The 55,288-nt window shown below is 63.4% G+C and carries 54 protein-coding genes, 1 tRNA gene and 2 pseudogenes (1 of these 57 cut by a window edge); 32 read left to right on the top strand and 25 right to left on the bottom strand.

What is annotated here, in order from left to right:
• Nucleotides 1–171 carry the 5' portion of a cysteine rich repeat-containing protein gene (locus tag E2I15_RS31080; protein WP_137483952.1) on the bottom strand. It extends 45 nt beyond the left edge of the window, so 171 of the gene's 216 nt are visible here — the first part of the coding sequence; it begins with the start codon at nt 169–171; the stop codon falls past the left edge of the window.
• A 313-nt stretch (nt 172–484) separates the two neighbouring features.
• On the opposite strand from E2I15_RS31080, the gene E2I15_RS31075 reads away from it, so the two are divergent.
• Together E2I15_RS31075 and E2I15_RS31070 are read left to right on the top strand one after the other, a co-directional pair.
• Entirely contained in the window at nt 485–1,555 is a 1,071-nt protein-coding gene (locus tag E2I15_RS31075) for a polysaccharide deacetylase family protein (protein WP_137483953.1), read from the top strand.
• 657 nt (nt 1,556–2,212) lie between these two features.
• On the top strand, nt 2,213–3,280 hold the full coding sequence (locus E2I15_RS31070) for a hypothetical protein (RefSeq protein WP_246668470.1): 1,068 nt from the start codon (nt 2,213–2,215) through the stop codon (nt 3,278–3,280).
• A 48-nt stretch (nt 3,281–3,328) separates the two neighbouring features.
• On the opposite strand, the gene E2I15_RS31065 is transcribed toward E2I15_RS31070, so the two are convergent.
• The 4 genes from E2I15_RS31065 to E2I15_RS31050 all read right to left on the bottom strand — a co-directional run bounded on the left by E2I15_RS31065 (nt 3,329) and on the right by E2I15_RS31050 (nt 7,451).
• Nucleotides 3,329–3,404: transfer RNA gene (locus E2I15_RS31065), tRNA-Thr, on the bottom strand.
• A 109-nt stretch (nt 3,405–3,513) separates the two neighbouring features.
• Nucleotides 3,514–5,295, bottom strand: a complete 1,782-nt coding sequence (locus E2I15_RS31060) for a heme biosynthesis protein HemY (protein WP_155262664.1) — start codon at nt 5,293–5,295, stop codon at nt 3,514–3,516.
• Between the two features lie 20 nt (nt 5,296–5,315).
• A complete protein-coding gene (locus E2I15_RS31055) occupies nt 5,316–6,599 on the bottom strand; it encodes a COG4223 family protein (RefSeq protein WP_137484155.1) in 1,284 nt (427 codons plus the stop codon).
• A gap of 120 nt (nt 6,600–6,719) precedes the next feature.
• Complete coding sequence (locus tag E2I15_RS31050) at nt 6,720–7,451, bottom strand: uroporphyrinogen-III synthase (protein WP_137484153.1); 732 nt, start codon at nt 7,449–7,451, stop codon at nt 6,720–6,722.
• A gap of 174 nt (nt 7,452–7,625) precedes the next feature.
• Between E2I15_RS31050 and tsaD the strand changes: the two genes are divergently transcribed.
• From tsaD to E2I15_RS31030, 4 genes are all read left to right on the top strand, one after another.
• Nucleotides 7,626–8,699 (top strand): tRNA (adenosine(37)-N6)-threonylcarbamoyltransferase complex transferase subunit TsaD, encoded by a 1,074-nt coding sequence (gene tsaD / locus E2I15_RS31045; protein WP_137484157.1) that lies wholly within the window; start codon nt 7,626–7,628, stop codon nt 8,697–8,699.
• Nucleotides 8,700–8,884: 185 nt separating this feature from the next.
• Nucleotides 8,885–9,862, top strand: a complete 978-nt coding sequence (locus E2I15_RS31040) for an NAD(P)H-dependent glycerol-3-phosphate dehydrogenase (protein WP_137484151.1) — start codon at nt 8,885–8,887, stop codon at nt 9,860–9,862.
• A 129-nt stretch (nt 9,863–9,991) separates the two neighbouring features.
• A complete protein-coding gene (locus E2I15_RS31035) occupies nt 9,992–11,104 on the top strand; it encodes an alpha/beta hydrolase (protein ID WP_137484149.1) in 1,113 nt (370 codons plus the stop codon).
• Nucleotides 11,105–11,249: 145 nt separating this feature from the next.
• A complete protein-coding gene (locus E2I15_RS31030) occupies nt 11,250–11,663 on the top strand; it encodes an EVE domain-containing protein (RefSeq protein ID WP_137484147.1) in 414 nt (137 codons plus the stop codon).
• A gap of 91 nt (nt 11,664–11,754) precedes the next feature.
• On the opposite strand, the gene E2I15_RS31025 is transcribed toward E2I15_RS31030, so the two are convergent.
• Complete coding sequence (locus E2I15_RS31025) at nt 11,755–12,930, bottom strand: DNA topoisomerase IB (protein ID WP_137484145.1); 1,176 nt, start codon at nt 12,928–12,930, stop codon at nt 11,755–11,757.
• A 771-nt stretch (nt 12,931–13,701) separates the two neighbouring features.
• Here E2I15_RS31025 and acs point away from each other — a divergent pair.
• From acs to E2I15_RS31005, 4 genes and pseudogenes are all read left to right on the top strand, one after another.
• Nucleotides 13,702–15,653: pseudogene (gene acs, locus E2I15_RS31020) on the top strand (acetate--CoA ligase).
• A 59-nt stretch (nt 15,654–15,712) separates the two neighbouring features.
• A complete protein-coding gene (locus E2I15_RS31015) occupies nt 15,713–16,291 on the top strand; it encodes an adenylate kinase (protein ID WP_137481734.1) in 579 nt (192 codons plus the stop codon).
• A 182-nt stretch (nt 16,292–16,473) separates the two neighbouring features.
• The gene (locus E2I15_RS31010) at nt 16,474–16,923 is read left to right on the top strand and encodes a c-type cytochrome (RefSeq protein WP_137481732.1); all 450 of its coding nucleotides are present in this window, start codon (nt 16,474–16,476) and stop codon (nt 16,921–16,923) included.
• A 51-nt stretch (nt 16,924–16,974) separates the two neighbouring features.
• On the top strand, nt 16,975–17,109 hold the full coding sequence (locus E2I15_RS31005; RefSeq protein ID WP_137481787.1) for a host attachment protein: 135 nt from the start codon (nt 16,975–16,977) through the stop codon (nt 17,107–17,109).
• A gap of 68 nt (nt 17,110–17,177) precedes the next feature.
• Here E2I15_RS31005 and E2I15_RS39375 read toward each other — a convergent pair.
• Nucleotides 17,178–17,573, bottom strand: a pseudogene (locus tag E2I15_RS39375) (LysE family translocator); the annotation flags it as partial.
• 263 nt (nt 17,574–17,836) lie between these two features.
• On the opposite strand from E2I15_RS39375, the gene E2I15_RS30995 reads away from it, so the two are divergent.
• The 4 genes from E2I15_RS30995 (at nt 17,837) to E2I15_RS30980 (ending at nt 20,031) form a co-directional block, all read left to right on the top strand.
• Nucleotides 17,837–18,298: a CBS domain-containing protein gene (locus E2I15_RS30995; RefSeq protein WP_137481730.1), complete on the top strand. Its 462-nt coding sequence runs from the start codon at nt 17,837–17,839 to the stop codon at nt 18,296–18,298.
• 346 nt (nt 18,299–18,644) lie between these two features.
• On the top strand, nt 18,645–19,016 hold the full coding sequence (locus E2I15_RS30990) for a carboxymuconolactone decarboxylase family protein (RefSeq protein WP_137481728.1): 372 nt from the start codon (nt 18,645–18,647) through the stop codon (nt 19,014–19,016).
• Between the two features lie 525 nt (nt 19,017–19,541).
• The gene (locus tag E2I15_RS30985) at nt 19,542–19,754 is read left to right on the top strand and encodes a YgaP family membrane protein (protein WP_155262662.1); all 213 of its coding nucleotides are present in this window, start codon (nt 19,542–19,544) and stop codon (nt 19,752–19,754) included.
• Between the two features lie 16 nt (nt 19,755–19,770).
• Complete coding sequence (locus E2I15_RS30980) at nt 19,771–20,031, top strand: hypothetical protein (RefSeq protein WP_137481726.1); 261 nt, start codon at nt 19,771–19,773, stop codon at nt 20,029–20,031.
• Between the two features lie 381 nt (nt 20,032–20,412).
• On the opposite strand, the gene mgtA is transcribed toward E2I15_RS30980, so the two are convergent.
• The 7 genes from mgtA to E2I15_RS30945 form a co-directional block, all read right to left on the bottom strand.
• The gene (mgtA, locus tag E2I15_RS30975; protein ID WP_137481724.1) at nt 20,413–23,022 is read right to left on the bottom strand and encodes a magnesium-translocating P-type ATPase; all 2,610 of its coding nucleotides are present in this window, start codon (nt 23,020–23,022) and stop codon (nt 20,413–20,415) included.
• Nucleotides 23,023–23,454: 432 nt separating this feature from the next.
• Nucleotides 23,455–24,807, bottom strand: a complete 1,353-nt coding sequence (gene hemN, locus E2I15_RS30970) for an oxygen-independent coproporphyrinogen III oxidase (RefSeq protein WP_137481722.1) — start codon at nt 24,805–24,807, stop codon at nt 23,455–23,457.
• A gap of 55 nt (nt 24,808–24,862) precedes the next feature.
• Nucleotides 24,863–25,540, bottom strand: a complete 678-nt coding sequence (locus E2I15_RS30965; RefSeq protein ID WP_137481720.1) for a helix-turn-helix domain-containing protein — start codon at nt 25,538–25,540, stop codon at nt 24,863–24,865.
• Between the two features lie 189 nt (nt 25,541–25,729).
• Nucleotides 25,730–25,888: a hypothetical protein gene (locus E2I15_RS30960; protein WP_155262661.1), complete on the bottom strand. Its 159-nt coding sequence runs from the start codon at nt 25,886–25,888 to the stop codon at nt 25,730–25,732.
• A 19-nt stretch (nt 25,889–25,907) separates the two neighbouring features.
• A complete protein-coding gene (locus tag E2I15_RS30955; protein ID WP_137481718.1) occupies nt 25,908–26,630 on the bottom strand; it encodes a CBS domain-containing protein in 723 nt (240 codons plus the stop codon).
• Between the two features lie 64 nt (nt 26,631–26,694).
• Entirely contained in the window at nt 26,695–27,003 is a 309-nt protein-coding gene (locus E2I15_RS30950) for a c-type cytochrome (RefSeq protein ID WP_246668254.1), read from the bottom strand.
• A 62-nt stretch (nt 27,004–27,065) separates the two neighbouring features.
• A complete protein-coding gene (locus E2I15_RS30945; RefSeq protein WP_137481716.1) occupies nt 27,066–27,902 on the bottom strand; it encodes a universal stress protein in 837 nt (278 codons plus the stop codon).
• Nucleotides 27,903–28,064: 162 nt separating this feature from the next.
• Between E2I15_RS30945 and phbB the strand changes: the two genes are divergently transcribed.
• From phbB to E2I15_RS38905, 5 genes are all read left to right on the top strand, one after another.
• Nucleotides 28,065–28,790 (top strand): acetoacetyl-CoA reductase, encoded by a 726-nt coding sequence (phbB, locus tag E2I15_RS30940; protein WP_137481714.1) that lies wholly within the window; start codon nt 28,065–28,067, stop codon nt 28,788–28,790.
• 15 nt (nt 28,791–28,805) lie between these two features.
• Nucleotides 28,806–29,285: a CBS domain-containing protein gene (locus E2I15_RS30935; protein WP_246729462.1), complete on the top strand. Its 480-nt coding sequence runs from the start codon at nt 28,806–28,808 to the stop codon at nt 29,283–29,285.
• Complete coding sequence (locus E2I15_RS30930) at nt 29,282–29,671, top strand: hypothetical protein (protein ID WP_137481710.1); 390 nt, start codon at nt 29,282–29,284, stop codon at nt 29,669–29,671. Before E2I15_RS30935 ends, E2I15_RS30930 begins: the two co-directional genes overlap by 4 nt.
• Nucleotides 29,668–31,482: a PHA/PHB synthase family protein gene (locus tag E2I15_RS30925; RefSeq protein WP_155262660.1), complete on the top strand. Its 1,815-nt coding sequence runs from the start codon at nt 29,668–29,670 to the stop codon at nt 31,480–31,482. Before E2I15_RS30930 ends, E2I15_RS30925 begins: the two co-directional genes overlap by 4 nt.
• An 88-nt stretch (nt 31,483–31,570) precedes the next feature.
• A complete protein-coding gene (locus E2I15_RS38905; protein WP_170991680.1) occupies nt 31,571–31,738 on the top strand; it encodes a hypothetical protein in 168 nt (55 codons plus the stop codon).
• A 293-nt stretch (nt 31,739–32,031) separates the two neighbouring features.
• Here E2I15_RS38905 and E2I15_RS30915 read toward each other — a convergent pair whose 3' ends face one another.
• From E2I15_RS30915 to E2I15_RS30905, 3 genes are read right to left on the bottom strand one after another with little or no spacing between them, the layout of a single operon-like run.
• Entirely contained in the window at nt 32,032–32,286 is a 255-nt protein-coding gene (locus tag E2I15_RS30915) for a hypothetical protein (RefSeq protein ID WP_137481708.1), read from the bottom strand.
• A gap of 54 nt (nt 32,287–32,340) precedes the next feature.
• Nucleotides 32,341–33,936, bottom strand: coding sequence for a bifunctional aminoglycoside phosphotransferase/ATP-binding protein (locus tag E2I15_RS30910; RefSeq protein WP_137481706.1), 1,596 nt, complete (start codon nt 33,934–33,936; stop codon nt 32,341–32,343).
• Nucleotides 33,933–34,916 carry a zinc-dependent alcohol dehydrogenase family protein gene (locus tag E2I15_RS30905; RefSeq protein ID WP_137481704.1) on the bottom strand — a complete coding sequence of 328 codons (984 nt, stop codon included), beginning with the start codon at nt 34,914–34,916 and terminating at the stop codon, nt 33,933–33,935. Before E2I15_RS30905 ends, E2I15_RS30910 begins: the two co-directional genes overlap by 4 nt.
• 133 nt (nt 34,917–35,049) lie before the next feature.
• Here E2I15_RS30905 and E2I15_RS30900 point away from each other — a divergent pair, with 133 nt between their 5' ends.
• The 3 genes from E2I15_RS30900 (at nt 35,050) to E2I15_RS30890 (ending at nt 38,810) form a co-directional block, all read left to right on the top strand.
• A complete protein-coding gene (locus tag E2I15_RS30900; RefSeq protein WP_137481702.1) occupies nt 35,050–35,523 on the top strand; it encodes an Hsp20/alpha crystallin family protein in 474 nt (157 codons plus the stop codon).
• A 75-nt stretch (nt 35,524–35,598) separates the two neighbouring features.
• The gene (locus E2I15_RS30895; protein WP_137481700.1) at nt 35,599–36,075 is read left to right on the top strand and encodes a CBS domain-containing protein; all 477 of its coding nucleotides are present in this window, start codon (nt 35,599–35,601) and stop codon (nt 36,073–36,075) included.
• A complete protein-coding gene (locus E2I15_RS30890) occupies nt 36,057–38,810 on the top strand; it encodes a bifunctional acetate--CoA ligase family protein/GNAT family N-acetyltransferase (RefSeq protein ID WP_155262658.1) in 2,754 nt (917 codons plus the stop codon). Before E2I15_RS30895 ends, E2I15_RS30890 begins: the two co-directional genes overlap by 19 nt.
• Here E2I15_RS30890 and E2I15_RS30885 read toward each other — a convergent pair.
• Nucleotides 38,797–39,294: a hypothetical protein gene (locus E2I15_RS30885; RefSeq protein WP_422109871.1), complete on the bottom strand. Its 498-nt coding sequence runs from the start codon at nt 39,292–39,294 to the stop codon at nt 38,797–38,799. The genes E2I15_RS30890 and E2I15_RS30885 overlap by 14 nt on opposite strands.
• Before the next feature lie 93 nt (nt 39,295–39,387).
• Between E2I15_RS30885 and E2I15_RS30880 the strand changes: the two genes are divergently transcribed.
• The 3 genes from E2I15_RS30880 to E2I15_RS30870 are packed head-to-tail and all read left to right on the top strand — an operon-like array spanning nt 39,388 to nt 42,366.
• Nucleotides 39,388–40,500, top strand: a complete 1,113-nt coding sequence (locus tag E2I15_RS30880; protein ID WP_422109870.1) for an MlaE family ABC transporter permease — start codon at nt 39,388–39,390, stop codon at nt 40,498–40,500.
• A gap of 2 nt (nt 40,501–40,502) precedes the next feature.
• Complete coding sequence (locus E2I15_RS30875; RefSeq protein WP_137481696.1) at nt 40,503–41,240, top strand: ABC transporter ATP-binding protein; 738 nt, start codon at nt 40,503–40,505, stop codon at nt 41,238–41,240.
• 16 nt (nt 41,241–41,256) lie between these two features.
• Nucleotides 41,257–42,366, top strand: coding sequence for an ABC-type transport auxiliary lipoprotein family protein (locus E2I15_RS30870; protein ID WP_137481694.1), 1,110 nt, complete (start codon nt 41,257–41,259; stop codon nt 42,364–42,366).
• Here E2I15_RS30870 and E2I15_RS30865 read toward each other — a convergent pair.
• The 3 genes from E2I15_RS30865 to E2I15_RS30855 form a co-directional block, all read right to left on the bottom strand.
• Nucleotides 42,363–43,547 carry an acetate/propionate family kinase gene (locus E2I15_RS30865; RefSeq protein ID WP_137481692.1) on the bottom strand — a complete coding sequence of 395 codons (1,185 nt, stop codon included), beginning with the start codon at nt 43,545–43,547 and terminating at the stop codon, nt 42,363–42,365. The two genes, E2I15_RS30870 and E2I15_RS30865, sit on opposite strands and share 4 nt — an antisense overlap.
• Nucleotides 43,548–43,579: 32 nt before the next feature.
• Nucleotides 43,580–45,988 carry a phosphoketolase family protein gene (locus E2I15_RS30860; protein WP_137481690.1) on the bottom strand — a complete coding sequence of 803 codons (2,409 nt, stop codon included), beginning with the start codon at nt 45,986–45,988 and terminating at the stop codon, nt 43,580–43,582.
• Nucleotides 45,989–46,474: 486 nt separating this feature from the next.
• Nucleotides 46,475–46,720 carry a hypothetical protein gene (locus tag E2I15_RS30855; protein ID WP_137481688.1) on the bottom strand — a complete coding sequence of 82 codons (246 nt, stop codon included), beginning with the start codon at nt 46,718–46,720 and terminating at the stop codon, nt 46,475–46,477.
• 458 nt (nt 46,721–47,178) lie between these two features.
• Here E2I15_RS30855 and E2I15_RS30850 point away from each other — a divergent pair, with 458 nt between their 5' ends.
• The gene (locus E2I15_RS30850; RefSeq protein WP_155262657.1) at nt 47,179–47,475 is read left to right on the top strand and encodes a hypothetical protein; all 297 of its coding nucleotides are present in this window, start codon (nt 47,179–47,181) and stop codon (nt 47,473–47,475) included.
• Nucleotides 47,476–47,477: 2 nt separating this feature from the next.
• On the opposite strand, the gene fixJ is transcribed toward E2I15_RS30850, so the two are convergent.
• The 4 genes from fixJ to E2I15_RS38900 all read right to left on the bottom strand — a co-directional run bounded on the left by fixJ (nt 47,478) and on the right by E2I15_RS38900 (nt 50,752).
• A complete protein-coding gene (gene fixJ / locus E2I15_RS30845) occupies nt 47,478–48,086 on the bottom strand; it encodes a response regulator FixJ (RefSeq protein ID WP_137481686.1) in 609 nt (202 codons plus the stop codon).
• Nucleotides 48,083–49,513, bottom strand: coding sequence for a PAS domain S-box protein (locus tag E2I15_RS30840; protein WP_137481684.1), 1,431 nt, complete (start codon nt 49,511–49,513; stop codon nt 48,083–48,085). The genes fixJ and E2I15_RS30840 overlap by 4 nt, the downstream gene beginning before the upstream one ends.
• 330 nt (nt 49,514–49,843) lie before the next feature.
• Nucleotides 49,844–50,200, bottom strand: a complete 357-nt coding sequence (locus E2I15_RS30835; protein WP_137481775.1) for a hypothetical protein — start codon at nt 50,198–50,200, stop codon at nt 49,844–49,846.
• A gap of 405 nt (nt 50,201–50,605) precedes the next feature.
• A complete protein-coding gene (locus E2I15_RS38900) occupies nt 50,606–50,752 on the bottom strand; it encodes a hypothetical protein (protein WP_170991679.1) in 147 nt (48 codons plus the stop codon).
• Nucleotides 50,753–50,897: 145 nt separating this feature from the next.
• Between E2I15_RS38900 and E2I15_RS30830 the strand changes: the two genes are divergently transcribed.
• The 6 genes from E2I15_RS30830 to ccoO all read left to right on the top strand — a co-directional run.
• The gene (locus E2I15_RS30830) at nt 50,898–51,647 is read left to right on the top strand and encodes a CBS domain-containing protein (RefSeq protein ID WP_137481680.1); all 750 of its coding nucleotides are present in this window, start codon (nt 50,898–50,900) and stop codon (nt 51,645–51,647) included.
• Nucleotides 51,644–51,850: a hypothetical protein gene (locus E2I15_RS30825; protein ID WP_137481678.1), complete on the top strand. Its 207-nt coding sequence runs from the start codon at nt 51,644–51,646 to the stop codon at nt 51,848–51,850. Before E2I15_RS30830 ends, E2I15_RS30825 begins: the two co-directional genes overlap by 4 nt.
• Nucleotides 51,851–52,070: 220 nt before the next feature.
• Nucleotides 52,071–52,298: a hypothetical protein gene (locus E2I15_RS30820; protein WP_137481676.1), complete on the top strand. Its 228-nt coding sequence runs from the start codon at nt 52,071–52,073 to the stop codon at nt 52,296–52,298.
• A 114-nt stretch (nt 52,299–52,412) separates the two neighbouring features.
• A complete protein-coding gene (locus tag E2I15_RS30815) occupies nt 52,413–52,910 on the top strand; it encodes a hypothetical protein (RefSeq protein WP_155262656.1) in 498 nt (165 codons plus the stop codon).
• 26 nt (nt 52,911–52,936) lie between these two features.
• Complete coding sequence (ccoN, locus tag E2I15_RS30810) at nt 52,937–54,559, top strand: cytochrome-c oxidase, cbb3-type subunit I (RefSeq protein WP_137481773.1); 1,623 nt, start codon at nt 52,937–52,939, stop codon at nt 54,557–54,559.
• A gap of 8 nt (nt 54,560–54,567) precedes the next feature.
• The coding region (ccoO, locus tag E2I15_RS30805) for a cytochrome-c oxidase, cbb3-type subunit II (RefSeq protein WP_155262655.1) at nt 54,568–55,288 on the top strand (721 nt) is incomplete at its 3' end.

Below are 55,288 nucleotides of genomic sequence, written 5' to 3'. Positions count from 1 at the left end.
GCGGCTGCGATGCTCCTTCAGGCACGCCAGCACGACCTGATCGCCTTCGCTCAGATGGGCGCGGCAGAACCGCGAGGCATCGCGCGAGCAGGCATCGCGCCCCTGCTGCTGCGCCGAGGCGGCCGACGTCGACAAAACCAGCGGAACGACGGCAAACAGAAATCGGATCATCTCTCAAAGCCTCTCAAGCGTTTTCGCGCGAGGTGGTGCCGGTTGGCGTGAAGAAAACGCGTCAAATAGGGAATCCGGAGCCCCGTTCCGATTTCATCGGAGCGGAAACGGCTCCGGGGAATGCGACGCCGGTTCTATAGCGTTTCGGTGCCGCGAAGAAGCCTGAAACCGACTGTGACGGTCATCACGCGTGGGTAAGGCCCGCTTTTTCTTGTTCTTCCGGCGCCTTGTTGGGATCGCGTTAAGACCTTGTTGGCATTAATCGCTCGTTACGGCTGTGGCGTATCCTTAAGTTCCGAGAGAGTGTGTAGCGATGCGTAGTGCGTTGGGCCTGATGCTGGCCAGTGTTGTAACGGCGATCGTGATCGCCGGCGTGTGGTTCTGGACCTCCTCGCCGCGTGCCGACGCGGCTCCTCCGCAAACCACGGCTGCGGCCAAGGCCGATTCCAAGGCCGATCCGCTTACTGCGGCGGCAAAACAGGCCGCCAGGGACGATGTCGAGACCACCGCCGCGCTGTCGAAGCGCGCCGATGCCACCCAGGCCGCGGCACCGGCCGCTACGCCTGCTCCGGCGCCGGCACCGGCCCCCGTCGCGGCCGCGCCCAAATGCGCCAACCCCGATGCGCTCGGCATCAGCCGCACCGTCGTGGTCGACACCAATGGCGGCCCGGGCTTCGGTTTCCTGCAGTACAAGCAGTATGATTTCCTGACCGACAAGGAGGTCGTGCTGACCTTCGACGACGGTCCGTGGCCGACCACACCCGCCGTGCTCAAGGCGCTGGCCGATGAATGCACCAAGGCGGTGTTCTTCCCGATCGGCCTGCACACCACCTATCACCCGGACATCCTGCGCCAGGTCGCCGCCGCCGGCCACACCATCGGCGCCCATACCTGGTCGCACGCGCATCTCGCCAGCAAGAAGCTGACCGAGCAGCAGGCCAAGGACGAGATCGAGAAGGGTTTTAGCGCGGTAAAGCTGGCGCTGGGTGCCAACCCGGCCCCGTTCTTCCGCTTCCCGGCGCTGGCGCATACGCCTGCGACCACGGCCTATCTCGGCACCCGCAACATCGCGATGTTCTCGGTCGACGTCGACTCCAACGACTTCAAGTCCAAGAGCGCGGACGAGGTGATCAACAACGTGATGACCAAGCTCGACAAGGAGCACAAGGGCATCATCCTGATGCACGACCTGCAGAAGCACACCGCGCAGGCGCTGCCGACGCTGCTGCGTAAGCTGAAGGCCGGCGGCTACAAGGTGGTCTGGATGAAGGCCAAGACCCAGCTCGAGACGCTGCCCGAATACGACGCGATGATGGCGAAGACCGAGAAGCCGATCGCAACGGGACGGCCGATCGGCAACGTCGTGCAGACGGTCACCGAGTAACGCAGCGAACGCACTTTCAACGCCAAGCGCCCCTGGATCCGATCCAGGGGCGCTTTCGCTTTCTGGGCGCAGCCACCTCCTGCCGGGCCGACACGGCCGGACGACCTCGGACGCCTGTGCGCCCTCGAGCGTGGCGCGATCGCGCCCGGCAGATGCGGCTCCCACCAAAATATCGAAAACAACCCCATGCAAAGGAGCCGGCGGATGCCGGCGCCCGTCAAAGACAACTTGACCCGTCGGGCAAATCAGGGGCATATTTCCAATATTCCGAAATCGCGCATCCCTGGCCCGCACTCAAGCGGGCGGCTGGCTCGATCGGTGTGTGGTCGCCAGCGCAGGAGCCTGCAACGGCGCTGCCCGCTCAACATATTTCGGCGCCTCCGGCGGCTTCGGTCGCGGCTCGACGGCGGGCACTGCCGACGCAGCAGCAGCCGACGGGTTGGCGTGGTCCAGTCGGATTGTTGGAACCTGGTCCTATCAGTGGGCCCGTATCGCGGTAGTTTTGCGCCTTAAGATATGGCCGCGGCGCAACGTCGCTTGCCCGTGCACGCCAGCGTCTACGGCACCAGCCTGTGTGCCGCGCCTTCGATGATGACGCGGGAATAGATTCGTCGGTCCGCCCCTCTCTTTCCCGATCGGCGAACCCTGGAGAGCTCAGTGAGCGCATTCGAACAAGGCCGCGTACGGTCGAGCGACGATGGCTTGGCAAATACGGCCGCCGTGAAGCTGCGTTCGATGATCCCGGCAGCCGGAGCGATGGCTTATCCGTTCCTGCTCGATGCATTTCATCTCGCGGTATCTCCCGCTGCTGGTCCGGTGTCGTTTGGGCGACGGGTCGTGGCGGCGCTCTGCCTGTTGGCCGCGACCGCAGCGCCCCTGCTGGGTCTTGCCTGCGCCTGCTGGATGACCAAGGCCGAGCCTTCGTCGTTCGAGCTGCGCGCCCGGCGGCTCACCTATCTCAGCATCGCTGCGCCGCCCTTGTTCGTGCTGACCGGCGTCGGTCTCGGACTGCTGCACATCCCCGTCAGCGACGAGCTTGTCTGGGTCGCGGGCTGGTTGGCCGCGTGTCTGTATGTGCTGCGCGGCGGTGAGCAAGAGCGCCCGGCAGGATCAGCCGCGATTGCTCCATCGATTGCCAAATGGCGCGTGACGCACGGCGTCGCCGCAGCGGTCATCCTTCTCTACGTCGCGTTTCACCTCACCAATCATCTGCTCGGCCTGTTCGGACCCGAGGTTCATGCCGCGGTGATGAAGATGGGGCGCTCGGTCTATCGTTCGTCCCTTGTCGAACCGATCCTCGTCGCCTTGATGCTGTTCCAGGTCGCCGTCGGGATGCGGCTCGCCTGGCGCTGGAGCGCGCAGCCTGCGGATGCCTACCGCGTGTTTCAGATCGGCTCCGGCGTCTACCTCGCGGCATTCATCGTCACCCATCTGAATTCGGCATTGGTCTCGGCGCGGGCCGTGCACCACATCGACACCAACTGGGCCTGGGCGTCGGGCGCACCGACCGGCCTGATCCACGACGCCTGGAGCATTCGCCTGGTGCCGCACTACGCGCTCGGCGTGTTTTTCGTGCTCGCCCATCTGACATCGGGATTGCGCGGCGTCCTGATCGCGCATGGCGTCGCCGCCACAGCCGCCAACCGGATCTGGGCAACCGGGCTCGCGATTGGCGCGTTGGTCGCGATCGCGATCATGAGCGGACTGTGCGGCGCGCGGATCTAGGCGGCACGAGCGACCGCGGTCGGGCCACCGTAGAGGATGTTTGAAAGCTGGTGCCGCAAGAGGGACTCGAACCCCCGACCCCGTCATTACGAATGACGTGCTCTACCAACTGAGCTATTGCGGCGAACCGTTCGGCAACGGCCTGATCATTCGCGCCACCTGATATCGGGCATGACCCCGATTGGCAAGGACAACGCGGTTATCGAACCATCCGGCCGTTACCTAACCGCGAATTAGCTTCCCAAACGTGATAGAAATCCGCGCCAGCCGCCGATCTGGGCCTTGGGCGGGCCGATTTGTTCCGCAAATTCGTCGACCGGGCCGTCCTCGTCGACCCCGGGGTCGTCGGGGGCCCGGACGATCGGGATTACGGCCGGAATCGGCGCAGGCGCCGCCTTGGGCAGGTCGGCCCTCGACCGGAACAAGGGGGCGGGCGCCGGGGGAGCCGATTCGGCGGCCGCGGGTGGAGCCGGCTCGGGTGCGGCGGGTTCGGGCGGGGCCGGGGCGGGCTCGGCCTCGATGGCTGCCGCGAGCGGGGCGTTGTCCTGCACCGTCGGCGCGGCCGGCTCCAAGGGCTTGACCTCGACCGGCTTGACCTCAACCGGCTTGATCTCGACCGGCTCAGCCGGTTTGGCGTCCACCGGCTCGCTGGCCGGTTGCTTTGGCGGCTCGACCCGGCGCGGCGCCAGCATCGCCTCCTCGAACGGCGACGGCTCGATCGCGTGGCCCTTGTCGGACGGCAGCGCCGCCACCGGGGTCTGCCACTTGAAGGCGTCGAGCCGGCCGGTGACCGGCGACACCGGACGCCAACGGTCCGAGACATAGCCGTCGGCGGTCCACACCGGATCGTGCAGCGCGCGCACCGCGCGCAGGGTCCAGGCGCGCGCCCGGCCGCTGTCGCCATGCTCGGTGCGCTCGATCTCGGCCATCAGCAGCGCGACGCGCTGCGTCGGCGCGGCAATGAACGGCTCCAGCGCCGCGCGCGCCTTGGCGAACTCGGCCGCGTCGATCGCCGCGCGCGCGATCGCCAGCGTGCCTTCGATATGGCCCGGCGTCTTCGCCGCCAGCGTCTCGACCCGCACCAGACGCTGGCGCGCGGAATCGCCGAGCCGCACATGCGAATAGGCGTCGGCGAGATCGGGATGCGGCTGCGCCAGCCACGCGGTCTCGACGATGCGCATCGCGCGGCGCACCTGGTGCGCCTCGCTCTCGAACTTCGCTGCGAGCACGGCGGCCGGAATTAGCGTCGGTGCCAGCTTGACCGCCTCCATCGCGCTTTGGCGCGACAAGTCGCGATCGATGGTCTCGAACTCCAGCGCCCGCGCCGTCAGCAGCACGCCGCGCTGCCGCCGATAGGTCGCCTTGTCGATCAATCCGGCGCTCTGGTTGTTGTCGATGATCGACAGCGCGCCGGCCCAATCGCCCTTGGCGCAGCAGAATCCGAGCACCGCATGCGAGGCCCATGACGACGACGGCGACATCTTCAGCGCTTCCTCGGCGATCATCACGGCCGCCACCGGATCGTCGGCGCGCTGCGCCTCGATGAACAGACCGCGCAAGCCGAGCAGCCGCGTGTCCGGCCGCTCGGCCATGGCGCGGAAGGCGCGCTGCGCGCCGTCGCGATCGCCATCGAGCTGCGCCGATTGCGCGTGCAGCAGCAGCGCCAGCGGATCGTTTGCGGCGTGGCGCCGCGCCACTTCGGCATGCGCGCGGGCGCCTGCGGAATCGCCATGCCCGATCGCAAGCAGGCCTTGCGTGATGGCGTGGCGGCCGCGGGCGTGACGCCGCTCGCGCCGGCCACGGCGGATGTGGCTCGGGATCTTCCACAGCCCGCGCAGGATCACGCCGGCGATCATCGCAGCAACGACGACGAGGACGAGCAGGTACATCGGCTGCTTGGACGTCAGCCGCAAGCCGCCCCAGTTCAGCACGAGATCGCCGGGCTGATCGGCCATCCAGGCCGCACCCGCTGCAGCGAGCGCGATCAGCAGCAGGAACAGAATGATCCGGATCATCAAAGACCTATTGCAAAGACTTACTGGTTGACCGCGGCGAGCGCCGCCATGGCGTTGTCGGCAAATTTACGCGACGCGTCGAGCGCGGCGTGGCGCGCGCCCACCTTGGCGAGCCAGGCTTGCGCCGCCGTGCGATCCGCCGGCGGCAGCGACTTCAATTCACGCTCGGTCAATGCGAGGTCATTATGCAGGGCGGCCGATGTCACGCGCGCGACGATGCTGCCGCGATCGGTCCCCGTGCCGTCGGTCCGCTCGATCTGGATCAGCGTGGAAGCCCCCGCCTTCAGACGATCGACCAGCCCGGCATTCGCCGTCGCAGCTTCAGGCGGAGGCGGCGCAAGTTTCGGCACGATCTCGATCAGCTCGCGGCACAGCGCGTTCGGATTCGGCACGCCCGACGTCGCAAACGTCGCGAGCGGCTTCAGCACGTCGGCATCGTCAGACAGCGCTTTCGCAGCCTCGAGCGCGGAGGCATAGGGATCGCCGTGACGCACCGCGACGTCGAGCAGCGATGCCGCGACGACGCGGCGCAGCGGCACATCGTCGGCCTTCGCCTCGGCCTTGGTGTCGGCGATCTTGCCGTCCTGCCTGGCGATCGCGGCACCCTGCGCCTTCACCGCGCCTTCGATCTTGTCGATGCGCGCCATGATGCCGGAGATATCGGGCACAGCCGCGCCATCGCGCGGCGCGGCTTTCGCGTCATTGACGGCCGCCGCAAGCTTGTCGGATTGCGCCCGGGTCGCGGCGAGCTCGGTGCGCAGTGCGGCGATCGATTTGTCGAGCGCCTCCAGCCGCGCCGCCGCCGCGGGATCGGCGGCCGCCGCGACCGGCCTGCCGGCTTTCGATTCCAGCGCACTCAGGCGCGTGCCGAGTTGGTCGATGGCGGCATTGGGTTGCGGCGCCGGGACCGGCTGCACGACGGGCCAGCCGAGCAGCCAGCCAACCCCGATCACCAGCGCCGCGGCGACCGCACCCGACACCGGCGCCACCACCCAGGGCGACACCGGCCGCGCCGGTTCGGCGTCCGGCCCCGCGGAGGCGGCCTCGGGCTGCGGCTCCGCTTGCGGTGCGGCGTCGCCTTGGGGCCCGGCCCCAGGCGTCGCCGCGTCCGCGGACGCCTTGCCAGGATCTTTGCCGGCATCCTGGCCAGCATCCCGCTCAGCCTCCTTGGCGGCTTCCTCGGCCGCCTCCGTCTTCGACGGTTCGCTGGAGATTTCGGTCGCCTGAAGATCGATTGTCGGCGGCGCGCGCTTGGGCCGGGAATCCGGCGAAGATCCTGGGTCGTCCGGCCTTTCTTCAGCCATCGCGGGGGTCCTCAAAACTACTGGCCGCATATTGTAGCAGAATCGGCGCAGGTTCTTAGAGCACGATCCGGGTTACCGAGCATTGCCTAACATCATGGTCCGACGAAAGAATTATTCCGGTCACGGCCGCAGGGCGCGGCTGAGCGCCTCCAGCAGGGCATTTTCGTCCGGCCGCGCCGCCACCACCACCTTGGTCGCACCGGCGTCATGGAGCACCGCGGCGACCGCCGCCGAGATGCAGCATTGCGGCAAGGCGAGCGCCGAAATCTCGATTCCGTCGGCGCGTACCGTGTCCAGGAAGGCTTGGGCGCTGCGGCGGGAATAGTGCAGCACCGCGGTGATCCGGTTCGCCATGAAGGCGTCGCTGACTTCCCTCGGGAAGCCGGCCACCGGCGCCATCCGGTAGGTGGTATGGGTGACGACGCTGAGCCCGCGCTCGCCGAGCTCGCCCGCGAGATCGCGCGACAGGTCGGCGCCGGCGAGATAGAGCAGCGTCGCCGATGCCGGCAGTTCGCCGGCCTCGACCCGTGCGAGCACGAGATCGCGCAGCGAGACCGCATCGCCCTTCGCCACGATCACCTCGTCGAAGCCCGCGGCGCGCGCCGCATCGGCGGTGTGCGCCCCGACCGCAAACAGCGGCAGCCGCAGCAAGCGGCTGGCAGCGAGGTCGACCGCACGCAGCGCATTGGCGCTGGTCAGGATGACGGCATCATAATCCGCATCGTCGTCGCCGCGGAACGGCAGCGGCTCGAAGCGCAGCACCGGCGCCGACAGGGCGTCAAAGCCGCGCTGGCGCAGCGTCGCGAGCGTCGCGTCATTGTCCGGATGCGGTCGTGTGACAAGGATGGTCAGGGTTTTAGGCCTCCAGCCGTATAAATTGGACGTTGGCGACCGATTGCACTTTTGGACCTCGCAATGCTACCCCGGAGCGGACGTTTTGATGAACATCATCTTGCCGGAAACCGGTTCCGGCCCGTCCGGATCATGCTCGTAGCACAAGGACCGAAATTGGGACACGAACCGCCGATGCTGGTGCTGGGGATCGAAACCACCTGCGATGAAACCGCGGCCGCGGTGGTCGAGCGCCAGGCTGACGGGCAGGCGAAAATCCTCTCCAACGTGGTGCGCTCGCAGACCGACGAGCACGCCCGCTTCGGCGGCGTGGTGCCGGAGATCGCGGCGCGCGCCCATGTCGACCTGCTCGACGGCATCGTCGCCTCCGCCATGAAGGAGGCCGGCGTCGGCTACCGACAATTGTCGGCGGTCGCGGCCGCCGCGGGCCCCGGCCTGATCGGCGGCGTGATCGTCGGTCTCACCACCGCGAAGGCGATCGCGATGGTGCACGATACGCCGCTGATCGCGGTGAACCATCTCGAGGCGCACGCGCTGACGCCGCGGCTGACCTGCGCGCTGGCGTTTCCCTACTGCCTGTTCCTGGCCTCGGGCGGACACACCCAGATCGTCGCCGTGGTCGGCGTCGGTGAATATGTCCGGCTCGGCACCACGGTCGACGACGCGATGGGCGAGGCGTTCGACAAGGTGGCGAAGATGCTGTCGCTGCCCTATCCCGGCGGACCGGAGGTCGAGCGCGCGGCGGCCGGCGGCGACCCGACGCGGTTTGCCTTTCCACGCCCGATGCTCGGCCGCCCCGATGCGAATTTCTCGCTGTCGGGACTGAAGACCGCGGTGCGCAATGAAGCCAGCCGGCTGGAGCCGCTCGAGCCGCAGGACGTCAGCGATCTCTGCGCGAGTTTCCAGGCCGCGGTGCTGGAATCGACCGCGGACCGCTTGAGCGTCGGCCTAAAACTGTTTGAGGAGCGGTTCGGCACGCCGCGCGCGCTGGTCGCGGCCGGGGGCGTCGCCGCCAACCACGCCATCCGCAGCGCGCTGCAGGAGGTTGCGGCGACGGCGCAGACCACGCTGATCATCCCGCCGCCGGCGCTCTGCACCGACAATGGCGCGATGATCGCCTGGGCCGGTGCCGAGCGGATGGCGCTCGGCCTCACCGACACGATGGAGGCGCCGCCGCGGGCGCGCTGGCTGCTCGATGCCAACGCCAAGGCGCCGGCCGGCTACGCCAACAGCCGCGCCGGATATTGAACAATGACCGTTCGATGGCGCCGCAGATGCCTCTTACCTCGCCCCGCTTGCGGGCAGAGGTCGGATTGCGCAGCAATCCGGGCGAGGGGGGCTCTCCGCACGTCCGGTGCCTGCGGATGCAGCCCCTCACCCAACCCTCTCCCCGCAAGAGCGGGGCGAGGGAGCGCAACTGAGCTGGGGTTAGAATGCCCGCGCATATGTCAGTCAGCGTGATCGGTGCCGGCGCCTGGGGCACGGCATTGGCCGATGTCGCGGCGCGCGCCGGGCGCAAGGTGACGCTGTATGCGCGCAATGCCGAGCATGCCGCGCAAATCCAGGCGACGCGGATCAATCCGCGGCTGGCCGGTGTCCAGCTGCATCCCGGCATCGCCGTGACGTCGCATATCGCCGCCGCGGCACAGGCCGACGTCATCCTGGCCGCGACGCCGGCGCAGCATTTGCGCGCGGCGGTTGGGCATCTTGCGCCGCATCTCAAACCCGACACGCCTGTCATCGCCTGCGCCAAGGGCATCGAGCACGGCACGCACAAATTCATGACCGAGGTGATCGCGGAAGCCGCGCCGCGCGCCGTGCCCGCGATCCTGTCGGGGCCGAGCTTTGCCGACGACGTCGCACGCGGATTGCCGACCGCCGTGACGCTCGCCACCAGGGACGAAGCGCTGGCACGCGCGCTCGTCCAGGCGCTCGGCTCGGCGACCTTCCGGCCCTATCACACCACCGACGTGCGCGGCGTCGAGATCGGCGGCGCGGCCAAGAACGTGCTGGCGATCGCCGCCGGCATCGTGGTCGGCAAGAATCTCGGCGCCTCCGCGCTCGCCGCGCTGACCACGCGCGGCTTCAGCGAGCTCGCAAGATTGGGCCGCGCCTGCGGCGCCCGCGCCGAAACCCTCTCAGGCCTGTCGGGATTGGGCGATCTCCTGCTCAGCTGCTCGACCGCGCAATCGCGCAACTTCGCGCTCGGCCTCGCGCTCGGGCGCGGCGAAGCCGCACCGGTCGGCAAGCTTGCCGAAGGCGCGTTCACCGCACCGGTGCTGTGCGAGCTCGCCGCCGCGCAGCAGGTCGACATGCCGGTGTCAAACGCGGTCGCAGCGATCCTGAGCGACCGGCTGACGATCGATGCCGCGATCGAAGGCCTGCTGACGCGGCCCTTCAAGGCGGAATAACGCACATCACGGGCGCGCGGCGCGGAGCTTCACGATCCGCGCGCATCGTAATAGCGTGGCGGCGAACCGTCGGATCCCGGTCCAACAAATCGAAAAGCGGATCCCAAGGGATAAACAAAGGGAAAACCCATGCGCCGACCGCATCGCGCCATCCTTTCGATCAGCCTCGCCGTCGCCCTCACCGCCTCATCTGCCATAGCCCACGCCCAAACGGCCGCCACCTACGACGACCTTGCCAAGAGCGAGGCGGCCGCCAATGCCGACAACGGCAAGCGGGTCGCGCCGCTCAAATCGATCGGCAATCCGACCGCCGACGTGTCTCCCGAAATGCAGGCCATGATCGGCGGGCCCTATCCGCCGCATTTCAACGCCGACCCGAAGACATCAGCGGAGTGGAAGGAGTTGATCGACCGCCGCGCCAAGCAAGCCATCGCGGGTATTCCGGCGCTGAAGGCGAAGCTCGGCGTCAAGGTCGAGGAAACCAGGCTTGCCGGCGTGCACTGCTACATCGTGACCCCGAACAAGATCGCGCTCGAGAACCGGCGACGCCTGCTGATCCACGTCCATGGCGGTGGTTACGTGTTCGGTCCCGGCGAAGCCGCGTTGCCGGAAGCCATCATGATGGCCGGCTTTGGCGGCTTCAAGGTCCTCTCGGTCGACTACCGGATGCCGCCGGACTTCCCCTATCCGGCCGCAATGGACGACGCGATGGCGGTCTGGAAGGAAGTTCTGAAATCGCACGAACACCGCCGGCTGGCGATCTTCGGCACCTCGACGGGCGGGGCGATGACGCTTGCGATGGTGTTGCGGGCGAAGGATGAGAAGCTGCCGCTGCCCGCCGCCATCGCGCCGGGCACGCCCTGGTCCGACATCGACAAGATCGGCGACAGCTACGCGAGCAACGAGTGGGTCGACAACGTGCTGGTGACCTGGGACGGCTGGCTCGGCCGCGCGGCCAAGCTCTACGCCAACGGCGCCAGCCTGAAGAATCCCTACATTTCGCCGATCTATGGTGACTTCAAGGGCTTTCCGCCGACCATCCTGACCTCGGGAACGCGCGACCTGTTTCTCAGCAACACGGTCCGCACGCATCGCAAATTGCGCCGCGCCGGCGTGATCGCCGATCTCAATGTCTATGAGGGGCAGTCGCACGCCCAATACCAGTTCAACGTCGACGCGCCCGAGACGAAGGAGGCGTTCACCGACATCGCCAAGTTCTTCGATCGATATTTGAAACAGTAGGTGCCACGCTTCTTCATTTGACGCGTTTTCTTCACGCGAACCGGCATCCACTTCGCGCGCGAAAACGTCTGGATCGGATGCCCGCGCTTGTCGCGGGCAGCCGCGTCGCTGTAGATTGCAGCGCAATCGAACGGGGTGAGTGGCGATGAATTACTGGCTGGTGAAATCCGAACCGTCGGTCTGGTCATGGGACCATCAGGTCGCCAAAGGCGCCAAGGGCGAAGCCTGGACCGGCGTGCGCAACTTCACGGCACGGCAGAATCTCGTCAACATGAAGAAGGGCGACAAGGCGTTCTTCTATCATTCCAACGAGGGCAAGGAGATCGTCGGCATCGCCGAGATCATCAAGGAAGCCTATCCCGACCCGACCGACAAGACCGGCAAGTTCGTCTGCGTCGACATCAAGGCCGACAAGCCGCTGAAGACGCCGGTGACGATGGCCGCGATCAAGGCGGACAAGAAGCTCGCCGACATGGCGCTGGTGAAATATTCGCGGCTTTCGGTGCAGCCGGTGACATCAGAGGAATGGAAGTACGTCTGCAAGATGGGCGGGCTGTAGCGTTCCACGAACTCTGCTGTCGTCCCTGCGAAAGCAGGGACCCATAACCACATCTCTCTCATGTCGCGCAGGGCTGTGGCCGCTGCGGGACCTACGCTCCCGCCGCCATCACCACCTGCGCCAGCAATTGCTCGCGCTTGGACTGGGTGCGATAGCCTCCCATCGTCGCGGCGAAGCGTTCGAGGATGCCGTCCTCGAATGCGGTGACGATGGTGTCGTGGACATAGCTCTTGCGGCAGATCGCCGGCGTGTTGGACAGCTGGTCGGCGGCGGCGCGGATCGCATCCAGCACCTGGCGCTTGCGGCCACGCTGGCTGGTGGCCGGCGTGATCCGCGACAGCGATTCCACGACGACGGCCGACGCCATCAGGGTGCGGAAATCCTTCAGCGAGATCTTGATGCCGGCGATCTCGCGCAGGAACGCGTTCACCGCCGTGGTCGAGGCGGCCCGCACCACGCCGGAGCGGTCGTAATACTGAAACATGCGCTTGCCCGGGACGCCGCGCAGGATGCCGATCGCACGCACCAGCTTGGCCGCGTCGCATTCCTTGCGCACGGCCTTGCCGCCCTTGGCCTTGAAGGTCAGCACCAGGGAGTCGTCTTCCAGCGTGACGTTGGACTTCAAAAGCGTGGTGGCGCCGCGGGTGCCGTTGAGGCGCGCATAGGATTCGTTGCCGGGCCGGATCGCGGTGCGCGCGATCAGCTCGATCACCGCCGACAGCGCGAACTCGCGCGTCGGCTCGTCTCCGGACAGAAACGCCGAGACCTTGCGCCGGATCTTCGGCAGCGCGGCCACCAGCTTGGCCAGGCGATGCGCCTTGCGCTGCTCGCGGACCTTCTCCCAGTCGGCGTGATAGCGATATTGCAGCCGGCCCGCGGCATCGCGGCCGACCGCCTGCAGATGCGAGCTCGGATCGCTGGAATAGCGCACTTGGCGATAGGCCGGCGGAACCGCCATCGCGTGCAGCCGGCGGATCGTGCGCGCATCGCGGATCCGAGAGCCATTGGCACGGACGAATGAATAGGTCTTGCCGCGCTTGATGCGGCGGATGGTCAGCTCGTTCTGGTCGCCGAGCCGCAGGCCCAGATCGCGCGCCAGTTCTTCGACGGTTGTTCTGATGGCGGCGGGCGCGTCGAGCTTGAGCTTTGCCGGCGGCTGCAGCTTGGCCCGCGGCTTGGACGGCCACTGGCCCAGTGCCTTTGCCAGGGCGACGGCGGGATCGGCGGAAACGGGCCGCACAGCCGCGATATTCTGCTGATCCATCATTCTCGCAAGACGCCTTGTTCCGCTGTTCTCCCGGTAATGCCGTTGCTTCGGGCTTCGTTCCGGTGGGCCATCCGGCCTCGGTTTGGCGATTTAGGGCGTCGGAGCCGACATTGCGAGTCGCGAATCGGTTATTGACGGTGCCAAATTACCTTTCATGGGTGCCATTCGCCCGCTAACGTTGATTTTGGGCTGCCCGGGATCGGACAAACTGACGCGAGCGCGGTACCGGAAACCGGCGTTTGAACGCCGCCCTCGGTCCACCGCGGTCCCCCCAGGTCGGGTCAGCAACCCTGCCCTTTCGCGCGCTGCGCCGCCGGGGCGCGGCTCGCGTTCGGCAGCCACGGGCCGGTCCAATCGCTGGCCGCAACCAAGGATTACGCGGTCACGAACGTGATTGACGCAGCTCCTCGCCGCGGCGTCCGAAATTCATTCATTTGTGCCTGAGGCCCTCCATCAAAATCGGCGTCAGCGTATCGTCATCGCACGCGACGCTGCTGCGGTGGTGGCGAACGGCGCAGAGGACCACACCACTACGACCAAGAGACCAGTGACCCCGAGCAAGCGATGGCGCATAGGTTTCTCTCGTCGACGCGTTGCGGTAAGCCGTCTTGTCAAAAGCGGAAGCCGGCGGACTATCCGACGGCTTCGACGCGACGAAAGTGACAGTCCTTTTTCCTTGCCGGGCCGGAATGCGGCAACGCATAATCGCGGCAATGATCAAGACGGCTTGCCGTCGCGTCGTTCGCGATCGGCAATGAGTGGAGGAAAATAATGTCCGAGAAGATCTACGACGTGTCGGCCGACTGGGCCAAGCGCGCCTATATCGATGACGCCAAATATCGCGAGATGTACGCGCACTCGGTCAAGGACCCCAACGGCTTCTGGGCCGAGCACGGCAAGCGGATCGACTGGATCAAGCCCTTCACCAAGGTCGAGAACGTCTCCTTTGCACCCGGCAATATCTCGATCAAATGGTTCGAGGATGGCGTGCTGAACGTCGCCTGGAACTGCATCGACCGCCATCTGGAGAAGCGCGGCGACCAGACCGCGATCATCTGGGAGGGCGACGATCCTTCCGAGTCCAGGCACATCACCTACCGCCAGCTGCACGACGAAGTCTGCAAGATGGCCAACATCCTGCGCACGCGGAACGTCAAGAAGGGCGATCGCGTCACGATCTATCTGCCGATGATTCCGGAAGCGGCCTACGCCATGCTGGCCTGCGCGCGGATCGGCGCGATCCACTCGGTGGTGTTCGGCGGCTTTTCGCCGGACAGCCTCGCCCAGCGCATCAAGGATTGCGACTCGAAGGTGGTCATCACCGCCGACGAGGGCCTGCGCGGCGGCAGGAAGGTGCCGCTGAAGGCCAAGTCGATGCCGCCATCGCAAAAACCGGCGGCGTCGATTGGGTCGTGGTGGTGAAGCGCACCGGCGGCAAGATCGACATGAACCCGACGCGCGACCTCTGGTATCACGAGGCCGCCGCCATGGTGACGACGGAATGCCCGGCCGAGCATATGCACGCCGAAGACCCGCTGTTCATCCTCTACACCTCGGGCTCGACCGGCACGCCGAAGGGCGTACTGCACACCTCGGCCGGCTATCTCGTGTTCGCGTCGATGACGCATCAATACGTGTTCGACTATCACGACGGCGACATCTACTGGTGCACCGCCGACGTCGGCTGGGTCACCGGCCACAGCTACATCCTCTACGGGCCGCTCTGTAACGGCGCGACCACGCTGATGTTCGAGGGCGTGCCGAACTATCCGGACAATTCGCGCTTCTGGAACGTGGTCGACAAGCACAAGGTCAACATCTTCTACACCGCGCCGACCGCGATCCGCGCGCTGATGCAGGGCGGCGACGAGCCGGTGAAGAAGACCTCGCGCAAGTCGCTGCGCCTGCTCGGTTCGGTCGGCGAGCCGATCAATCCGGAAGCCTGGGAGTGGTACTACCGCGTGGTCGGCGACAGCAGCTGCCCGATCGTCGACACCTGGTGGCAGACCGAGACCGGCGGCATTTTGATCACGCCGCTGCCCGGCGCGACGAGGCTGAAGCCTGGTTCGGCGACGCGGCCGTTCTTCGGCGTGGTGCCGGAGATCGTCGATGCCGACGGCAAGACCTTGGAAGGCGAGACATCCGGCAATCTCTGCCTGACCAAATCATGGCCGGGCCAGATGCGCACGGTCTATGGCGATCATGCGCGGTTCGAGCAGACCTATTTCTCGACCTACAAGAACAAGTATTTCACCGGCGACGGCTGCCGGCGCGATGCCGACGGCTACTACTGGATCACCGGCCGCGTCGACGACGTCATCAACGTCTCCGGCCACCGCATGGGCACCGCCGAGGTCGAGAGTTCGCTGGTCGCGCATGAGGCGGTGTCGGAAGCCGCCGTCGTCGGCTACCCGCACGACATCAAGGGCCAGGGCATCTATGCCTATGTGACGCTGATGAAGGGCACCGAGCCGACCGAGGCGCTGCGCAAGGAGCTGGTCGCCTGGGTCCGCAAGGACATCGGCCCGATCGCCTCGCCGGACCTGATCCAGTTCGCGCCCGGCCTGCCCAAGACGCGCTCCGGCAAGATCATGCGCCGCATCCTGCGCAAGATCGCCGAGGACGAGCCGTCGAGTCTCGGCGACACCTCGACCCTGGCCGATCCGGCCGTGGTCGACGACCTCGTGCAGAACCGCCAGAACAAAAAGGGCGCACCGGCTTAACAAAGCGACCGTGTCGTACCAACGGCACGCCCAATGCTTGAACCTGTGGAGACAATGCTGTGAGATTAGTTCTGTTGGGGGCCCCTGGATCCGGGAAAGGGACGCAGGCGGCCCGTCTTGCCAAGCGCCTGGACATTCCTCAATTGTCGACCGGAGATATGTTGCGAGCAGCCGTATCCGAAGGAACGCCAATCGGGAGAAAGGTAAAGGCGACAATGGAGCGCGGCGAACTTGTTCCCGATGATCTTGTCGTGACCATCGTTGCCGAGCGCATATCGCAGCCTGATGCCAAATCCGGGTTTATCTTGGACGGCTTTCCCCGGACCATTGCTCAGGCGGCAGCGCTCGACGATATTTTGCGGGCGGCCAATCTTCGAATTGACCACGTACTGGAATTGGACGTCGACGAAGCTGCCCTGCTGAGCCGCATCCTCAACCGTGCGAACGAAGCAAGATCCAACGGCTACGCACGCGCGGATGACACCGAAGCTGCGCTGAGAGTGCGCCTAGCGGAGTATCGCGGACAAACCAGACCGCTTGCCGACTATTACCGCGAGCAAGGACTTCTGAAGAGCATCAATGGTCTGCAATCGATTGACAAGGTAGCGAGCTCGCTGTTGGAAGCGCTCGATGCTTGAGAGAGCGAGAGTTAGCGGGTAGCCAAGGTCCGAGCTCAAACCCGACGCCTCCACCATATCGAAGCTATCTTGCCGCTTCCAGCTCAGCGTGGGGATAGTGGCGACGAGTCTATGTCTGTTTAGTCTGGCCCGGGGCGACCCAATACTGCTAAAAGCGCTTATCCGAAAAACTGGGGCATGGTATGATTATCTGTGGCCTGAAGTCTTTCATGATTGCCGGTCTGACCGCTGGTTTCGCCGCGGCCGCTCACGCTGAGGATGCCGATGTTGGCAGGGCGGAATTTCAAGCTTCGTGCGCAAGCTGTCATGGCGTGGATGGAAAGGGCAAAGGACCTGTTGCTGGGCAGCTGAAAGTGCCGCCTGCCGATTTGACGGCTTTGGCCAAGAACAACAACGGGGTTTTTCCTATTACCGCCGTCTACGAAGCTATAGACGGGCGTAGAACAATTTCCGCGCACGGCACTCATGAAATGCCGATTTGGGGAGAGCGGTTCAACCCCGTCAAGAGCTTGCCTCACATTGTCGATCCGGCCTACGACGCGCTCGATCCTTCCCGAGATTTGCGGGAGGTCGTCGTGCGAACACGAATCCTTGCCGTTATCGACTATCTGAACCGCATTCAACAAAAGTAGCGCGCCGCGAAAGCGCAACGCACGGACCGTGCGGGACACTTCGAAAATGGGATCGTCTCTGGTCAGCGCGGAGCCGTCGAACCGACGAACTGGCACGAGCTCGAGGAGTATCGGTTCGCAAAGCGGGTTGCACGGGCTGCAAAGGCGATTGTCCGGAGTGCAAAGGCGACGGCGCTCACACGATAGGCACCGTGCGGCCGACAGTGCCTCAAGAGCGCGTTCAGGAGTAGGTCCGTGGTCGTATAGAACAGCCAGATCGCGACAACGGCCGGCAACGCTGACATTATCCGCCTGATCAGCATTGTATTTGCCCGCTTTTCGATGCCTGGCTGGATGGCGTTTGCTGAAACGACGACGGCCGTACTAGCGGTCGCTATCGTGACGTACGCCGTCAGCAAAATCGCTATCTGCAGAAGCAGTGGACGTGCCTCATCGATGAAGCTCGGAAAAATCGATAGATAGAAAACACCGGCCTTGGGATTGAGCAGATTGGTGATCAAGCCCCTGAGGAAGAACTTGGTATGCGCCGTCGCTTCGACTGGCTTTGTCATCTCTTGTGGTGCATCACGCCATCCTTGCCAGGCAAGCCAAAGCAGGTAGAGCGTTCCACCCCAGCGAAGCGCTTCGTAGAGCGGGGTGGAGGCAGCCACGATTTCGAGCTGAGATGGCCGCAACCGGCGGGAGGGGCGCAACGGCCGCGAGCTTCTGCGCGTAGCTTTCGACGTGGGCAATCAGGGCGACGGCTCGATCCTCGAGCGTGGTTCCCAAACGAGCAGACAACTCGCCGCATGATCCCGCGGCGAAAACCAGCGCTGACAAAAGCGCACGGCTTATTGATCCAGATCAGCTTGGCCTTCCATTCTTGATCGATGCTGGCAGATCATCGCGTACACGGAGCTCTGGGGAGCCTACCATGTTGGCTTTGGATGTCATGAGCACGTCGTTCTCGACGATCAAACCCGGCGCGCCATTGCTCGATGCCGTTCGTCTATTGCTGGAAACTGGTCAGCGCGGCTTGCCTGTGCTCGATGGTTCGGGGGCACTGGTCGGTATTATCTCCGAGGGCGATTTCCTTCACCGTCGCGAACTCGGCGTGCATTGGCCAGAGGGCTTTTGGCTCGAATGGCTGCTGAGCAGAGAGGAGGGGCGGCTGGTCCGCGAGCGGACCCGGGCCCTGAGCGTCGATGCTGTGATGAGCCGCAAGCCCGTTTGCGTCGACGAATGCGCGACTGTGGACGAAATCGTTGCCGAAATGGACAAGCATCAGATCTCGCAGGTCATGGTCCTTCGAGACACGCGGGTTGTTGGCATCGTTGGCCGTGCGCAGCTGCTCCTAGCGCTTGAGCGAATACTCGCGCGATCCGAGGGCGATTGATGCGGAAGACTGCGGCAGGCAATTGTGGGGAGCGTGCGAACGGTCCGAGCGCGCTTCTGGTCGAGCGTACCAGGGGCGAGAAAGTAGGCTCAACTCCGCACCTTACCATCATGGAATGCTATCGCTGACTTGACCTTGTTGCGCTCAGTTTGATCTGGCGCAAATATCACTAGAGATCGATGCGTTACAAAGTGCGGGTCCTTGCAGGCCGAACACGCACGTCCTTCAGAGAGGCCCGATCGTGTTGCCGGGCTGCGTTGGATGAAGGGCGGCGTTCGCCGTTGCATCCCCGTCGGCGGAGCCGCCCTTCACCTGGGCCGTTCCAATAGCGAAGACCGAGGGTCGCATGCAAAAGGACTATGCCGACGTCTGCAAGCACATCTCCAGTAATCTGGGTCAGCTGCGCAAGGGCATTCCGGAAACCATGCGAGCGTTCTCGGCCATGGCGCAGGCGGCCACCAGAAATGGCGCGCTTGATGCCCGGACGAAGGAATTGATCGCACTCGCGCTGGGCGTTGCCGCGCGCTGCGACGGCTGCATCGGCTTCCACGCCGAGGCCCTGGTCAAGCTTGGGGTCAGCCGCAAGGAGGTCGAGGAGACGCTCGGATTGGCGGTCTACATGGGCGGCGGACCATCCTTGATGTATTCCGCCGACGCGCTGGAAGCTTACGACCAGTTTCAGGAGCGCGCGGTGGTTTCCGAGCCGGCGATGGACTAATCCGATCAACTCCACGCGCCGCGAGGCGGCTGGCAAGCTGCTGGAAGCGACCGGAGCTGTCATCCTTCGGTCTGCGGGAGGTTGGTGTGATGTGCTCTGGAGATACCAAGCAGCGGCCGTCGCAGCAACACAGGACGTAAGCGTAGCCGCCGCGTCAAGCGACAACGGATGCCGATGAGGTCGCGCAGAAGAAGCCGCGTGCCGCAAAGCCTCAGAATGACGCCTCGCGATCACTTCATGAAGATCGCGGCCGGATATGAGGCACTCGCGCGCTCGGCCCGCAGCGTCGGGCGGGATCAAGGTCAGGCAGGTGACTAGCGAAGAGCCCAGGGGATCGAGGCAGGCCTGACCTGGCCTGACGTTGGCCGAGCCGCGCGCGACAATAGGCAATTATCCAGCCTGGTGAAGCGGGCTTTGGCCAATGTCATGCTGGTTGGCGATCTGCACCGCATGAATTGATCATGATCAAGGGCTTTGGGCCGGAGAGCGTTCAAAATAGACTTGCAGAAAAGGAGGCACATTGCCATGACGCGCAACGTCGGACTTATTGATCAGTACGTCCGGATCATCATCGGTCTGGCTCTGATCGCATATACCCTGAAGGACGGCTCGCTTGGAGCGGGCTGGCTGGTCGCAGGGACTCTCGGAGTTGTCCTGATTGCGACGGCATTCCTCTCGTACTGTCCGCTGTATACGTTTTTGGCAATCAACACTCGGCAGAAGTCCAGCTCGGTCTAAAGATCTGATAACAATAATGGATGAACACCTCACTCTTGCCGAGTTGCGGTCGCGACTCGATCGTCTCGGCGCGGGCGCTGTCTTGAGAATTGCCGATCATGATTATGAGCGGTTATTTGGGATCAACGAGGTCGCTGCCGCCAGGGCCGCACAGTTTGCCAGGAAACATCATTGCGTGAGCGTTCCGGGCGAAGGTTCGGTGTACTTCCGAAAGTCGAGCCCCGACGCGTATGGTTCAGCCGAGCTGGTGCAAGACGCGCCCTCAATTTCCAGCTGAACCCGAAATCCGCTCAACGAAACCTTCAGTCGAGAGTGATGATGGTCAGAAGCAGCTGGAAGATCTCCCAGCCGGCGGCGACCAGCAATGTCCCAACGATGAGCACACGGCCGTACCATGAGACGGTCGGACTGCTCCGACGATACCGGCGCCGGACCGGTTGGCCGACGGTTGGCATCCGCGCTGACGTTGCAACGGCGCGAGTATTGCTATCTCTCGCATCCTGAACCCGCTGCTCGTTCCGTTGCCGCGATCTATTCATCTGTCATCGAGCCACGCATCATGCCAAACGCAAGCATCGCATTAATGACGACGAAACGGTCTTGATGAGCATCAACTCTGGTCCGGCGGTCCCGCCGAATGTGTAGCGCTTATGGATCATCAATTTAGTGCGGCATCGCGCGCAGGATGTTCTTGCCTCAACGCAGCGTGATTTGGCTCACCACGAGTAGGGGCTGGAAGCGCAAGGTGCTTTCCGGCCTCCGCCATGACGAGGTAGCCGATCGTGATCAAAGTTATCGCACCCAGGAGCACAAGCGGCAGGTCCATGAAACCGAACAAGAAACCGAACGGTCCCAGCGCCAGAAAGATGCCTGAAGCAAGTGCCCCGAGCGAGCCCAAGGCCAGGATGCGGTGCGGGCGGCTGGCGCGCCACGGCGGTCTCCGCGAGCGGATCAGGAAGATCACGAGGATCTGCGTAGCGATCGATTCCAGGAACCAGCCAGTTTGGAACGCGGCCGCGTCGGTGTGGAAGACCTTCAGGAGAATGGTGAAAGTTGCGACGTCAAACAGCGATGAAATCGAGCCCATGACGAACGTGAACCGCAGGATATCCGCCATATTCCATGATTGGGGTCTCTCGGCATCCTCCTCGTCGATCTCGTCAAACGGAATGCCGATCTCGGAGAGATCGTAGAGCAGGTTGTTCAGCAGAATCTGCAGCGGCAATAGCGGCAGGAACGGCAAGGCAATGGATGCCAGCGCCATCGATAGCATGTTGCCGAAATTCGAGCTGGTTCCCATCCGGACATATTTCAGGATGTTTGCGAATGTTCGTCGTCCTTCGATCACGCCCGCACCCAGCACCGAGAGGTCAGGGGCCAGCAGGATCATGTCTGCGGCGGCGCGCGCTACTTCGGTCGCGCCGGCTACGGAGATTCCGACATGGGCGGCGTGAATCGCCGGAGCGTCATTGACGCCGTCGCCCATGAATCCGACGACGTGGCCTCGCCGACGCAAGGCTCGAATGATCCGTCTCTTCTGCTCGGGGTCAATCCTGGCGAACAGGTCGACATCCGCGATCTGCGCGGCGAGCGCCTGATCGCTCAGATTGGCGATCTCGCCGCCGGTCAGGATGCGACCGGAGGGAAGACCGACGGCATCAGCGACATGCGCGACCACCGCAGCGTGGTCTCCGGAGAGCACCTTGATGCCGACGCCGCGTGCTCTGAGATCCCGGACCGAGTCGGCCGCATCTCGCTTGGGAGGGTCCGCAAAGGCGCAGAAACCGACCACCGTCAGGACAGCTTCGTCCTCGGGCGTGACGGCGACCAAATTCGGCGCCATGGCTCGGATGGCGACGCCGAGCAGCCGAAAGCCCTGCCGGGCATAGTCGTCCTGCAGGCGAACGAGCTGGGCACGATGACCGTCCTCCAGCGGTCGAGCCAAGCCATCGACCTCGACCGCGACCGCGCGAGCCATGATCGCTTCTGGCGCGCCCTTGACGATCAGAAATCGCTCGCTGTCTCGTGCCGCAAGGACCGAGAGGCAGCGCCGCTCGAAGTCAAAGGGGATCTCGGCGAGCCGGATCCAGGCGCTGCTTCCCGGCGGGCTGTTTGCGGCAAGTAACGCCTCATCGAGCGGGCTGTGGATGCCGGTCTGGAAAGCGCTGTTCAATCGGGCCAGCTCGAGCACCCGATCGCTGGGGCGTCCCGCAGGATCGAGATGTGCCGCGAGCGTGATCCTGGCTTCTGTCAGCGTGCCCGTCTTGTCGACGCATAGCGTGTCCATCGCACCGAGATCGTGGATGGCAGACAGCCTCTTGACGATCACCTGCCGCTTCGCCATGCGCTGCGCTCCGCGCGCTAATGTCACCGTCATCACCATCGGCAAGAGCTCGGGTGTCAGGCCGACGGCGAGCGCGACAGCAAAGAGGAATGATTCCATGGCCGGCCGATGCGCCACGAGATGGGCGAGCAGCACGAACAGCGTCAAAAAAAGCGTCAGCTTGAGAATGAGCAGGCCAAGCTTCTGGACGCCCTGCTCGAGGGCACTTGGGGGATCGTTCGCCAACAGCTCGGCGCTGATCATGCCGAAGCGCGTACGACGCCCGGTCTCGACGACAAGCATCACCCCGCTGCCGCCGACGACGCTGGTGCCGGCGAACAGGGCATTGCTCGCTTCCGCGGGCAGACTCGCAGCGCATGGCTCGGTCGCCTTGGTTGCCGGAAACGGTTCACCGGTCATGAGGGCCTCGTTCAGCTGGAAATCGCGCGCCGTGAGCGCGACCCCGTCCGCCGGCACGAGGTCACCGGTCCGCAGCTCCACGACGTCTCCAGGCACGAGCTCGCTAATTGGTAGCGCCACAATTGCACCATCGCGAATGACATCGGCCTGGATCGCAACTGAGCGCCGCAAGGCATCGGCAGCGACTTCCGCGCGATGTTCCTGCAGGATATCCAGCGTTAGCGACAGGCCCACCACTAGCGCAATGATCACAAAGCTCGCGAGGTCACCGCTGAACCCCGACACGGCCGCTGCGACGATCAGGATGGCGATCAGCGGATTGACCAGCCGATGCACGATCTTCTGCAGGATCGATCGCGTCCGCGATGGCTCTGCGAGGTTCGGGCCGATCCGGGCAAGCCGCTTTTCGGCCTCCTGTTGGCGCAGACCGCACCGCTGAGTGTCGAGCCTTTGCAAGAGCGAATCGGTTGGCTCGCGCCAGAACGCATCAGCGGCTGGCCCATACGCGGGCGGCTTGAGCGGCATGAGAATCTCGCGCTGCTGGAAAGAATCGACGGCAAATCATACCGCAGCCTCGCAGGTGCGAGGTTGATGCGGCTCAAGCGACTCGGGGCGGTGTGCGACCCGTCTCCCTGGTGAGGTAAGTCTCGGGCAAAGCGAGGAAATTCTCGCTCCAAGGCAGGCGGGGCCGGGTCGAGCCACAGCCGCTGCTTGCTGGCCAGCGTGTGCGCGGCTAGGATTGGTGAGCGTTCGCTCGAAACCTAGCCGTCGTGCTCTCCCTGTTGGCGAGTTTGTATCTCATCGAAGTGTCCGACAGCATTACGGCGGAGTTTGTGACGAGCGCCGCAGGGATCGCGGCGATCGTTTTGTTTGCGACATGCCTGGCCTGGATCGGCAAACGAAGTAACCAACATCCGTAACTGCTGTAGACGGCGGATCGGTTCAGCCGGTCGCAATCTAGACCGCTCGGCTATGCCGGGTCGTGGCGCGACCAAGATGAGCGTCGAACGCCGAGGCGACGCTTCGGACCAGGAACTCCGCATCATCGTTGATCAGGAGCCGGTCACCTCTCATCGTCACCGCGCCGTCCGCGATCAGCCTGTCGAGCCGGGAGCGATCGACGACAGCCGAACCAGGATCCCAGCGGTGCCGCCGGCACATTCCCGGCAGGTCGACGGCCATGTCGCACATGATGCGCTCGATGATGTCGGCTCTGAAGCGGTCCTCCGCCGTCAGCATGTAGCCCTTGACGGTGGCAAGCCGGTCCTCGGCAATGCGCGCAAGGTAGTCGCGTGTCGCGACTGCATTCTGCACGAAGCCCTGCGGCACGCGGCCGATTGCGCTGGCGCCGAGACCAATCAGGGTCTCGGCGGAATCGTCCGTATAGCCCTGGAAGTTACGCCGCAGCCGGCCCTCGCGCTTTGCCAAGGCCAGATTGTCGCCGGGGAGCGCGAAATGGTCGAGGCCGATGCGCATGTATCCGGCATCGGTCAGCGCTTGCGCGACTGCCTCGGACTGACGATGCCGCTCGAGGCTATCCGGCAGCGACGCCTCGTCGATCATGCGCTGGTGCTTCTTGAAGGAAGGAATATGGGCGTATCCGAACACGGAAAACCGATCGGGCCGCAGCGCGACGCATCTGTCGACAGTATCCAGGCAGGAAGCAACAGTCTGAGCGGGCAGGCCGTAGAGCAGGTCGAAGTTGATGCGGCCGACGCCGGCACGGCGCAGCCGCTCGACCGCTTCCGCGGTCTGCTCAAGGCTCTGCGACCGATTGATGGCGTGCTGGACGACAGGATCGAAGCTCTGGACGCCGAGGCTCGCGCGGTTGACGCCGCTGTAGCCCAATGCTTCCGCCATCGGCTCGGTCAGGCTGCGAGGATCGATCTCGACGGCGATCTCGGCGTCGGGCTGCACGAAGAACGAGTAGCGTAGCGCGCTGACGAGGTCGGCAAAGGTTTCGGGCGTCATGATCGTCGGAGTGCCGCCACCGAAATGGATGTGGGAAACGGGCAATCGCTGACCGACTGCTTCAGCAACGAGATGCGCTTCGGTGCGAAGGCCGGCGGCGTAAATGGCGATCGGTCCGTCGCGCCTGGCGATGGAGGTGTGGCACCCGCAATACCAGCACATCGACCGGCAAAACGGCACATGCAGGTAGATCGAGGCCGGCCGCCGAGCTGGAACCGACTTGAGCCATGCCACGTAATCAACCTCGCCGACCGACGCAGAAAAATGCGGAGCCGTGGGGTAGCTGGTGTAGCGCGGCAGTCTGTCCTGCCCGTAGGTGATCGCCAGGTTCGAGCGCATCCTATTCCTCGCCTCTCATTAGCGGCCGATTATCGGAGCCTGGCGCGCCCTTCGCTCACGCCGCAACCATCCGGTTCGACATCGCGCGGTTGCGCAGTTCCACCCGTCGCGAGGTCGGAAGCGAGATCACGCCGTTCTGCTCGAGCTGGGTAAAGGTGCGTGACACCGTCTCGATCGTCAGACCGAGATAGTCGGCGATATCCTGCCGGGACATCGGAAGCTCGATGGCGGCATTCTTGACGGTCCGGTGGGCCATGTCGTGGAGGAAGCCGACGACACGATCTTCGGCGCTGCAGATCAGCAGCATCAGATGTCCCTGGAAGCGACGCAGTTCCTGGGCCGCCGCATCCCAGAGCTGGCGTGCCAGATCCTTTTCGTGTGTCGCACGGATCATGAGCGCGGCGCGCTTGACCACGATGACCCGCGTCTCGGAGACGGCCTCTGCCGAGGAGATATGGGTCTCGCCAGCCTCGAACCCGAAGATATCGCCGGGCAGATAGAATGCGCCGATCTGGCGACGTCCGTCTTCCAGGATTTTGTAGGTTCGGACGGCGCCGGAAACGACCTGGTAGAGGTATTCCGCGGCCTCGTCCTCGCCGTAAATTTCGCTGTTGCGGGCGAATCGCATCGGCGTCCCAATCGTGCCAAAAGGCCCTTCAACGCGCGCCTGCCGGCTGAGGATGCTAGTCGGGTGACGGCTGTTCTCGAGTGAAATGGCGTTCTGGGTCTGCATGGCGACGCTCCATGATGGCAAGATCGATGGAGGCAGATTGATCGCATCTCCTGGATCGGGAAATTTGGATATTTCCCCTAAGTAGAAGCCACTTACGTATTCATACGTAGCTCCGGGGAAGGCAGAGCGGTAAACGGTCGCCGCGCGCGAGACACATCAGTGTCTCGGCGCGCGAGGCAAAAAGCGAGGCTAGGTGCCGTGCTTCTCGGGATAGGCAGCACGTGTGCTGGCTTGGTCCTGTTCCTGACGCCAGCGCGTTGTGCTGTGATCGGTCAAGGCGAGCACGAGCGCAAAGATCCCGAAGATGAGACAGACGGCCGTGACGACAAGCAGCGTACTCATTGCCATGTTGCGCTCCTCGAGCTGATCAGCCGGCCGCCTTGACGTCTTCCGGCGATTGCACGTAGTAGCCGGAGTAGCCGTCGACGAAGCATAGATGATCGCGAACTTCCCTGACGCCCGAGGTATTCTCGGCGAGCACGATTGCAGCCTGGCGAGCTCGTTCATCGAAGATCAGGCCGTGCAGATGCACTGCGCCGTTGCGCACCCAGACCTGGAAGCCGGCGGGACGCCAGCCGGTGGCGTCGATTTCGCGCAGGATCCGTTCACGGATATGGCCGTCGTCGGCGGTCGGATCGGGAACCTCGCGCGCCAGCGATGCGACGGCCTGCAGGATGTCCGCCCGGGTGACGATCCCGACCATGGTCTTGCCGTTCACGACCGGCACCCGCTTCACGCCATGCTTGTGCATCAGGTGCACGATTTCGTCGAGCGGCGTCTGCTCACCGACGGTGATCGGGTTCGCTGTCATGACATCCTCGACCTTGCGACCGCGCTCGTGTACGAAATCGGTCGCGGCGCGGCCCACACCGGTGAACAGTTCCAGCCACGCCGAGCGCTTGTGTCCTGTGCCGATCTCGCTGCGTTCCAGGAAATCTCCCTCGGACACCATGCCCCTGAGCGTGCCGTCTTCGTCCATCACCGGCAGACCGCTGAGGTGGCATCGCAGCATGATGTTGGCCGCATCCAGAATCTTCGTGTGCGGACTGACAGCGATGATATGCTTGGTCATAATCTGATGCGCGCGCATGTCGGACCTCCGTATTGAAAAACAAAGAATAAAGCTCTCCCTGCACGCTGCACATTGACCTGGCTCAACGGTCTGCTTGACCGCGCTCCAGAGATTTCAAGAACAGCATGAAGTCGCCCACCTGGTCCGGCTCGAAGCTGAACTGGGGCATGGTCGGATGGCCGGTAACGATCCCTTCCGCCAACGCTTCCTGCAGCATCTCGACCGGATAGCGTTCGTGCAATGTCCGGAACGGCGGTGCTATTTTCAGCGGGCTCGGGCTTACCCGGTCGATTGAATGGCAGCGGGCGCAGTAGAGCTGCGCAAGACGACGACCTTGTTCCTGGTCGGCGGCGGCAGGAGTCAGAACGGCGCAGATCGCGCTGATGATCACGAAGCCACGAGCGATATGGCCCTGAAATGTCCCGGCTGGATGCTTCACAGTTCGGCTCGCGCTTAGTGGGACATCAGGACCGGGACCGTCATCGCACGCAGCATGTCGCGCGTAACGCCGCCGAGCAGGGTTTCCTGCAGGCGGGAATGGCCGTATCCGCCCATCACCAGAAGGTCGAGGCTCTCATCCGCCGCGATCGACAGCAGGATCGACTGAACCTCGGACTTGGACGCCGGCAACGACGTGATCTTGGCCGGAAGCCCCTCCTTTGCAAGATAGCGCACCAGATGGTCGGTGGAGCATTCTGCGGGGATCGGATCAACGCCATCAATGGTGATGACGGCGAGAGCATCGGCTGCTCGCAGCAGCGGCATTGCGTCGTGGAGAGCGCGGGCGGCGAGCCGGCTGCCGTCCCAGCAGATCCCGATTCGCTTCGCCGAGAACGCGCCATGGAACGTGTAGGGCATGAACAGGACGGGTCCGCCGGCCTGGAACAAGAGCTCCCGCGGGATCACGTTGTCGTAGCTGTTGTATTCGCCCAGCGGCTGCACCACCACGGTCAGGTCATGCAGTCGCGCGCTCGCGCAGATCATCTCCCGAGCATCGATGGGGAGCGCGCCCACGGCGCGGGTCGCGTAGGATATCCCCGCACTCCGTGCCTCGATATTGAAGACACGCAGCGCAACCTCGGCGCGTTCGAGGGCCTGCTCATGTTCAGCCTCGAACAGCGAGGCGACCGCCGCGCTGCCTTCAACGACGAACGGTACGCTGGCGGTCTCGTAGCCGATCGCCATTGCGTCGAGGTGCGCGCCGGTGCCGAGCGCGAGCGAAACCGATCCATCGACCGCGGGACGTGGCGACAGCTCCGTCGGGATGTGGACCAGGATGTTCTTGAACATGGCCGTTCTCCAAAGAGGTGAAAGAGCAAGAGCCACCAAAGCACGGATCGAGGCGGGCCAATTTGATCTGCCTCATGCGCGGTCGTGGATTCAGATTGAGCGAGATCAATTCATCGAGCGTCTACTTCGCGCAAATGTTGTGCCCAGCTTGGAGGAGCCGGTATGGCGCGCGTCGCATTGGTTACGGGTGGAAGCAGAGGAATTGGCGCAGCGATTTCGCGCGCCCTCGCTGCTGCCGGATGCCGGGTTGCGGCCTGCTATGCCGGAAATGCCGGGGCCGCTTGGTCGTTTCAGGATCAGACCGGAATTCCCGTGTTCCAATGGGATGTCGCGAACTTCCAGGCCTGTGCAGCCGGCATCCGCGAGGTGGAGGCAGCGCTGGGCCCAATCGACATCCTGGTCAACAACGCCGGTATCGTGCGCGACGCTACACTGCATCGAATGACCAAGCCGCAATGGGACGCGGTGATCCGAACTGATCTCGATTCGCTGTTCAACATGTGCCGACCCCTCATTGAGGGCATGCGGGCGCGCAAGTTCGGACGGATCATCAACATCTCGTCGATCAATGGCCAGAAGGGCCAGATCGGCCAGACGAACTATGCAGCGGCGAAGGCCGCCGAGCTCGGCTTCACCCGTGCGCTCGCGCTCGAAAGCGCGCGGTTCGGAATCACGGTCAATGCGATCTGTCCCGGTTACATCAACACCGAGATGCTGGCCGCGGTGCCGACCGATGTCATGCAAAACTCCATTCTACCGCAGATTCCGGTCGGGCGGCTGGGGCAGCCGGAGGAGATCGCCCGTGCCGTCGCGTTTCTTGCCGCCGACGAAGCAGGGTTCATCACCGGATCGACGCTGTCGATCAATGGCGGTCAACACATGTGCTGAAGGAGAGCGATGACTATGCTCGCAACCGATGTGATGCGCAGTTCGTTCGCGACGATCAAGCCGACTGCCACAGTGCTCAATGCCGTCGAACTGATGCTTGAAACCGATCAGCGCGGCCTGCCGGTGATCGACGACGCCGGCGAACTCGTCGGCATGGTTTCGGAGGGCGACTTCCTTCACCGCGATGAGCTGGACATCAGCCCGCCGTCCGGAAACTGGCTGGAATCTCTGCTTGGCATTGTGGAGAATACACCTGAACGCGAACGCATGCGTACGCTGCAGGTCGGCTCGCTTATGAGCGGTTCGCCGATCACCGTCGATATCGAAGCATCGATTGAGGACGTCGTGGCGCAGATGGATGTCTACAACGTCGCCCAGATTCCGGTGCTCTGCGCCAGAACCGTCGTTGGTATTGTCAGTCGCAGGGAACTACTTGCGGCATTGGCGCGCCAATTGAGAGAAGCAGAGAAAGCAAGCACCGGAGTTACATCATGAGCGAGACGGCCCTGCAGTCACATGCGCACGCCATCGTTTGGATCGATCACCTTGTTGCGAAGGTCTTCGGCATTGGGTTGACAGGCATCAGCACGACGGCCGTCCATGCGCATTTGGCGTCGCAGCATCTGCATCACAAGACAAATACGATCGGCGATGGTCGCGTCCAGGCCGACGCGACGTTTTTCGCGAGGGTGGGGGAAGCCGTGAGCGGTTGCAGCGATCTGCTCGTCATCGGTCCGGGTATCGAGAAGGTGGAGCTGACGCAGTATCTCAGGGCGGAGCGGCCCGACCTCAACTTGCATGTCGAGCCGAGTGATCATCCGACTGACGCGGAGATCGTGGCGCTGGGTCGGAAGCGGTTCCACCTCGGAGACGAGCGATGACAGTCCAGGCAGTCCTCCACCAGCCCAGATCTCCTGCCAACGACGATGTGACGGGTGTCGCAACGCCTGCATCGGCGCAGCCCGAGAAGGAGCCATTGACGGGTACGGAATCGCTCGACCAGCTCCTTCACGCGGCGATGGCGCGATGGACCGGCGGGCTTTCACCGGCGAGCCTCGCGCTCGCCTTCGCCGATTGGCAACTCCATCTTGCGGCGTCCCCCGGTAGACGCCTTCAACTGGCACTGAACGCAGTTGCTGACGGCTCGCGCTTCGCGCGCATGGTGTCGACGCCGCATGCGGCTTGGCAACCCTGGTTCATGGTCAAGCCTCAGCCGGGTGACAACCGGTTTGCCGGTCAGGACTGGACATTGCCGGCATTCAACGTCATGGCGCAGGCGTTCCTGCTGGCGGAGCAATGGTGGCATTCGGCGACCAGCGGCCTGCACGGCGTCTCGAAAGCAAATGCAGCGATCGTGGATTTCACCGTCCGGCAATGCCTCGACGTCGTTGCGCCGTCCAACTTTGCGTTCAGCAACCCCGAGGTGCTGCGCGAGGCAATGGAGTCGGGTGGCGGCAACTTCGTGTCGGGCTGGCATAACTGGCTGGAGGATTGCAGGGACCTGCTGAGTCCCAAACAACCCCGACCTGCACCGTTTGTGGTCGGGAAGGACGTCGCCGTGACCAAGGGCAAGGTTGTCTACCGGAATGAGCTGATAGAGCTCATCCAGTACGCGCCCGCAACAGCCGACGTCTGCCCGGAGCCGGTGCTGATCGTGCCGGCTTGGATCATGAAGTATTACATCCTCGATCTCTCGCCGCAGAATTCGCTCGTCCGATTCCTGGTCGAGCGCGGCTTCACCGTGTTCATGATCTCGTGGCGAAATCCGGGGCCAGCCGATCGCGACCTTGGCTTCGAAGACTATCGCAAGCTTGGGGTCGACGCTGCGATCGACGCGATAAATCAACTCGTGCCGGAACGCGCAATCCACGCGGCCGGCTATTGCCTCGGCGGCACGCTGCTCGCAATTGCAGCTGCTCGTCTGCAGAAGGAGCGGCCCGGCTGCCTGCGCTCGGTGACACTGCTGGCAGCCCAAGTCGATTTCACCGATGCAGGCGAGCTGACGCTCTTCATCAACGAGAGCCAGGTTGCGTTCCTGGAGGATATGATGCGGCAGCGCGGCGTGCTCGAGACGGCGCAGATGGCCGGTGCGTTCCAGTTGCTGCGGTCGAACGACATGATCTGGTCGCGCCTGATCCGCGACTATCTCATGGGCGAGCGTGCCGCACCGAGCGATCTGATGTCATGGAACGCGGACGCGACCCGCATGCCCTATCGGATGCATTCGGACTATCTGCGCAAGCTCTTTCTGAACAACGACCTTGCCGAGGGCCGCTATCTGGCGGACGGGCAGCCGGTGGCACTTTCCGACCTTCGCGCCCCCATGTTCGTGGTCGGCACCGTCCGCGATCACGTCGCGCCCTGGCGGTCGGTTCACAAGATTCACCTGTTGGCTGATGCCGATATCGCCTTCGTGCTGGCGAGTGGCGGTCACAACGCGGGCATCGTTGCTCCGCCGTCGGAGGAGGGGCACAGCTATCAGTTGTTGGAGAAAACGGCGGATCAACCTTATGTCGGCCCCGACGAGTGGCTGCGCGTGGCGGTGAATCGCGACGGATCCTGGTGGCTGGAGTGGGTTCGTTTCCTCACGGCGCGCTCCGGTGACTGGGTGCCGGCGCGGTCGGTGCTTCACGCACCCGAGGGTGGATCGCCGCTTGGGGACGCGCCGGGACGGTATGTCCTCCAGCATTGAACGTCGCGCCGGCTTGATCTGTCGCAAATCCTCTCCGACCGCAGCCGCTAGGATTAAAAGCGATGCACGAGATTGCAGCGAGGAAGCCATGAGTCTGATCCTTCGCGTTTTCTTCATACTTGCGGGATCGATCACCGCGCTGTTCGTCGCGCGCGATTCTCTGAACTTTGACGTCATGCAAATGTTCGTGGCGATCCTGCTTGTGATCGCGCTCCTGTTGGCCGGCAGCATCTGGAGTCTGTGGCGGCGAACGTGACAGCTCGAGCTCGGTCGATGGCCGTGGGATTGGAGCGCCCCTTATGGTTCGCCGGTATCGGCGCCATTCGCCCGTAATATTTGCTATTGTACTTCACATACGCGCTGAATCGGTGATGCAGCCGAGCTTGACACGACTGAGCCGCGGCGTCGGATTCTAATCGGAGGGGATGTTGGCGCAGACCGTTTCGGCCCAGTTCGGAATGCTAGCGCCACGGGGTGATGGCCGGCTGTTCAGGCCGGCCCTCGGAAAGCAGATGGCGGAGGTCGTCAACGCGTCCGGAATGGAAACGTCTATCGTCCTTCGAGCTCGGTAGAACCCTTGGTGATGTTCATGAACATCAGGGCTATTGCAGATGCGGCAGCAACAAACGCCGCGGTCCATCTGAGGGTGGAGACGGCAAAGGCGGCGTCAAGCCGCCAGCTTGTGGGTGCCGGCTCGGTCGAGGCAAGCGGTACCACGTCAGGAAAGTACCAATTGCAGAACAGAGCGAGCGCGACCGCGAGGATCGCACTACCGACAAAGACGAAGGTTAATCGCCGTTTCATGGAACTCCTCCTGTCTATGGGAGAATGTTGCCAGACCTGAGGGCTTCGACCAATTCAGGAGTTTCCCTTAGGCGATGGACCGCTCGCCCGGTCCGTCGGGGACGCCAGCAGGCGGGAAGTACTGCGTTCAACCGTGGTGGAGGGCGTGCCGGATGCGTCTACAATATCCCAATCGATCATGCCGGTTTCAATGCTGTCTTGGATCAGGACCACATCGGACGTCGCGTCCGACGCATCGTTTTGCCGCGATGCCACGCGGTGCAGCCGCGTGGCGCGCGCGGCGGTCAGGAAAATGCCGCGAAAGTCAACCTTTGCGTCGCGAGCAACGGCTTCTGCGGCATCACGCTCCCCTGGTTTCAGGAAGGCCGCATCGAGTATTACCGAAACTCCCTGGCCTAATGCTTGCCCGGCACGATCGAGCATGGCTTGGTAGACGCGGTCTGATGCTTCGGGAGTGTAGGTCTCCGGCGGTAACGTGGCGTGCTCGGCGACGTGAGAGAGCTGCTTGCGAATGACATCCGATCGCAGAACCAGGGCGCCCGGGGGCGGCGCGATCAGATGCGCCATGTCGCGCGCCAGCACGCTCTTGCCGGTACCGGACTTCCCGCCAACTGCAACCAGGCGGGGCGGCTCCGGTTCAATCAGCCGGCGTGCAAGCTCGAAATAGCGCCTCGCTTGGGCGGCGATCGCTTGATCGAGCTGGTGTTGCCGTACCTTGGTGAAGAGCACATTGGCCCGGATCGCTGCGCGCATTGATAGGAACAGTGGCAGCAAACACAACGCCCCCGATTGCGTGTCCCAGGCGGTCTGCATGTAGCCATTGAACAGCCTGTTGGCCACGGTGTCCCGTCTGAAGTACAGCAGGTCCATCAGTGGGAATGCGAAGTCGTAGAGAACGTCGGTCGTCGCGATATCGGGATCGAACTCGATCGCATCGAACAGAACGGGCTCGCCGTCGAGCAGGACGATGTTGCCGAGATGTGCATCGCCGTGACAATGCCGGACCTGCCCAGCTGCGGCGCGGAGGCGCAGGAGCTCAAGATTCCGAGCGAGCGATCGATGGCTCAACTCGTGCAGTTCATCGATCTTCCTGCAGGAATGAGCTGACTCGGTGCGAAACTGCTCGGTGTTGCGATCGATGATGACGGGGAGTGACGTAAGCCAGTGCGATCCATCGCTCCCAACAAGTTCTCGATGGGATTTGAGCAGGATGGCGGCCAGGCTCTCGCCCAGCTCCGGCCGGATTGCATCCTGCTCGGCGAGATGATCGAGTGTCTTGTTTTCGTCGAAGCGGGCCATTTCGACGGCCCATTCGACGACTGGTCCGGTCCCGCCGACCGCAAGTCCATCGCGCCCGCGCGTGATCGGAACCACCCTGCGATAGATCGCGGGGGCGTGGCGCTTGCTGACGGCAATCTCATCCTCGCAAGCGCGCCGCCGCTTCTCCAATGTCGAGAAGTCGAGATAGGGCAGCTTGACCGCTCGCTTGATCTTCAGGACGCGCGAAGGTTCGAGAAAGACGATCGAACAATGGGTATCGATCCGCTTGACCGGGGCGTTCGGCTCGCCAGAGCTGGCCAGGAACGATAATACGGCGGCCTGGCCGGTCTCGCCTGTGGCAGTCTCGGTTGATGATGCCGGCGTCATCATGGCTTCAAGACTGCTGCGCCGACGAGCTTGCCGTCCCGCAAGCGCGCGAGTGCTTCATTCGCCTGGTCCAGGGGAAAGACGGTGACGTGCGTCCGGATTCCAGCCCTTGCCGCTGTCTTGAGAAAGTCGACGCCGTCTTGTCGCGTCAGGTTGGCAACGGAGACGATCTGCCGCTCACCCCAAAGAATTTCGTAGGGAAAGCTCGGGATATCCGTCATGTGAATGCCGGCGCAGACCACGCGTCCGCCCTTGCGCAGCGTGCGCAGTGCAAGCGGGACGAGCGGTCCAATCGGCGCATAGATGATCGCGGCATCAAGTTCTGCCGGGGGCCGATCTTCTGAAGCACCGGTCCAGCATGCGCCGAGCGATAATGCCAAGCTCTGGGCTTCGGTGTCGCCTGCGCGGGTGAAAGCGTACACATCCCGCCCTTGCCAGCGCGCCACTTGCGCGACGATATGTCCCGCCGCGCCAAAACCGTAGATGCCAAGCTTGCGGCCGTCGCCAGCCATCACCAGGGAGCGCCAGCCGATCAGGCCGGCGCACAGCAAGGGCGCCAGCTCCGCATCCTCGCCGTCTCCGCCGAGCGGAAAGCAGTAACGCGCGTCGGCCACCAAGTGCGTGGCAAAGCCACCGTCCCGCGTGTAGCCGGTGAACAGGGGGGCGTCGCAGAGGTTTTCCTTGCCCTCCCGGCAGTAGGGACAATGCCCGCAGGTCGTTCCGAGCCAAGGAATGCCGACGCGTGCACCGAGATGCAGGTCATCCACGCTTTCACCGATCGCGTCGATACGGCCAACCACCTCATGGCCGGGAACGATCGGATAGGCGATGCCGGGCAGTTCTCCGTCGACGACATGCAGGTCGGTGCGGCAAACGCCACACGCATTGATCTTGACGCGCACCTCGCCCGGGCCGGGAACCGGATCGGGCCGCTCGGTATATTGCAGCCGCGCGCCGCGCGCGGGCAGAATCATGGCGTGCATGACGGAACTCGCCTGGGTTTGCGCCTCTCCTTTGATCACATCACATTGGTCCGGTTTTGATCCTGGTCAACGGCCGGGTGGCTGTTCCTGACTAGCTTTTGCTTCACGAGCGACATTCAACCAGGAGGTACCGATGGCCAAGGGCATGATTCCCGTTGGAGCCCAGCGCGCCTTGGCGCGGCGGGAAACCAATCCATTCACGTTTCTGCAGCAGGAGATCGACCGGCTGTTCGACGGATTCGGTCGCAATTTTCCGGCATTCGCCTCGCCGCAGGCGATGATGCCGCGCATGGATGTCAGCGAGACCGATAAGACTGTCGAGATCTCCGCCGAACTGCCCGGCCTCGAGGCCAAGGACATTCAGCTCAATCTCGCCGACAACACGCTCACGATCCGCGGCGAGAAGAAGAGCGAGCGCGAGGAGCAGGACAAGGACTATCACCTGATCGAGCGCAGCTTCGGCGCATTCTCGCGGTCCACTGCGCTGCCCGAAGGCGTCAAGGCGGAAGACGTCAGCGCCGAGATCGCCAAGGGCGTGCTCAAGGTCACCGTCAAGAAGCCGGCTCCCAAGCAGAGCAGGCAGATCGATATCAAGACGGCGGCGTAGCCGCCTTGCGGGGCGCGTCGCCCGTCAGGCAGCGATGCGTCCCCGAAATAACCATCCATCCAGAGGGGATCAGCCATGTACGAGTTTCTTCAGCAGACCGTTGCGAGCAACATGACGAGATCGGTACGAAGCGTCGCTCCCGAAATGACCGTCGGCGACTTGTACCGGTTGTTCGCGAAAGACGACTATGACGCCTATCCCGTGCTCCGCGACGATGTCGTGGTCGGGTTCGTCACGAAGCTGGACGCCCTGAAGGTGTTCGCCTGTCCGATAGACCACATGCTGCCACGTTACGACGATCGCATGGGAACGACGGTCGATGAGATCATGTCGTCCGATGTGATCGCGGTCGAGCCGGATACAAATCTGCAGCGCGTCCTGCAGCTGATGGTCGCGCATCGGCTCAAGAGCCTGCCCGTGATCGACAAGTATCACCACTTGGTCGGGATTATCGCTCGCGAGGATGTCATGCGGGCCTTGGCGCGCTGCACGAAGCGGCAGGCGCCTCCGCTCGTTCCTTGCGAGGCCGCCCGATGTCTACGTTTGGTTTAGATCGGGTTCTTTCGCCTCGATCGGTCGCGCTGGTCGGCGGCAGCTCGCGTCCGTCGTCGCTCGGCCTGGCGGTGCTCATGAACCTCAAGGCATGTGGTTTTTCCGGCCGCATCGCCGTGGTCAATCCGAACTACACCGCGATCGACGGCGAGATTGCGTCCCCGAATATCAAGTCACTTCCATTCGTTCCGGACCTCGTTGCGATCACGGCGCCTGCGGTCGCGATTCCCGGAATCATCTCGGACGCTGCCGCGGTCGGTGTCGCCGGTGCGGTGATCCTGTCCGCCGGCCTCGGGCATGGCGCCGGCTCGCTAGCCGAGACGGTCGCGCAGACGGCGCGCCGGCATGGCATGCGCCTGATCGGCCCGAACTGTCTCGGCGTGATGGTGCCGCGCGCGAAGCTCAATGCGAGCTTTGCCGCGCATCAGCCCGCCGAAGGGCGTCTTGCCCTGATCTCGCAGTCCGGGGCCGTCGCTGCCGCGATGATCGAATGGGCGGCAGAGCGGCGGCTCGGCTTCTCGGGCATCGTGTCGATCGGAGACCAACTCGACGTCGATGTCGCCGATCTGCTCGACTATTTCGCGCAGGACGAGCACACCAACGCGATCCTGCTCTACGTCGAGGCCATCATGGATGCGCGCAAGTTCATGTCGGCCGCGCGCGCCGCGGCACGGCTCAAGCCCCTGATTGTCGTGAAAGCGGGGCGGGTGGCGCAAGGTGCCAAGGCCGCAGCCACCCATACGGGAGCGCTTGCCGGTTCGGACGCCGTTTATGATGCCGCGTTCCGCCGGGCCGGCATGCTGCGTGTGTATGATCTTCGGGAATTGTTCGACTGCGCCGAGTTGCTTGGCCGCGGCTTCGTTCCGCGCGGCAACCGTCTGTCGATCCTGACCAATGGCGGCGGGCTCGGCATCCTAGCGACCGACCGGCTCGTTGAGCTCGGCGGCGTTCCTGCAAGCCTGACGACGGAGACGATTGCTGCGCTCGATCGGGTTCTGCCGCAAGGCTGGTCTCGCGCCAACCCCGTCGATATCTCCGGCGATGCCGACGCTGCCCGCTACGTGGCCGCACTCGGTGCGCTGCTTGAGGATGTCAACAGCGACGCCGTGCTGGTCATGAACGTGGAAACGGCTGTTGCGCCGACCGAAGCGATCGCCGAAGCGGTGACGCGGTGTGTTGGCGACCGCCGAGCCAGGAACAGCGAGGTAGCCGCACTGGTGCTTGCCTCGTGGGATGGTGCCGACGCTCGCACCGCGGCGACCTTCGAGCGGGCGCGAGTTCCGCATTTCCCGACCGAGGATGATGCCGTGCGCGCCTTCATGTATCTGGTCAGATACCGCGATGCCTCCATCGCGCTGGCCGCAACGCCGCCCAGCAGCGCCTCGACGTTTACGCCGCAGACGCCGGCGGCGCGGCGCGTGATCGCGAACGCGATGTCCGAGGGGCGGGAATGGCTCGACCCGGTCGAGATCGTCGCGCTGTTTGAGGCTTACGATATTCCGATCGTTCCAACCGTCGTAGCCCGTGATGCCGACGATGCCGTGGACAAGGCATCGCCCTTCCTGGCGCGAGGGCTTGCCGTGGCGGTGAAGCTGCTCTCGCGCGACATCAGGCACAAGTCGGATATCGGCGGTGTCATTCTCGGCCTGCGTACTTGCGAAAGCGTCCTACAGGCGGCCAGGACAGTGCTGGCGCGCGCTCGTGCCGCGCGTCCGGATGCCACCCTGCAAGGTGTGACGATCCAGCCGATGATCGAGCGGCGGGCGGCACGTGAGCTGATCCTTGGCATTGCCGACGATCCGACCTTCGGTCCGGTGATCGTGTTTGGCCGCGGCGGGACCGCGGTCGAGGTGATCGACGACAAGGCGTTGGCGCTGCCACCCCTCGACATGAACCTGGCGCGCGACCTCGTCGGGCGCACGCGGGTCTCGCGGCTGCTTGCCGCCTACCGCGACGTACCCGCCGTTCCGGAAGATGTCGTCGCGCTCACCCTCGTCAAGCTGGCGCAGATGTCGGCCGATATTCCGGAAGTTGCGGAGCTCGATATCAATCCGCTGCTGGCGGACGAAACCGGCGTGCTGGCGCTCGACGCGCGGGTGGCAATCCGCAAGCCCGCGCGGTTGTTTGCCGGCCAGACTCGTCTCGCAGTACGGCCCTACCCGTCGCAGTGGGAGGGCGAGCTTGCCCTAAGGGATGGCTCGCGGGTCGTGGTGCGGCCGTTGCGGCCGGAAGATGAGCCCATGGTCGAGAGCTTCTTCAAGCGAGTGACCGCCGAGGATCTCAGGCTTCGCTTCTTTCAGGCAATGAAGAACTTCTCGCACACGTTCATTGCGCGGCTGACCCAACTCGACTACGCGCGTGCGATGGCCTTTGCGGCGCTGGATCCAATTACGGGTGCCATGGTTGGAGCGGTCCAGCTTCATTCCGACTCGCTCTATGAGAATGCCGAGTACGCTATCCTGTTGCAGTCTGATCTCAAGGGCAAAGGGCTTGGATGGGCGCTGATGCAGCTCCTGATCCGTTATGCGAAGTCCGAAGGGCTGAAGCGGCTGTCTGGCGAAGTGCTGGCCGAGAACAGCACCATGTTGAGCATGTGCCATGAGATCGGATTCACGGCGGCCACAGCGCCGACCGACCACAGGATCGTCAATGTCGTTCTCGACCTCTCCCTTCCGGTGGTGGATGCCTTGGGCGTCGACATCCTGATCCGGCCCAGTGCAGTCAGAGCGGCGTGACGGCGACGACCCGGTAAGGATGCATGCCGTCCGCCTCATGGACGGAGACATATTCGCCGACCCGAAAGGGCTCACTGCCGAAATGAAACCCGGCTTCATCGGCGGTGGCGCCGGCAACGTCATAGTGAAAGCGCCAGCTGTCGGCCGGTCCGTGCACGAGGTGGCCGAGCTGATCGTCTTCGCCCGGCCGCTGGCGGACGACGCGGCACGCGTCGCGATGGGCTCTCCAGGTCTCGACATCGATCCGCGATGCCATATCGAGCGGGGCGACGATGACATAGCCGATCGCGGACGTGCCCTCGGGGTGATCGTGCTCGCGGGCGCGCTCGAGCCGGACCTGCCTGAACGAGTGCGGCAACGCGGTGTTTTGCAAAGGTTTGAAGGCGGCGCGATTCATCTGAAATCTCCTTAAGGACACCCGAGGCTGCCGGGCAATTTGTGAAATCATAAGGCCGTCGCTTGCCAAGCCGTTGATCTCGGTCAAGCGCATTCCGGGGCACGGTGAGGCCGATTGCGCTGGGTCAAACACAGCCAGCTCAAGCGCCCCTAAGGTGAGCTGCAAATTGGAGTCAGAATCTTGCTCAATGCCCCGGCCCTGACAGCGAATGCGGCTGATCCGCGCGTGCTCACCGCATGTGGGGACTGGAACGTTGCCAATGTCGAGGCGCTGGAGCGGCTGTGCGCGCACGCTGCGCGTGCCGACATAGGCTCGATCGATGTACGGCGTGTCACCGCGCTCGACACCGTCGGCGCCTGGCTGCTTGAAAGGCTGGCCCGCGGCGGCGCAATCAGGGCAGTGCTCACCGGCGCCGACGGTCCGTACGGCGACCTGCTGGAAGAGGTGCGGGGGCTAAACCGCTCCGGCCCCGTCGAACGCAGATCGGTCAACCCCGTGCTGCAGAGGCTTGATCAGCTTGGCCGCGGCAGCAGGCGGCTGGCGTCCGATTCGGCGGCATTCCTGCATATGCTAGGCGCCTTCAGCGCAGCGCTGCTTGGCATTTCCAGGCATCCGCGATCGTTCCGATTGACGTCGACCGTCTATCAGCTCGGCCGGGTGGGCTGGCAGGCGGTGCCTATCATGGTGCTGATCACGTTCCTGATCGGCGCCATTATTGCTCAGCAAGGCATCTTCCATTTCCGCCGCTTTGGCGCGGAATCCTATGTCGTGGACATGGTTGGCATCCTCGTGCTGCGCGAGATTGGCGTGCTGATCGTGGCCATCATGGTGGCCGGACGATCCGGCAGCGCCTATACGGCCGAGATCGGTGCAATGAAGATGCGCGAGGAGATCGATGCGCTCAGCACCATGGGGCTCGATCCCGTCGCAGTCCTGATCCTGCCGCGAATCCTGGCGCTGGTGGTGGCGCTGCCGATCCTTGCCTTTCTCGGCTCGCTCGCGGCGCTCTATGGCGGTGGCCTCGTCGCATGGCTCTATGGCGGCATGAGCCCGGCGATCTTCATCGCCCGCCTCCACGACGCGGTTTCAGTCACTCATTTCGAGGTCGGCATCATCAAGGCGCCATTCATGGCGCTCGTGATCGGGCTGGTAGCGGCCGTGGAGGGATTGAGCGTGAAGGGCAGTGCGGAGTCGCTCGGACAGCAGACGACGGCGTCCGTCGTGAAATCGATCTTCCTGGTGATCGTGCTCGACGGGTTGTTCGCGGTCTTCTTCGCCTCGATCGGGATGTAACCATGGCCGACACGCCAGCGATCCATATCCGCGACCTCGTGGTCGGATTCGGTCAGAAGATCGTCCTCGACCACCTCGACCTCGACGTGAACGACGGCGAAATTCTCGGCCTCGTGGGTGCGTCCGGGGGCGGAAAGTCGGTACTGATGCGGACATTGGTCGGCCTGCTGCCGAAGCGGAGCGGGGAGATCGATTTCGCGGGCGCCAGCGATAACGAACGCCACCGGGGTGTCCTGTTCCAGCAGGGAGCGCTGTTCTCGGCCTTGACGGCTCGGCAGAACATTCAGTTTCCGTTGCGCGAGCAGGCGCGGCTTTCACCAAGGCTGCTGGACGAAGTCGCGGATGCGAAGCTCGAGATGGTTGGCTTGACGCGCGAAGACGGCGACAAGTTTCCGTCCGAGCTTTCGGGCGGCATGACCAAGCGTGTGGCGCTGGCGCGGGCACTGGCACTTGATCCCTCGCTCTTGTTTCTCGATGAGCCAACGTCCGGTCTCGATCCCATCGCTGCGGGCGAATTCGATGCCCTGATTCGAACGCTACACCGGACGCTGCGCTTTACCGTGTTCATGGTGACGCACGACCTGAACAGTCTGCAGGCCATCTGCGACCGCGTCGCCGCGCTTGCCGACGGCCGGATCGCCGCAATCGGCCGGCTGTCATCGGTGCTCAAGTCCGATCACCCTTGGGTCCAGGCCTACTTTCATGGCGCCCGGGCGCAGAAGCTGGGCCTCGGCAACTAGGCAGAAAGAGACGCATATGGAAATCCGCGCGCCCTATATCGTCGTTGGTGCATTCGTGTTATCGGCGATCGTCGCCGTGTTCGGCTTCGTCTACTGGCTGAACAATGTCGGGGGGATTGGGAAACGGCAGACATATCAGCTGGTTTTCGCCGATCCGGTGCCCGGGTTGCTGGTCGGGGCGGGCGTCCTTTTCAATGGCATCCGCGTCGGCGAAGTGACCGCGCTTGAACTGGTTGCGGACCGTCCGCGCGAGGTTCACGCCACGATCGCAGTCGCCGAACGTACGCCGGTGCATAGCGATACGCGCGTCGGCCTCGATTTCCAGGGACTGACCGGTGTTCCGGTGATCGCGCTCGAAGGCGGCGATGATCCCCAGGCGCCGCCGGCGCGCGAACCGCTGGTGGCCGAAAAGGGCGCCGGGCGGAGCATGACGCAGGCCGCCCGCGATGCACTACGTCGGGTCGATGCCGTCCTGTCCGAGAATGCCGCGCCGCTACACAGCACGATCGACAATCTCAGCACGTTCGCCGACGGGCTCGCGCGCAACACGCCGAAGCTCGATGGAATCGTGGCCGGACTCGAACGCATGACCGGCGGCGGCGCGCCCGCACCGCGCAAGGTGGCGTACGACCTTCATGCGGTGGACAGCTTCGGCGCGCGACGCCATGCGAATCTGCCCGAGCAGCTGGTCATGGCGGAGCCGACCGCGATCGCACGCTTGCAGACCCAGCGCTTCCTGTTCACTCCGGATGAGGAAACTCAGGGATTCGAAGGTGCGCAATGGAGCGATAGTCTCCCAGTGCTGGTGCAGGCGCGGTTGCTGCAGAGCTTCGAGAATTACGACGTCGACCATGCGCCACTGCGAGCCGACAGTGGTGTAGAGGGTACGCCGCGCCTGCTGATCGACCTGCGTCGGTTCGAAATTGTGCAGGGAGCCCAACCGCGCGCCACGATCTCCTTCTCCGCGAAGATCGTGGATCGAAATGGTCAGGTAAAGGCCGCAAAGCTTCTCGAGGGATCCGAAGGAGTTAACTCGCTCACACCGTCGGAGGCGGCAGCCGCATTCGATCGGGCTTTCGGCAATCTCGCAAGAGAGCTCGTGATGTGGGTTTCGGCAACGGACTAGCGACCCTTGCGCAGCAGGCTGCGGCAGTGTCGCGCAATACTGACTTCCTCATTGGTCGGAATGACCAGTACGTCGACCGGGCTGCCCTTCGCGGCAATGCGTTGTTCGCCTTGCACATTTGCTGTCGTATCGATGCTGACGCCGAGCCAGGAGAGGCGATCGCAAACGCGTTGTCGGACGTCCGCGGCATGCTCGCCAATGCCGCCGGTGAACACCAGGCCGTCGAGGCCGGCAAGGGTATTTGCCATCACGGCGACTTCTGCGGCAACACGAAATGTGAAGAGATCGACGGCTTCACGGGCCGCAGGCTCGTGGCTCGCCAGCAGGGCGCGCATGTCGGCTGACACCCCTGAAACGCCGAGCAGACCCGAACCTTCGTACAGCAAATGTTGTACGTCATCGACCGACATCTTTTCTTCCTGCATGAGATAAAGCAGCACGCCGGGATCTATCGTTCCACAGCGAGTCCCCATGACGAGACCGTCGAGCGGGGTCAATCCCATGGTGGTGTCGACGCTGTTGCCCTTCTGCAAGGCACAGAGACTCGCGCCGTTGCCGAGATGCGCCACGACGACGCGCTTGTCCGCCCATTGCGGCGCGATCGCGGCGAGTTGGCTCGCGACGTATTCGAAGGAGAGGCCGTGGAAGCCGTAGCGGCGGATGCCGCGCTCCTCAAACTGCCGCGGGATGGCAAAGCGGCTGGCCGGCGGCGCCAGGCCGTGATGGAAGGCCGTGTCGAAGCAGGCGATCTGTGTCAGCTCCGGCCGCAGCGCCAGCACGACGCGGACCGGCGCCAGGCAGCGCGGCTGGTGCAGCGGCGCAAGCGGCGTCAGCGCCTCCAGCGCGGCGATAGTCTGCCCAGTGATGACGACCGGCCGATAGAAAGCACGCCCGCCATGGACGATACGATGGCCGACGGCGGCGAGCCCGCCGCCGGCGAGATAGTCCTCGATCCAGGCAAATACGTCGTTGAACAGACCGTTGTCCTCCGGCGTGCCGCTCGTGCGACGCTTCTCGAACAGCTGCCTGCCTGAGGCATCGCTTACCACGATGCGCGGGACTTTCTCCTGCTCATCGAGCAAGCCCCTGCATTGCAGCTTTGGCTCGGCTGGCGTTATGTCGAACAGGCCGAACTTGACGCTGGACGAACCGGCGTTGAGCACCAGGACGCTGTCGGGCATAGACCGTCTCTCTCGCGCGTTCGCTGCCTCAGTCAACGGATTTGTGGTCTGTCGTACCGTAGGGGCCAGACCCAGTCACGGATCTGTGGCATGTCCTCGCCATGCTCGCGCACGTAGCGGGTGTGCTCGGTCAGCGCGTCACGGAATCGCTGCTTGACGTGGGCTGCCGCGATGTCGAGCCCCGGCACGCGCTCGATTGCCTCGATGGCGAGATGGAAGCGGTCGAGGCCATTCAACACCACCATGTCAAACGGGGTCGTGGTGGTGCCCTCCTCCGCGAAGCCCCGCACGTGCATTCCGTCGTGATTGGTGCGGCGGTAGGTCAGGCGATGGATCAGATAGGGATAGCCGTGATAGGCGAAGACGACAGGCTTGTCGCGCGTGAACAGGCTGTCGAAGTCGCGGTCGGACAGGCCGTGCGGATGCTGCTCCATCGGCTGCAGCGTCATCAGGTCAACCACGTTGACGACGCGGATCTTCAGTTCCGGCAGCGCCTTGCGGAGCAGGTCGACGGCGGCGAGCGTCTCCAGCGTCGGAACGTCGCCGGCGCAGGCCATCACCACGTCCGGCTCAGCGTTGGGGGGCTCGGTGCCCGCCCAATCCCATATCCCGATGCCGGCTTCGCAATGGGTGATTGCCGCACGCATCGAAAGCCATTGCGGGGCAGGCTGCTTTCCCGCCACGATCACATTGATGCGATCATAGGTACGCAAGCAGTGATCGCCGACCCAGAGCAGGGTGTTGGCATCGGGCGGAAAGTAGACGCGGACGATGTCGGCCTTCTTGTTAGTGACGAGATCGACGAAGCCGGGATCCTGATGACTGAATCCGTTGTGGTCCTGACGCCACACATGCGAGGTGAGGAGATAGTTCAGCGACGCGATCGGTCGCCGCCAGGGCAGCGCACGCGAGACCTTCAGCCATTTGGCGTGCTGGTTGAACATTGAATCCACGATGTGGATGAAGGCTTCATAGCAGGAAAAGAAGCCGTGCCGGCCCGTGAGCAAGTAGCCTTCGAGCCAGCCCTGGCAAAGATGCTCGCTCAGGACTTCCATCACGCGGCCGTCATGGGCGAGGTGGACGTCGTAAGGCTCGATGCCTTCCATCCAGACCCGGTCGGTAGCCTCGAATACCGCGTCGAGCCGGTTGGACGCGGTTTCGTCCGGACCCATGATGCGGAAAATGCGGGCCTCCGCATTCAGCTCCACGACCTCGCGCAAGAACTTGCCGAGTTCTCGCGTCGCTTCGGCGACGGTGTTGCCCGGAGCGCCGACCTCGACCGCATACGCACGGAAATCCGGCAGCTTCAGCTCACGCTTCAGGAGGCCGCCATTCGCGTGCGGGTTGGCACCCATACGACGGGCGCCTGCGGGCGCAAGGGTTTGCAATTCAGCTACGAGCCGCCCGTTTGCATCGAACAGGCTTTCTGGCTCGTAGCTCCTCATCCAATGCTCGAGCAATTTCAGATGCTCGGCGTTGCCGCGGGGGTTGGCGATCGGCACCTGATGCGCGCGCCAGAAGCCTTCGACCTTCAACCCGTCGACTTCCTTCGGTCCCGTCCAGCCCTTCGGGCTGCGCAGCACGATCATCGGCCATCGCGGCCGCTTGAGGCCGCCGGTCTGCTGGCGCGCAGCCTGCTGGATAGAGCGGATGCTGCCGAGCGCGGTGTCGAGCGTGTCGGCCATCAAGCGATGCATGGCGTGCGGATCGTCGCCTTCGACGAATAGCGGCTCGTAGCCGTAGCCAGCGAAGAGGCTACGGACTTCCTCGTCATCCATTCGCCCCAGCACGGTGGGATTGGCAATCTTGTAGCCATTGAGGTGCAGGATTGGCAGCACTGCGCCGTCATGCTTCGGGTTCAAGAACTTGTTGGAATGCCAGGAGGCCGCGAGCGGGCCGGTCTCCGCCTCGCCGTCGCCGACGACGCAAACGGCGATCAAATCGGGGTTGTCGAACGCCGCGCCATATGCGTGAACCAGCGCATAGCCGAGTTCACCGCCTTCGTGGATCGAGCCGGGTGTTTCCGGCGCGGCGTGGCTTGGAATGCCGCCGGGGAAGGAGAATTGACGGAACAGCTTGCGCAAGCCGTCCAAGTCGCGCGTCACCTCCGGATAGAGCTCCGTGTAGGTGCCTTCGAGATAGGTGTTCGCGACCATGCCGGGGCCGCCATGGCCGGGACCGCAGATATAGATGACGTTGAGATCGGAAGTGCGGATTGCACGATTGAGGTGGGCATAGATGAAGTTGAGCCCCGGCGTGGTGCCCCAATGCCCGAGCAGGCGCGGCTTGATGTGCTCCGGCTTCAGTGGCTCTCTCAGAAGCGGATTCGCGAGCAGGTAGATTTGTCCGACGGAAAGATAATTGGCGGCTCGCCAATAGCGGTCGAGCAGCACAAGATCGTCCGCCCGCGCTTGCTCGTTTGGAGTGGTCGCAGATTGCATATGTCGCTCTCCCGGGATTCAAAGATGACCTCGGACGCCGCTATCGGTTCCACGTTAGAGGGCGAATATGACGGGAATGGCTTGAGCCAGCTCAAAGATGCACTCCAATTCAAGCCGAAACGGCAACGTTGCTGCCAACGTCTATCCAATCCTGGCGTCCAGGGAAGGAAGGTTCGAAAGTGGAACCGGCTCCTTCGAGGCAAGGCTTGCTCGCGCTCCCAGGAGTTCCGGCGGCGGTTATCTCAGGGCCATCTCTGGAGGCCGCGCGTTGACCCGGAGTGACGTCGCGCGCCCGTGAGCAATACGCGTTGTCTCCCGGCTGTCCGGCCAACTTCTTAGCGTCATGCGGCGAGACAAAAGATGCCCGGCAAAAGCCGAGCATTGGATATCAAGACAACCTCAGGGAGAATGGTTACATTGAACCATGCCGCGCCGGGCGACGATTTGAGCTAGCGCAGTGAATCGCAGAGTCGTCCTTACCGAGAATCAGGACGACGGTTCCTGCTCCAAGTCGTTTGGTACCATGCCATATGTCCTCAGCACGGTCGTTCTCGTCCCCGGATGGCCGGTACGGACGACTGCCGCAGCACCAGCGTGGCCGAACGTCTTCCATAAGTGCTTGGCGTGCTCAATCGCCGCGGCTGGGCTGGCGCATTTGGCCTGCTGGCCCGGGACGAGTTCGCCACCGGTCCGGTCGTACGGCAGGGCAATGAAGTGCGCGATCTCGTCCATCGATGGCCCTTTCTCGTTCGGTCGACTTCACCCAGAAAATGATGGTTCGGAAGGCTATCTTGATCTCCCTCGGCCCATTTCGCTTGATCCGGATCAAGGCGGAATGGCGCATTTCGTTGCTGTTGATTGGCTCGAAAGGGAGTTTGCTCGCAATTTGAGCTTCCTTCGCTCGAATATGACTGCTCATGGTGATGGGAAACCTCGTGCACTTTCCGGCATCGCGTCGGGCTGACCACGAACAGGTTGGTGTCAGGGGTGGATATTCGCCATTCCATCCGCCAAGTGCTGTTGATGCTCGAACTGGCAACTGCTTCAGATCGGCGGTCTGGTTGAGGTATGTCCGGCCGGAAAGGCCAGGACGAAGCTGGTATCGGCCGAAGCGGTTGAAACTGGCCGACGGGCGTCGGAAATGCACGACGGATCGACGGCAATCGCGGAGAATGTGGCCGAGCTGCGCGATGTCGATCGCCGGCGTTCGTCGCGCGTCGCGCTTCGACGATCCGGCACCTTGGTCTGGCGCGGGGAGACCAAGCGTATCGAGACCCGCGATGTGTCGATGGAGGCAGTCGGTCGAGTATGCAGCGGTAGGCGAACTCGTCGAACTGACGATTGATGGGCTCTCATTCCGGCTTGGCGGTGTCGTGAGGTGTATGGATCGCGGCTCGGTGTTGATCAACCTGAATCCGTCGGCGGAAATCGAGCAAGAGTTGGTTTCGGTGCTCTCGAGCGAGCGTGCGCGCTCGGCAGCAGCTTGAGGCTAGAGCCCGGCAGCGATCGCGATCCGCATCAATTCCGACATGCTGCGCACATTGGTCTTGGCCATCAAGTTAGCCCGGTAGACCTCGACTGTTCGTGGGCTGATGCCAAGGTCGTGGGCGATCACCTTGTTGATCTTGCCCGCCACGAGCCCTCGCAGAACGTCACGTTCGCGCGGCGAGAGATCCACCAGGCGAGCCTCGGCCTCGCGCTTGACCGTACCGTCGGCGGGGGCCGCCGACTGTGTTTGCAAGGCTTCGCTGATTGCACGCAAGAGCGCCTCGTCCTCGAACGGTTTTTCGATGAAGTCAACCGCGCCTGCCTTCATCGCCTCGACCGCGAGTGCGACGTCTCCATGGCCAGTCATCAGAATGACCGGGCATGCGACCGCGTCGTCCTTGAGTTTGCGGACCAATTCGAGGCCGCTCATGCCGGGCATACGGATATCAGATACAATGCAGTCGACCGTGCTGCTCTTGAGCTGATCGAGAAAATCGGTTGCCGTCTCATAGGTGGTTACGGCAAAGCCGTTGACGTCGAGCAGGAAAGCCAACGAGTCCCGCATCGCTGGGTCATCGTCGATCACGAGAATTGTACGTCGCGTTGTCATGCTTCCTCTCCGTCCTCCGCGAACGGGAGGATGAACTGAAAAACGGTGCCGCCGCCAGCGTTTGGTATCACATCGATGCGTCCGCCATGGGATTCAATGATGGTCCGGCAGATCGAAAGGCCGACGCCCATGCCATGCTCCTTGGTCGTGATAAAGGGCTGAAATAAGCGATCGGCGATATCGGGGCTGATGCCCGGGCCAGTATCGGCGATAGTGAACGTCGCAACACCGTTAGTCTTGGTGACGCCGACGGTCAATTCGCGGCGCGGGCCCGAGGCCATCGCCTCGATCGCGTTGCGAACCAGGTTGAGCACGACCTGCTGAATCTGGATTTTGTCGACGATGATCGGGGGCATGTCCCGGTCGCTGCGGATCGCTACCCGGACGCCTTGCTCCTTGGCGCCAAGCAGTGCTAGTGCGACGGCTTCTTCGAGCAGGGTGGCCGGGCTCTCCAGCGAGTGTTGGGTCTCGCCCTTGGCGACAAATTCGCGCAGACGCTTGATTATGTCGCCGGCACGGAGCGCTTGCTGGCCGGCCCGCTCGAGTGCATCCTGAATGCGGGTGGCATCCGGTGTGCCCGACGCCAGCAGCGCCCTCGCGCCGCGCATGTAGTTGGTGATGGCTGACAGCGGCTGGTTGATCTCATGCGCGATTGAGGACGCCATCTCACCCATGGCGGTCAATCGCGAGACGTGGACCAGTTCGGATTGCAGCTCCTGGAGCCGCCGTTCCTGCGCACGGCGCTCGGTGAGATCGCGGATAAAGCCGGTGAAGAAGCGCTCTCCGCGTACCTTGGCTTCGCCGACGGCGAGTTCCATTGGAAACGTCGAGCCATCGCTTCGTTCTCCGACAACGATGCGGCCGATGCCGATGATGCGGCGCTCGCCGGTCGTAAGGTAACGCTCGAGATACCGGTCGTGCTCGCCGCGGTACGGCTGGGGCATCAGGCCCGAAACGTTCTTTCCGACGACCTGGTCCGCTTTCCAGCCAAACAGGCGCTCGGCTGCCGCACTGAAGGAGCGAATGATACCGTGGTCGTCGATCACGATCATGGCATCAGGGACCGTGTCGAGGATCGATTGCAGATGGGCCTGGCGATTACGTGCCTGATCGCTCTCTTTCAGTAGCCGGTCGCCCATAAAGCCAAGGATCGGTCCGAGAACAGCGAAGCAAGCGATATCGATCAAATTCGCAGGTTCAGTGACCAGGCTCCTGCCGAGGAACTTGGCGCTGATGACAAGGCAGAGCACTGTGGTGACGATCGCCGGACCACGACCGCCGGCGAACGCGGCAAACAGCACGGCCGGGACAAAGATGATCGTGAAAGTCCGGTCCTCGAAATAGTTATCAAGCCCGGCGCGCACCGCGAACACGAGCGCGGCCGCTGCCGCGGCAGTGCCATAGCGGTACCAGATGCGGTCGGACATATTCCCCCGGCAAAGTCCTCAATTTGTTCCATACTACAACGTTCGGACGGTTGAAGCCAACGGCCGCTCGGTATGGGCCGGTTGAGGCGGCGAGGACAGGCCTATTTGGCCCAAGCGCGCCAATGTGTGGGCTGCACCAAGATGCGTTCGGCGGTCCCCGCCTTCGCCCAGCCGCCATGAATGCGGCGACACGGAAAAACGAGCTTATGAATCGCGTTACCCTCGATCACGGCGAGTTCGAGGTCCCGATTGAAGGGGGCCGTCGCGACCCCCTCCCATGTCTCGCTGACGCCGGCATCTGGGCGCTCTGGAGTGTCGCGTGTTGGCACGTCAGGCCGCCTTCTGAGTAGCCTCGTCGACACCGCTGGTCTTTCGTGCAAAGAGGTTCAGCTCGATCGTGCCCAGCGAACGCGCGGTCTCGATGGCGTACGTCGCGTCGTTCGCGCTGCGCGCGGTAACGCCCTTGGCCCAGTCCTGCAGAGCCGTGATCTTCTCGGCGACCGAGGCGGTGGAATTGAACCTGCGGAAGAGCTCCCAAGCCTCGTTCGATTCGATCTGGATCTGCTCGAACCAGTGCTGATTCGCCTCGATCAGTTTTTCCGAGAATTCCGACTGGACGGCCATCGCCCGCTTCGCGTAGCTCTGAATGGCATCGGAGACGGGTCGGACTTCGTTTCGCTCTGTCATGCTCAAAATCCTTCGTTGGGGGAGGCCCTTGCTTCCCATATGGGCGTCGCTTGCGTGTTGATATGCGTCAACTCGACAGCTTCCGGCCCGCGCCGGTCCTAGCGACCAACCTAGCTGCGCTTGGGATCGACGACTGCGTCGGTTCGCAGGTTGATGAAGTGGACGCCATCACAGGCTGCGCAGCGGATCGAATGCAGATCGTCAGCCTGAGATTCGGACGCCTCACCGGGAAGCAGAGTTTGGACGCGATTACCGGTAGTCGGGCATGAAAAGATAATGGGGCGCCAAGCCCTTCGGTCTGCCATTTGCACAATCCTGACGGAACAACATCATCCTGCGGCACGCGTCGTGCCGCATTGACGTACGTCAAAATTCCGGGTGAACGGTCGAGGCGGCGCCGACAGCCTAGAACGGGCGGCGGCGATGGAACTGGACAGGGCTTGGCTTGGCCTGTTGGCTAAGCGAAGGCCGCTTTGCCTGCAAGATCATCCGGACGATGGCCACGACAGCGATCGCGAGCGCTCCGATCGAGGCGAGCAGGTTCTGCAACATGAGCTTGTTCTCCCGACTAACTGCCAACGTCTTCGATCATCGGGCGTGGCGCCTTGATTCCCGTCAAAGGAGGCATTGAGGGAGATCAAGACGAATGGGCCGATCTTGTGTGAGCTTGCGGTGAGTCCTGAAAAGGAGAATGGCGATGCGCGCGCATCAGATCATGGCGAGACATGTCGTCACTGTTGGAACCGAGACCTCCATTCTCGATGCCGCCAAGCTGATGATGGATCACCATATCAGCGGCCTGCCGGTGGTCGATCCGTCTGGAAGACTGGTCGGCATCCTGTCGGAGAGCGACTTCTTGCGGCGAAGCGAGATCGGCACGCAACGCCGGCGTGGCCGCTGGCTTCAGTTCCTTCTCGGCTCCGGTTATGCAGCCGCGGACTTTGTCCACGAGCGCGGGCGGAAGGTCGGGGAGATCATGTCGTGTGATCCCGTTACCGTGACGGAAGAAGCGCCCCTGCCTGATCTGGTCGATCTCATGGAGAAGACCGGCGTCAAACGGCTGCCTGTGATGCGCGAGGGGCGGCTCGTTGGCCTCGTGACGCGCGCGGATCTGCTGCGGGCGGTCGCGTCCATCGCGCACCAGGTTCCGGATCCCACGGCGGATGACGAGCACATCCACAATCGCATCGTGCGGGCAATCGACGGTGCAAATTGGTGTCCGCTCGGGCTGCAAGTCTCGGTGCGCAACGGCGTGGTGCACCTCCGGGGGATCATCATGGACGAGCGGGCTAGGCAGGCGGCAATTGTCGCCGCGGAGAATGTCGCCGGCGTAAAGGAAGTGCACGATCATCTGTGCTACGTAGATACTTATTCCGGCTACTATATCCAATCCGCCGAAGACGAACGGGCAGCTGAAGGGAAAGCAGCAAAGGAGACGGCAGGATGATCGTTCGCCCCGCAATCATTCTGATCCCGTTGCTGGCGACCGCGGTGGTCAGCGCCGAAGTCGTCGGATTTAGCGCAACGCTGCTGGTGATCTGTGCGATCGTGGGCTTTGCGATCGCCGCCGGATGGACCGTCCGCGGCAAGGCGACGTCAATACCGGCGGTCCGGCCGTCATCCCCGGACTGGACATCTCACCGCAAGTAGCACCTCGTCCGATCTGGTCTCAGTTCCGGATGATGAGACCCGGACGTCGCGGGAAACGCGTCACCCGTGGTTGCGGTCGCGGTCGTCCAAGGGGTTGGCCGCCCCGGGTATCCTCCGCAACAAGACAGCCGCCCCTCGGAGCATGCCGTTGCGACAGATCAATACGGGCGTCTCGCACCAATGGCAGCATGAGCAAGGAATCAGCCCATGCGAGGGTGCCATGACATCATTTGACGTTCGTTTCATCAAAACCGTTTGCGACGATACCGGCCATGAACATCGCGCCTGCCAGGCAGCGTTCAAGGTCGACGCTGTCTCACTTTCTGCGGCCGCACAGCTGGCCGAAGCCGACTTTTGCAGACAGAAGGGTGTCCGCGACTGGACGATCTTTGCCGACTCCATGGAGCTTCGAACGCCGCCGCCATTGCCATCAGCCTGGGGTGGCTAATGATCTTGCGCGGCGGTCGCGATCGATTGCCGAGACATCGCGCGTTTGACCAAGATCAAATCGGAGATCGGGTCCTTCCGCTAGAGGTCGAGAGCCAAGATGGGGCTAGAAGAAATGACCGACCGATCAGAAGGCAACAGCTCGCCGCAATTCGAGAGTCTTCTCGCCCGCTTGCGGGTCTTTCTTGCGCGTCGACACGAGTTCGATCTGTTGACCGCCAGGGAGGTCGACGAGATCGCTCACGATCTCAATCTCTCGACGCCGGACCTTCGTGCGCTTGCCCGCGAGCAAGGCTTGCCGGAGCTGCTCAGCAAGCGTCTCGAACATGCAGGCTTGTCCGAGCAGATGCTAGCTTCTTCCCATTGCGATGTGTTGCGTGATCTGCAGCGAGTGTGCGGTCTATGTCGTGAGAAGGCACGTTGCGCCGAGGATCTCGCGCGGGAGCGGCGAGCCAGCCCGGCAAAATATTGTCCGAACGAAATGACCCTGACCGCGCTGAGCCGCGGCGCTAGCGGCGCGCGGCATGGCACCGGAATTGATACCGATCAAGCAGCTGGCAGCGAGACTGTGATTTCCTTGACGTCATCGCACTCAAAGAAAGCCTCCACATGACAGGTTCATCCTCCGCTTCAAAGTCGATGACGATGGGCGAAGCCGGCTTGGTGTCGGCACTCGCAGTTTTTGCCTTCGTTAGCTTTCTGGGTGCGGCGATGGGGCACGATGCGGCGTTCAGTTTTCATGCGTCGCTTGCTTGCGCAGCCAGCCTGATCTCCGTGGTCATGATCGGCAATCGCTACCTTGACCGTCCGGCCCAACTGCCTCCAGCGGAGGTCGGCGGGCGTCCCAATTACAACCTAGGCCCGATCAAGTTCGCGTCCGCCATGGCGATGTTCTGGGGCATCGCGGGTTTCACTGTGGGCCTGATCATCGCCATGCAGCTGGCCTGGCCGACACTTAATTTCGATCTGCCCTGGACGACATTCGGCCGCCTGCGGCCGCTGCATACGTCGGCCGTGATCTTCGCGTTCGGCGGCAACGTCCTGATCGCAACATCGTTCTATGTCGTGCAAAAGACCTGCCGCACTCGCCTTGCAGGCGACCTGTCGCCCTGGTTCGTCGTGGTCGGCTACAATTTCTTCATCCTGATCGCCGGCACTGGCTACCTGCTCGGTGTGACCCAGTCGAAGGAATACGCCGAGCCGGAATGGTACGCCGACTTCTGGCTGACGATCGTCTGGGTGACGTATCTGCTCGTGTTCCTGATGACGCTGGTGAAGCGCAAGGAGCCGCATATCTTCGTCGCCAACTGGTTCTACCTGGCGTTCATCATCACGATCGCGGTGCTGCATCTCGGCAACAATCCCGCGCTGCCGGTATCCTTCCTCGGCTCGAAGTCCTACATCGCCTGGGGCGGTGTGCAGGATGCGATGTTCCAGTGGTGGTACGGCCACAACGCGGTCGGGTTCTTCCTGACCGCCGGCTTCCTGGCGATCATGTACTATTTCATTCCGAAGCGGGCGGAGCGTCCGGTCTATTCATACCGGCTTTCGATCATCCATTTCTGGGCGCTGATCTTCCTCTACATCTGGGCCGGCCCGCATCATCTGCACTACACGGCGCTGCCCGACTGGGCGCAGACGCTCGGCATGACATTCTCGATCATGCTCTGGATGCCGTCCTGGGGCGGCATGATCAACGGCTTGATGACGCTGTCGGGCGCCTGGGACAAGCTGCGCACCGATCCCGTGCTGCGCATGATGGTGGTGTCGGTCGCGTTTTACGGCATGTCGACCTTCGAAGGTCCGATGATGTCGATCAAGGTGGTCAATTCGCTGAGCCACTACACCGACTGGACCATCGGCCATGTGCATTCCGGCGCATTGGGCTGGGTCGGCTTCGTGTCGTTCGGCGCGCTGTACTGCCTCGTCCCATGGCTCTGGAATCGCCAGCTTTACAGCCTGAAGCTGGTCAACTGGCACTTCTGGATCTCGACCATCGGCATCGTGCTCTACATCTCCGCAATGTGGGTATCGGGAATCCTGCAGGGCCTGATGTGGCGCGCCTACACCTCGCTCGGATTCCTCGAATACTCCTTCATCGAGTCCGTCGAGGCCATGCATCCCTTCTACATCATCCGCGCGGCCGGCGGCGCGCTGTTCCTGGTCGGCGCTCTGATCATGGCCTTCAATCTCTGGATGACGGTCAATGCCGGCCGAGCCAGCGAAACTGAGGGCGCAAGTGCTCTCCAGCTTGCCGAATAGGTCACGACATGTCTCTCTGGAATCGACACAAGATCTTTGAGAAGAACTCGATCATCCTGATGATCGGCATTCTTGTCGTCATTGCGATCGGCGGGCTGGTCGAGATCACGCCGCTGTTCTATCTGAAGAGCACAATCGAGGCGGTCGACGGCGTGCGGCCCTATACGCCGCTCGAACTCGCCGGCCGCAACATCTATGTCCGCGAGGGCTGCTATCTCTGTCATTCGCAGATGATCCGCCCGCTGCGCGACGAGGTCGAGCGCTATGGCCACTATTCGCTCGCGGCCGAGAGCATGTACGATCATCCATTCCAGTGGGGCTCCAAGCGCACGGGACCGGATCTTGCTCGGGTCGGCGGCAAGTACTCCGACGACTGGCACGTCACGCACCTGATCAATCCGCGCTCGATCGTTCCGCAGTCGGTGATGCCCGGGTACCCATCGCTCGCGAAGACGGAACTCGATCCGTCCGACGCTGCCGCTCATCTGCGGACCAGCCGCGCCGTCGGGGTGCCCTATACCGATGAGCAGATCGCCAACGCGGCCGCCGATCTCAAGGCGCAAGTCGATCCCGACAGCCCTGGCTCCGATGCGTTCCAGAAGCGCTATCCGAAGGCGGTGCTTCGCAACTTCGACGGCAAGGCCGGCAGTCCGACCGAGCTCGACGCGCTGATCGCCTATTTGCAGATGCTCGGCACGCTCGTCGACTTCAAGCTCTACAACGAAAAAG

The organism is Bradyrhizobium sp. BR2003, from assembly GCF_009720285.1.
Classification (GTDB): domain Bacteria; phylum Pseudomonadota; class Alphaproteobacteria; order Rhizobiales; family Xanthobacteraceae; genus Bradyrhizobium; species Bradyrhizobium elkanii.
This window is presented reverse-complemented; position numbering and strand designations above follow the sequence as displayed.

Excerpts from the sequence above, each read along its gene's own strand:
- E2I15_RS31075 (WP_137483953.1), top strand. The coding sequence starts at position 485 with ATGCGTAGTGCGTTGGGCCTGATGCTGGCCAGTGTTGTAACGGCGATC.
- E2I15_RS31060 (WP_155262664.1), bottom strand. The coding sequence starts at position 5,295 with ATGATCCGGATCATTCTGTTCCTGCTGCTGATCGCGCTCGCTGCAGCG.
- E2I15_RS31055 (WP_137484155.1), bottom strand. The coding sequence starts at position 6,599 with ATGGCTGAAGAAAGGCCGGACGACCCAGGATCTTCGCCGGATTCCCGG.
- tsaD (WP_137484157.1), top strand. The coding sequence starts at position 7,626 with ATGCTGGTGCTGGGGATCGAAACCACCTGCGATGAAACCGCGGCCGCG.
- E2I15_RS31040 (WP_137484151.1), top strand. The coding sequence starts at position 8,885 with ATGCCCGCGCATATGTCAGTCAGCGTGATCGGTGCCGGCGCCTGGGGC.
- E2I15_RS31035 (WP_137484149.1), top strand. The coding sequence starts at position 9,992 with ATGCGCCGACCGCATCGCGCCATCCTTTCGATCAGCCTCGCCGTCGCC.
- E2I15_RS31030 (WP_137484147.1), top strand. The coding sequence starts at position 11,250 with ATGAATTACTGGCTGGTGAAATCCGAACCGTCGGTCTGGTCATGGGAC.
- E2I15_RS31025 (WP_137484145.1), bottom strand. The coding sequence starts at position 12,930 with ATGATGGATCAGCAGAATATCGCGGCTGTGCGGCCCGTTTCCGCCGAT.
- E2I15_RS31010 (WP_137481732.1), top strand. The coding sequence starts at position 16,474 with ATGATTATCTGTGGCCTGAAGTCTTTCATGATTGCCGGTCTGACCGCT.
- E2I15_RS30995 (WP_137481730.1), top strand. The coding sequence starts at position 17,837 with ATGTTGGCTTTGGATGTCATGAGCACGTCGTTCTCGACGATCAAACCC.
- E2I15_RS30990 (WP_137481728.1), top strand. The coding sequence starts at position 18,645 with ATGCAAAAGGACTATGCCGACGTCTGCAAGCACATCTCCAGTAATCTG.
- E2I15_RS30985 (WP_155262662.1), top strand. The coding sequence starts at position 19,542 with ATGACGCGCAACGTCGGACTTATTGATCAGTACGTCCGGATCATCATC.
- E2I15_RS30980 (WP_137481726.1), top strand. The coding sequence starts at position 19,771 with ATGGATGAACACCTCACTCTTGCCGAGTTGCGGTCGCGACTCGATCGT.
- mgtA (WP_137481724.1), bottom strand. The coding sequence starts at position 23,022 with ATGCCGCTCAAGCCGCCCGCGTATGGGCCAGCCGCTGATGCGTTCTGG.
- hemN (WP_137481722.1), bottom strand. The coding sequence starts at position 24,807 with ATGCGCTCGAACCTGGCGATCACCTACGGGCAGGACAGACTGCCGCGC.
- E2I15_RS30965 (WP_137481720.1), bottom strand. The coding sequence starts at position 25,540 with ATGCAGACCCAGAACGCCATTTCACTCGAGAACAGCCGTCACCCGACT.
- E2I15_RS30960 (WP_155262661.1), bottom strand. The coding sequence starts at position 25,888 with ATGGCAATGAGTACGCTGCTTGTCGTCACGGCCGTCTGTCTCATCTTC.
- E2I15_RS30955 (WP_137481718.1), bottom strand. The coding sequence starts at position 26,630 with ATGCGCGCGCATCAGATTATGACCAAGCATATCATCGCTGTCAGTCCG.
- E2I15_RS30945 (WP_137481716.1), bottom strand. The coding sequence starts at position 27,902 with ATGTTCAAGAACATCCTGGTCCACATCCCGACGGAGCTGTCGCCACGT.
- phbB (WP_137481714.1), top strand. The coding sequence starts at position 28,065 with ATGGCGCGCGTCGCATTGGTTACGGGTGGAAGCAGAGGAATTGGCGCA.
- E2I15_RS30935 (WP_246729462.1), top strand. The coding sequence starts at position 28,806 with ATGCTCGCAACCGATGTGATGCGCAGTTCGTTCGCGACGATCAAGCCG.
- E2I15_RS30930 (WP_137481710.1), top strand. The coding sequence starts at position 29,282 with ATGAGCGAGACGGCCCTGCAGTCACATGCGCACGCCATCGTTTGGATC.
- E2I15_RS30925 (WP_155262660.1), top strand. The coding sequence starts at position 29,668 with ATGACAGTCCAGGCAGTCCTCCACCAGCCCAGATCTCCTGCCAACGAC.
- E2I15_RS38905 (WP_170991680.1), top strand. The coding sequence starts at position 31,571 with ATGAGTCTGATCCTTCGCGTTTTCTTCATACTTGCGGGATCGATCACC.
- E2I15_RS30915 (WP_137481708.1), bottom strand. The coding sequence starts at position 32,286 with ATGAAACGGCGATTAACCTTCGTCTTTGTCGGTAGTGCGATCCTCGCG.
- E2I15_RS30910 (WP_137481706.1), bottom strand. The coding sequence starts at position 33,936 with ATGATGACGCCGGCATCATCAACCGAGACTGCCACAGGCGAGACCGGC.
- E2I15_RS30905 (WP_137481704.1), bottom strand. The coding sequence starts at position 34,916 with ATGCACGCCATGATTCTGCCCGCGCGCGGCGCGCGGCTGCAATATACC.
- E2I15_RS30900 (WP_137481702.1), top strand. The coding sequence starts at position 35,050 with ATGGCCAAGGGCATGATTCCCGTTGGAGCCCAGCGCGCCTTGGCGCGG.
- E2I15_RS30895 (WP_137481700.1), top strand. The coding sequence starts at position 35,599 with ATGTACGAGTTTCTTCAGCAGACCGTTGCGAGCAACATGACGAGATCG.
- E2I15_RS30890 (WP_155262658.1), top strand. The coding sequence starts at position 36,057 with ATGTCTACGTTTGGTTTAGATCGGGTTCTTTCGCCTCGATCGGTCGCG.
- E2I15_RS30875 (WP_137481696.1), top strand. The coding sequence starts at position 40,503 with ATGGCCGACACGCCAGCGATCCATATCCGCGACCTCGTGGTCGGATTC.
- E2I15_RS30870 (WP_137481694.1), top strand. The coding sequence starts at position 41,257 with ATGGAAATCCGCGCGCCCTATATCGTCGTTGGTGCATTCGTGTTATCG.
- E2I15_RS30865 (WP_137481692.1), bottom strand. The coding sequence starts at position 43,547 with ATGCCCGACAGCGTCCTGGTGCTCAACGCCGGTTCGTCCAGCGTCAAG.
- E2I15_RS30860 (WP_137481690.1), bottom strand. The coding sequence starts at position 45,988 with ATGCAATCTGCGACCACTCCAAACGAGCAAGCGCGGGCGGACGATCTT.
- E2I15_RS30855 (WP_137481688.1), bottom strand. The coding sequence starts at position 46,720 with ATGGACGAGATCGCGCACTTCATTGCCCTGCCGTACGACCGGACCGGT.
- E2I15_RS30850 (WP_155262657.1), top strand. The coding sequence starts at position 47,179 with ATGTCGATCGCCGGCGTTCGTCGCGCGTCGCGCTTCGACGATCCGGCA.
- fixJ (WP_137481686.1), bottom strand. The coding sequence starts at position 48,086 with ATGACAACGCGACGTACAATTCTCGTGATCGACGATGACCCAGCGATG.
- E2I15_RS30840 (WP_137481684.1), bottom strand. The coding sequence starts at position 49,513 with ATGTCCGACCGCATCTGGTACCGCTATGGCACTGCCGCGGCAGCGGCC.
- E2I15_RS30835 (WP_137481775.1), bottom strand. The coding sequence starts at position 50,200 with ATGACAGAGCGAAACGAAGTCCGACCCGTCTCCGATGCCATTCAGAGC.
- E2I15_RS38900 (WP_170991679.1), bottom strand. The coding sequence starts at position 50,752 with ATGTTGCAGAACCTGCTCGCCTCGATCGGAGCGCTCGCGATCGCTGTC.
- E2I15_RS30830 (WP_137481680.1), top strand. The coding sequence starts at position 50,898 with ATGCGCGCGCATCAGATCATGGCGAGACATGTCGTCACTGTTGGAACC.
- E2I15_RS30825 (WP_137481678.1), top strand. The coding sequence starts at position 51,644 with ATGATCGTTCGCCCCGCAATCATTCTGATCCCGTTGCTGGCGACCGCG.
- E2I15_RS30820 (WP_137481676.1), top strand. The coding sequence starts at position 52,071 with ATGACATCATTTGACGTTCGTTTCATCAAAACCGTTTGCGACGATACC.
- E2I15_RS30815 (WP_155262656.1), top strand. The coding sequence starts at position 52,413 with ATGACCGACCGATCAGAAGGCAACAGCTCGCCGCAATTCGAGAGTCTT.
- ccoN (WP_137481773.1), top strand. The coding sequence starts at position 52,937 with ATGACGATGGGCGAAGCCGGCTTGGTGTCGGCACTCGCAGTTTTTGCC.